General features: G+C 48.1%; 40 protein-coding genes (1 of these 40 cut by a window edge). 29 read left to right on the forward strand and 11 right to left on the reverse strand.

Features of this window, described 5'->3' with window-relative positions:
* Nucleotides 1-369 carry the 3' portion of a hypothetical protein gene (locus V7S65_RS04465; protein WP_111578724.1) on the forward strand. 255 nt of this gene lie to the left of the window's left edge, so the window shows 369 of its 624 coding nt (coding positions 256-624); its start codon lies beyond the left edge, outside the window; the stop codon is at nucleotides 367-369.
* Nucleotides 370-416: 47 nt separating this feature from the next.
* Here V7S65_RS04465 and V7S65_RS04470 read toward each other — a convergent pair whose 3' ends face one another.
* Nucleotides 417-1,682, reverse strand: a complete 1,266-nt coding sequence (locus tag V7S65_RS04470) for a hypothetical protein (RefSeq protein WP_336386085.1) — start codon at nucleotides 1,680-1,682, stop codon at nucleotides 417-419.
* A gap of 116 nt (nucleotides 1,683-1,798) precedes the next feature.
* Here V7S65_RS04470 and V7S65_RS04475 point away from each other — a divergent pair, with 116 nt between their 5' ends.
* Nucleotides 1,799-2,350 carry a GNAT family N-acetyltransferase gene (locus V7S65_RS04475; protein WP_336386084.1) on the forward strand — a complete coding sequence of 184 codons (552 nt, stop codon included), beginning with the start codon at nucleotides 1,799-1,801 and terminating at the stop codon, nucleotides 2,348-2,350.
* An 89-nt stretch (nucleotides 2,351-2,439) separates the two neighbouring features.
* On the opposite strand, the gene V7S65_RS04480 is transcribed toward V7S65_RS04475, so the two are convergent.
* A complete protein-coding gene (locus V7S65_RS04480) occupies nucleotides 2,440-2,757 on the reverse strand; it encodes a hypothetical protein (RefSeq protein WP_336386083.1) in 318 nt (105 codons plus the stop codon).
* Between the two features lie 198 nt (nucleotides 2,758-2,955).
* Between V7S65_RS04480 and V7S65_RS04485 the strand changes: the two genes are divergently transcribed.
* From V7S65_RS04485 to V7S65_RS04545, 13 genes are all read left to right on the forward strand, one after another.
* A complete protein-coding gene (locus tag V7S65_RS04485; protein ID WP_079468020.1) occupies nucleotides 2,956-4,095 on the forward strand; it encodes an NAD(P)/FAD-dependent oxidoreductase in 1,140 nt (379 codons plus the stop codon).
* Entirely contained in the window at nucleotides 4,086-4,796 is a 711-nt protein-coding gene (locus tag V7S65_RS04490) for a methyltransferase domain-containing protein (RefSeq protein ID WP_079468019.1), read from the forward strand. Before V7S65_RS04485 ends, V7S65_RS04490 begins: the two co-directional genes overlap by 10 nt.
* Nucleotides 4,793-5,845, forward strand: a complete 1,053-nt coding sequence (locus tag V7S65_RS04495) for a type III polyketide synthase (RefSeq protein WP_079468018.1) — start codon at nucleotides 4,793-4,795, stop codon at nucleotides 5,843-5,845. The genes V7S65_RS04490 and V7S65_RS04495 overlap by 4 nt, the downstream gene beginning before the upstream one ends.
* A complete protein-coding gene (locus V7S65_RS04500) occupies nucleotides 5,839-6,612 on the forward strand; it encodes an SDR family oxidoreductase (RefSeq protein WP_336386082.1) in 774 nt (257 codons plus the stop codon). The genes V7S65_RS04495 and V7S65_RS04500 overlap by 7 nt, the downstream gene beginning before the upstream one ends.
* A gap of 3 nt (nucleotides 6,613-6,615) precedes the next feature.
* Nucleotides 6,616-7,062 carry a 3-hydroxyacyl-ACP dehydratase FabZ family protein gene (locus tag V7S65_RS04505; protein ID WP_336386081.1) on the forward strand — a complete coding sequence of 149 codons (447 nt, stop codon included), beginning with the start codon at nucleotides 6,616-6,618 and terminating at the stop codon, nucleotides 7,060-7,062.
* Nucleotides 7,055-8,329, forward strand: a complete 1,275-nt coding sequence (locus tag V7S65_RS04510; RefSeq protein ID WP_336386080.1) for a beta-ketoacyl-[acyl-carrier-protein] synthase family protein — start codon at nucleotides 7,055-7,057, stop codon at nucleotides 8,327-8,329. Before V7S65_RS04505 ends, V7S65_RS04510 begins: the two co-directional genes overlap by 8 nt.
* Before the next feature lie 10 nt (nucleotides 8,330-8,339).
* Nucleotides 8,340-8,594: an acyl carrier protein gene (locus tag V7S65_RS04515; RefSeq protein WP_079468014.1), complete on the forward strand. Its 255-nt coding sequence runs from the start codon at nucleotides 8,340-8,342 to the stop codon at nucleotides 8,592-8,594.
* Nucleotides 8,591-9,214: a 4'-phosphopantetheinyl transferase superfamily protein gene (locus tag V7S65_RS04520; protein WP_336386079.1), complete on the forward strand. Its 624-nt coding sequence runs from the start codon at nucleotides 8,591-8,593 to the stop codon at nucleotides 9,212-9,214. The genes V7S65_RS04515 and V7S65_RS04520 overlap by 4 nt, the downstream gene beginning before the upstream one ends.
* Before the next feature lie 247 nt (nucleotides 9,215-9,461).
* Nucleotides 9,462-11,780: a PSD1 and planctomycete cytochrome C domain-containing protein gene (locus V7S65_RS04525; protein ID WP_336386078.1), complete on the forward strand. Its 2,319-nt coding sequence runs from the start codon at nucleotides 9,462-9,464 to the stop codon at nucleotides 11,778-11,780.
* 21 nt (nucleotides 11,781-11,801) lie between these two features.
* The gene (locus V7S65_RS04530) at nucleotides 11,802-13,256 is read left to right on the forward strand and encodes a DUF1501 domain-containing protein (protein WP_079468011.1); all 1,455 of its coding nucleotides are present in this window, start codon (nucleotides 11,802-11,804) and stop codon (nucleotides 13,254-13,256) included.
* 16 nt (nucleotides 13,257-13,272) lie between these two features.
* A complete protein-coding gene (locus V7S65_RS04535; RefSeq protein ID WP_336386077.1) occupies nucleotides 13,273-14,298 on the forward strand; it encodes a 6-bladed beta-propeller in 1,026 nt (341 codons plus the stop codon).
* Nucleotides 14,298-16,472, forward strand: coding sequence for an FN3 associated domain-containing protein (locus tag V7S65_RS04540; RefSeq protein ID WP_336386076.1), 2,175 nt, complete (start codon nucleotides 14,298-14,300; stop codon nucleotides 16,470-16,472). The genes V7S65_RS04535 and V7S65_RS04540 overlap by 1 nt, the downstream gene beginning before the upstream one ends.
* Nucleotides 16,473-16,628: 156 nt before the next feature.
* Entirely contained in the window at nucleotides 16,629-18,044 is a 1,416-nt protein-coding gene (locus V7S65_RS04545) for a GDSL-type esterase/lipase family protein (RefSeq protein WP_336386075.1), read from the forward strand.
* Between the two features lie 45 nt (nucleotides 18,045-18,089).
* On the opposite strand, the gene V7S65_RS04550 is transcribed toward V7S65_RS04545, so the two are convergent.
* Both V7S65_RS04550 and V7S65_RS04555 read right to left on the reverse strand, forming a co-directional pair.
* Nucleotides 18,090-18,632 (reverse strand): hypothetical protein, encoded by a 543-nt coding sequence (locus tag V7S65_RS04550; RefSeq protein WP_133256209.1) that lies wholly within the window; start codon nucleotides 18,630-18,632, stop codon nucleotides 18,090-18,092.
* Nucleotides 18,633-18,803: 171 nt separating this feature from the next.
* Nucleotides 18,804-22,202, reverse strand: coding sequence for an ATP-binding protein (locus tag V7S65_RS04555; protein ID WP_336386074.1), 3,399 nt, complete (start codon nucleotides 22,200-22,202; stop codon nucleotides 18,804-18,806).
* Nucleotides 22,203-22,297: 95 nt separating this feature from the next.
* On the opposite strand from V7S65_RS04555, the gene V7S65_RS04560 reads away from it, so the two are divergent.
* Nucleotides 22,298-23,440, forward strand: coding sequence for a glycoside hydrolase family 130 protein (locus V7S65_RS04560; RefSeq protein WP_336386073.1), 1,143 nt, complete (start codon nucleotides 22,298-22,300; stop codon nucleotides 23,438-23,440).
* A gap of 65 nt (nucleotides 23,441-23,505) precedes the next feature.
* Here V7S65_RS04560 and V7S65_RS04565 read toward each other — a convergent pair whose 3' ends face one another.
* The 5 genes from V7S65_RS04565 to V7S65_RS04585 all read right to left on the reverse strand — a co-directional run bounded on the left by V7S65_RS04565 (nucleotide 23,506) and on the right by V7S65_RS04585 (nucleotide 32,420).
* Nucleotides 23,506-25,743 carry a GH92 family glycosyl hydrolase gene (locus tag V7S65_RS04565; RefSeq protein ID WP_336386072.1) on the reverse strand — a complete coding sequence of 746 codons (2,238 nt, stop codon included), beginning with the start codon at nucleotides 25,741-25,743 and terminating at the stop codon, nucleotides 23,506-23,508.
* The gene (locus V7S65_RS04570; protein WP_336386071.1) at nucleotides 25,743-27,194 is read right to left on the reverse strand and encodes a RagB/SusD family nutrient uptake outer membrane protein; all 1,452 of its coding nucleotides are present in this window, start codon (nucleotides 27,192-27,194) and stop codon (nucleotides 25,743-25,745) included. Before V7S65_RS04570 ends, V7S65_RS04565 begins: the two co-directional genes overlap by 1 nt.
* A gap of 21 nt (nucleotides 27,195-27,215) precedes the next feature.
* The gene (locus V7S65_RS04575) at nucleotides 27,216-30,629 is read right to left on the reverse strand and encodes a SusC/RagA family TonB-linked outer membrane protein (RefSeq protein ID WP_336386070.1); all 3,414 of its coding nucleotides are present in this window, start codon (nucleotides 30,627-30,629) and stop codon (nucleotides 27,216-27,218) included.
* 139 nt (nucleotides 30,630-30,768) lie between these two features.
* Nucleotides 30,769-31,779 (reverse strand): FecR family protein, encoded by a 1,011-nt coding sequence (locus V7S65_RS04580; RefSeq protein ID WP_079468002.1) that lies wholly within the window; start codon nucleotides 31,777-31,779, stop codon nucleotides 30,769-30,771.
* Nucleotides 31,780-31,829: 50 nt separating this feature from the next.
* Nucleotides 31,830-32,420 carry an RNA polymerase sigma factor gene (locus V7S65_RS04585; protein WP_111578709.1) on the reverse strand — a complete coding sequence of 197 codons (591 nt, stop codon included), beginning with the start codon at nucleotides 32,418-32,420 and terminating at the stop codon, nucleotides 31,830-31,832.
* A 168-nt stretch (nucleotides 32,421-32,588) separates the two neighbouring features.
* Here V7S65_RS04585 and V7S65_RS04590 point away from each other — a divergent pair, with 168 nt between their 5' ends.
* Nucleotides 32,589-33,182 carry an NADPH-dependent FMN reductase gene (locus V7S65_RS04590; RefSeq protein WP_200817193.1) on the forward strand — a complete coding sequence of 198 codons (594 nt, stop codon included), beginning with the start codon at nucleotides 32,589-32,591 and terminating at the stop codon, nucleotides 33,180-33,182.
* Between the two features lie 56 nt (nucleotides 33,183-33,238).
* Here V7S65_RS04590 and V7S65_RS04595 read toward each other — a convergent pair whose 3' ends face one another.
* The gene (locus tag V7S65_RS04595; RefSeq protein WP_336386069.1) at nucleotides 33,239-35,197 is read right to left on the reverse strand and encodes a sialate O-acetylesterase; all 1,959 of its coding nucleotides are present in this window, start codon (nucleotides 35,195-35,197) and stop codon (nucleotides 33,239-33,241) included.
* 264 nt (nucleotides 35,198-35,461) lie between these two features.
* Between V7S65_RS04595 and V7S65_RS04600 the strand changes: the two genes are divergently transcribed.
* From V7S65_RS04600 to V7S65_RS04620, 5 genes are all read left to right on the forward strand, one after another.
* The gene (locus V7S65_RS04600; protein WP_079467999.1) at nucleotides 35,462-35,674 is read left to right on the forward strand and encodes a heavy-metal-associated domain-containing protein; all 213 of its coding nucleotides are present in this window, start codon (nucleotides 35,462-35,464) and stop codon (nucleotides 35,672-35,674) included.
* A gap of 46 nt (nucleotides 35,675-35,720) precedes the next feature.
* Nucleotides 35,721-36,221 carry a DUF3347 domain-containing protein gene (locus V7S65_RS04605; protein ID WP_227024579.1) on the forward strand — a complete coding sequence of 167 codons (501 nt, stop codon included), beginning with the start codon at nucleotides 35,721-35,723 and terminating at the stop codon, nucleotides 36,219-36,221.
* A 16-nt stretch (nucleotides 36,222-36,237) separates the two neighbouring features.
* The gene (locus V7S65_RS04610) at nucleotides 36,238-38,445 is read left to right on the forward strand and encodes a multicopper oxidase domain-containing protein (protein ID WP_336386068.1); all 2,208 of its coding nucleotides are present in this window, start codon (nucleotides 36,238-36,240) and stop codon (nucleotides 38,443-38,445) included.
* 11 nt (nucleotides 38,446-38,456) lie between these two features.
* Nucleotides 38,457-40,478, forward strand: coding sequence for a copper-translocating P-type ATPase (locus tag V7S65_RS04615; protein ID WP_079467997.1), 2,022 nt, complete (start codon nucleotides 38,457-38,459; stop codon nucleotides 40,476-40,478).
* Nucleotides 40,479-40,590: 112 nt separating this feature from the next.
* Nucleotides 40,591-42,285, forward strand: coding sequence for an ATP-binding response regulator (locus tag V7S65_RS04620; RefSeq protein WP_336386067.1), 1,695 nt, complete (start codon nucleotides 40,591-40,593; stop codon nucleotides 42,283-42,285).
* Here the strand turns inward: V7S65_RS04620 and V7S65_RS04625 are convergent, their stop codons facing one another.
* Nucleotides 42,286-43,251, reverse strand: a complete 966-nt coding sequence (locus V7S65_RS04625; protein WP_111578704.1) for a terpene synthase family protein — start codon at nucleotides 43,249-43,251, stop codon at nucleotides 42,286-42,288.
* Nucleotides 43,252-43,518: 267 nt separating this feature from the next.
* Between V7S65_RS04625 and V7S65_RS04630 the strand changes: the two genes are divergently transcribed.
* The 7 genes from V7S65_RS04630 to V7S65_RS04660 all read left to right on the forward strand — a co-directional run bounded on the left by V7S65_RS04630 (nucleotide 43,519) and on the right by V7S65_RS04660 (nucleotide 57,547).
* Entirely contained in the window at nucleotides 43,519-46,953 is a 3,435-nt protein-coding gene (locus V7S65_RS04630; protein ID WP_336386066.1) for a SusC/RagA family TonB-linked outer membrane protein, read from the forward strand.
* A 35-nt stretch (nucleotides 46,954-46,988) separates the two neighbouring features.
* Nucleotides 46,989-48,677: a SusD/RagB family nutrient-binding outer membrane lipoprotein gene (locus V7S65_RS04635; protein WP_336386065.1), complete on the forward strand. Its 1,689-nt coding sequence runs from the start codon at nucleotides 46,989-46,991 to the stop codon at nucleotides 48,675-48,677.
* A gap of 183 nt (nucleotides 48,678-48,860) precedes the next feature.
* Entirely contained in the window at nucleotides 48,861-49,457 is a 597-nt protein-coding gene (locus tag V7S65_RS04640; RefSeq protein ID WP_336386064.1) for an RNA polymerase sigma factor, read from the forward strand.
* 84 nt (nucleotides 49,458-49,541) lie between these two features.
* Entirely contained in the window at nucleotides 49,542-50,720 is a 1,179-nt protein-coding gene (locus tag V7S65_RS04645) for a FecR domain-containing protein (RefSeq protein ID WP_336386063.1), read from the forward strand.
* Nucleotides 50,721-50,967: 247 nt separating this feature from the next.
* A complete protein-coding gene (locus V7S65_RS04650) occupies nucleotides 50,968-54,579 on the forward strand; it encodes a SusC/RagA family TonB-linked outer membrane protein (protein ID WP_336386062.1) in 3,612 nt (1,203 codons plus the stop codon).
* Between the two features lie 11 nt (nucleotides 54,580-54,590).
* Nucleotides 54,591-56,054, forward strand: a complete 1,464-nt coding sequence (locus tag V7S65_RS04655; RefSeq protein ID WP_336386061.1) for a RagB/SusD family nutrient uptake outer membrane protein — start codon at nucleotides 54,591-54,593, stop codon at nucleotides 56,052-56,054.
* A 56-nt stretch (nucleotides 56,055-56,110) separates the two neighbouring features.
* Complete coding sequence (locus V7S65_RS04660) at nucleotides 56,111-57,547, forward strand: TlpA family protein disulfide reductase (protein ID WP_336386060.1); 1,437 nt, start codon at nucleotides 56,111-56,113, stop codon at nucleotides 57,545-57,547.
* The last annotated feature ends 124 nt before the right edge of the window (nucleotides 57,548-57,671 follow it).

A 57,671-nucleotide genomic window follows, 5' to 3' on the forward strand; every position in this document is an offset into this window, starting at 1 on the left:
GGCGTAGTGGTAATTGATGGAAGTACTTTCAAGATAACAGGCATGAGCTATTCTATCGATGCAGTTATCAGGAATGTGCTGTACATGAACGGAGAGCTGATCACTGATCTGCAAATGCCTTTCCAGATGGCGATGGATCCGTATAATGCTTCCAACCCCTATAAACTGGTAGGAGCAGATTCTATTTATTTCAGCGCGGGTGTAATGGAAACCCCTTCCTATGGCGGTGGTACCGTTGAAGTACAGGCTGCGGGTGGAAAAATTTCCTGGAGTGCAGATACGCTGTTGCTGACACTAAATCTTAACCAGGTAGAATCTTCCGCTGTTGTAACCGGCTTTGAAGTGATGAAACTGGTGAAACAGAAATAAAAGAGTTACCGGTTATCTTTTGGAAGAAAGATAACCGGTGATAGTCCCTACTTCTTCCTGGCATCAGCCGCCTGCCAGATGGATTTGATTGTCGCCTCATCGTTCATCCCATCCGGACATTGCGCAGAGCGGGTATTGGCCCGGTATTTCAGTCTTGGTTTTTTCCGGCCCAAAGTAACTACACGGGTAACTGGCATCTGCAAATGACCACTGGCGTCATGACCTGCTACCCATTGGTGCGCATATCGCAGCCAGTTGTTCCGGTATTGTTCCGGTTGCTGATAAAACCAGCTGATTTCATCAAAGCCCCACGGATAAATGGTAGTGGTATCCGGCACACCCGGATGATCGCTGATACCAAAATTATCCAACTCCACCAGGTAAGGCATTGACGCGGCTTTCCAGCCACTGGGAGTAATACCGCCTTTGCTTCTCCCGAAAAGGGCATCCGTAAAACCTACTTCCAAAATACCTTCGTGCGGATGCGCCGGCACGGATTTTATCCGCAGCGGGAACGAGTTAAAATCCAGTAAGCTTTTACCATTGACTACCATACCACCTGATGGCGTATGTGCATCGAGCAATACCCAGTGATGGCGGGTGTGATCTTTTGCATAGGCTCGTAATTTTTCCAGGAAGGCGGCCCATTCCGTCAGTTGTGGATCTTCCATGCCTATCAGGGCAATTTGTCCGAGATGCAACGCTTCGCAGCCCACTTCCATGTAGGTGCCCGCCAGGAACATAAACCACAGCTGCGTTTCCACGCGCGTAATGTCCGGTACGCTGTTGCCTTTACTCCAGTGATCTACCAGTTTACCTTTTGTGTTGAGCATGCTGGTGTACCGGAAATGCCGGTCTTCCGCCGGTAACCCTAATGCTTTGAATGCCCACGCCGGAACAGGAATCGTGTTTACCTGTTCGCTGATCTGCTCAAACAGGGCAGCCTGGAAAATTACTTCCGGATCATTTTTATGCACTTCCTGTACCAGCTGTTTGGCGCGACTAAGAAAATCTTTGTTGTTGAGTACCGATTCCCCGCCCCAGCGGTATATAGCGCGGCCTATAAACTTTGCCCCGATGTTCCTGATCAGGCGGATGTCGTCTTCTTTGTGCGGATAAGGCGCATCGGAGGCGTAAGGATCTACCGAAAGAAATTCAGTCATGGTAACCGCATGATCCAGGTAATGTTCTAACGCAGGCCGGGTAATGCCTTTTTCGTTGAAGGAGGGTGATTGGGAGCGGGCGGTCATCGCCCACAAACTAATGCCTGCAGCCAGCAATGCTGCCGCCGGACGCTGAGTGAATGCTAACATGTCGTGGAATAAATTTTGAAAACAAGATACTTTTTTTTGACTGGCAGGAATAACATTTTTGGTTGTGTGGCGCAATTGTTTTTATATTGGGTTTATTAAAACGACCCAACCAGCATATGAGTTTACTGCCGGATATATTTCCCGTCCTGTCTACGCCGCGTCTTCACCTGATTGAAATTGAGCATTCGCATCAGCCGGATTTGTTTTACCTGCTGACAGATAAACGGGTAACCCGCTACTATCATGTAATACCGCTGAATGAAGTGGCCAATGTCCGACCGGTCATCGATCTTTTTAAAAAACGTTTTGCTGATAAGCAGGGGATCCGCTGGGGCATTGCCCTGGAAGAAAAAACAGCGCTGATCGGGTTTATCGGTTTCAATAATTATGAAACGGCAGATACGGTGCCGCTGGTATTTGCGCTGGTACAGGAATACTGGGGTAAAGGCTTCATGGCCGAAGCTATTGAGGCGGTGGTACAGTATTGTTTCTCCGCACTGGATCTGAAAAAGATCGTGGCAGATGTATTACCCGGCAACGAAGCCTCTGAAAAGGTGCTGATTAAAACGGGGTTCCATCATGAAGCGCTGGTGGTGAAAGGCATGATATGGGACGACAAAGGATACGACGTTAACCGGTATGTAAGGGATAAAACGCCGGACCTGTAAGTATCTCTATTGTCCGGTTGAGGACATGACAATACTGATTCCTGCAACCAGGAACAATAAAGACACTCACAGGAATTACAGATGCAGGATTAAGCTTTTTTAGCGGCAGTTTTCTTGGGAGCAGCTTTCTTAGGCGTCACTTTTTTGTCGGCGGCTTTGGGAGTATTGGCTTTGGCTTTGGGCGCAGCGGCTTTCTCAGCTGCAGCTTTCTTCTTCGGCTTGGCAGGTCCTTTTGGTTTATCTGTTAGTCCTGCTATCATCGCTTTAGTGGCCTTTTTTACATTCCGGAGAAATTTCTTCTCTCCCAGCTTCTCTTTTAAATCGCTTAATGCGGTTAATACTTCGGCTACTTTTACACCAGCTTCTTTTTTAAGATGCTTGCCGGTTGGTTTACTCGAATCAGTCATGGAGCATTATTTATTTACAAAATATATTATATTCAAAATTAACAATTAAATAATATTGGCAATGTTAAGTTTTATAAGACCATGATTTATAAAGAATATTCTGATCTTAGCGAAAGTAAAATCAACTATAAATTCATTATATTGGGGTAGGCTACCTTCTTTGTGTCGGAGCTTGTTATTGTTTTAACCATAGGGGTTATGGGTTCAAGAGATGTTATTATTATCGGTGGGGGCCTGTCGGGCCTCACCAGTGCTATTCATTTATCGAAAGCAGGATTACAGGTAACCGTGATCGAAAAAAGTAAATACCCTTCGCACAAGGTATGCGGGGAGTATGTTTCCAATGAAGTATTACCTTATCTGCAGTCGCTCGGGGCAGATCCTTCGGTATTGCATCCTTCCCGGATCAACCGGTTAATTATTTCAGATCATTATGGCAAAACGCTGGAAACACCGCTTCCATTGGGAGGGTTTGGTGTAAGCCGGTATACGTTCGACCAGTTCCTGATGCAAACAATGATCGAAAACGGGGTGGAGTTAATTGAGGATACCGTTACCAACGTGGTATTTGAAAACGACCGTTTTTTCATTGATACCAACAGCTATGGCGTTTTTTCAGCGCCGGTGGTGTTGGGCGCCTATGGCAAAAGAGCTGCGCTTGATGGAAAACTTGCCCGTCCGTTCTTTAATGAAAAATCGCCCTGGCTGGCCGTGAAATCGCACTACCGTGGCAACTTCCCGGCCGATACTGTTGGGCTTCATAATTTCGACGGCGGATATTGCGGCGTATCAAAAGTAGAAGATGATATCCTGAATATCTGCTACCTGGTGAGCTATGAGAGTTTTAAAAATTTTAAGCAGATAGAATCACACCGCGAGCAGGTGTTGTATCGTAATCAGCATCTGAAGGATATCTTTGAAAACAGCACCGCCTTGTTCGATAAACCTTTAACCATCAGCCAGGTATCTTTTACAGATAAAGAAAAGGTACTGAATCACATCCTGATGATTGGTGATACCGCGGGGCTTATTCACCCGCTTTGCGGCAACGGTATGGCGATGGCCATACAAAGCGCGCAGATAGCCTCCGATAAGGTGCTGGAATATTTTTCAGCCGCCACGCGTAACCGTTTATTGATGGAGCAGAATTATACGAAAGCCTGGAACAAAATGTTCAGTGGCCGTATGCGCACCGGCCGTGTATTATCCCGGTTGTTCCGCAATGAGAAACTTTCCGCTACCATGATGAAAGGACTGATCCTCTTCCCCGGCCTGCTGCCGGGAATCATCAGGCGCACGCATGGGAAACCGTTAAATGCCGTACCGGAATGCGTGTAAAAACCCGGCACCGGAGCCAGGCTACCGAAATCATGGACGATTTCAGTATGGACGGTGATCTGCTGAAGGCTACGCTGGATAAAATAGCACAAATCAATTTCTTACTGGGAGGCAACCGTATCACCCGCAAAGGGGTAGCGGCCCTCATCAAAAATATTCCCGCCAGCGAGGAAATTACCATCGTGGATATCGGCTGCGGCAATGGTGATATGCTGCGGCAACTGTCGGATACTTTTTCTTCCCAAAGAAAAATAAAACTTACGGGCATTGATGCCAACCAGGCTACGGTAACGCATGCACGGAATTTATCAAAAGATTATCCGCACATTGAGTATTATTGCCAGGATATTACGCAGCCGGCCTTCCGGGAGCAACGCTATGATATTATTTTATGCACGCTTACGCTGCATCACTTTAAAGAAGCAGAAATCCGGGAGCTGATGAAAGTCTTTTACCGGCAGGCAGGGAAAGGAGTAGTCGTTAATGACCTGCACCGCAGCGCATTGGCATACCGCCTGTTTCAACTGGTATGCTTTGTGTTTAATTTAAATAATATGGTCAGGGAAGATGGACTGGTATCCATTCTCCGGGGATTTAAAAAGAAAGAATTACAACATTTATCGGCTGAACTTAATATTGATCAGTATTCTCTCAAATGGAAATGGGCGTTCCGGTATCAATGGATAATCAATAAACTATGAGCGTTAAAATTCAGACTGTCACAAAAGCACTACCGCCTTACTCAAGAACCACCGCTGAAATTATCCCTTACTTATCCTTATGGCTCCAGGGCCAGGAAGAAAGATTTATCCGCAAGGTGATCAAGATTTTTGAAAACGCCGGCGTGGATAAACGCTATTCTATTATGGGACCTGAAGAAGTATTTACCAGTACTTCTTTTGAAGATAAAAATAATATCTACCAGCGGGAGATGATTGCCCTGGGCCGCACCTGCCTGCAAAGCGCGCTGGATAAAGCCGGTTTGAAAGGAACAGATCTCGACTATATCATCACCGTGAGCTGCACCGGCATCATGATCCCTTCCCTGGATGCATACCTGATCAATGAATTACAGCTGCGCCAGGATATTGTACGCCTGCCCGTTACGGAGATGGGTTGTGCCGCGGGAGTTTCGGGGATCATCTATGCCAAAAAAATGCTGGAAGCCAACCCCGGTAAAAGAGCAGCGGTAATAGCAGTGGAGTCGCCTACCGCTACGTTCCAGCTCGACGATTTTTCGATGGCCAATATCGTCAGCGCAGCCATCTTCGGCGATGGAGCCGCCTGCGCGATCCTCTCTTCACATGAGCAGGATCCCGGTCCGGAAATTATCGCGGAAGAAATGTATCACTTCTATGATGCGGAATACCTGATGGGATTCCATCTCTCCAACACCGGTTTAAAAATGGTGCTGGATATAGAAGTACCTGAAAAAATAGAAGCGCACTTCGGCGATATCGTACATCCTTTCCTGGCAAAAAATAATCTTACTATCGAAGATATCGACCATCTCATTTTTCATCCCGGCGGAAAAAAGATCATTACCCTCGTGGAAGAACTGTTCCGCACTATGGGAAAGAAACTGGACGATACCAAAGAAATTCTGCGGTCGTATGGCAACATGTCCAGCGCTACGGTGTTATATGTATTGGAAAGGTTTATGGAGCAGTCGTTGCCCAAAGGCGATAAAGGACTGATGCTGAGCTTCGGCCCGGGCTTTTCCGCACAAAGAATATTATTACAATGGTAACAGAGTTTACATCTTACTGGGCATTAATATTGGGAGGCAGCAGCGGGCTTGGACTGGCATCGGCACGTAAGCTGGCGGCGCATGGCATGAACATTTGTATTGTGCACCGCAATACCCGCGTGGAACTGGCAGAGATCCAACAGCAGTTTGAGGAAATCAGGTCACAGGGCGTGCAATTGCTGACCTTTAACACCGATGTACTTAACACGGAAAAACGTGCAGACATTTTGCAGCAGTTACAGGAAGCGATGGGCACGGGCCGTATCCGCTGCCTGCTGCACAGTATTGCGAGGGGCAACCTCAAAGCGTTACCAGATCTGGAGGCAGACGATTTCAATACCACCATCGGCCATATGGCGGTGAGCTTATACGAATGGTCGGCCGATATCCTGCACAGGCAACTGTTCGCCACAGATGCACGTATCCTTTCTTTTACAAGCGATGGTAGTTATAAAGCAATGGCGCACTATGCAGCAGTATCTGCTGCGAAAGCGGCGCTGGAATCCATTACCCGGAGCATAGCGCTGGAATTTGCGCCGCATGGCATCCGGGCCAACTGCATCCGCGCCGGGGTTACCGACACGGCATCGTTGCGGAAAATTCCGGGCAGCGAAGCATTGCTGGAATACAGCCGGGAAAGGAATCCTTTCCGGCAGCTTACCACCCCGGAAGACGTTGCGAATGTAGTATACCTGCTGTGCAAAGATGAAGCCGCCTGGATCAATGGCGCCATTATACCGGTAGACGGAGGAACACATATTCATTAGCGTATGACAAAAGAAGAGATCCTGCAGCATTTACCATATGCACCGCCTTTCCTGTTTGTGGATGAACTGGAATATATCGATGAAGAAAAGGTAACGGGTATATATACCTTTCACGCAGATATGCCTTGCTATAAGGGCCACTTTAAAGGGCTTCCTGTTACGCCGGGCGTATTGCTTACAGAGGTAATGGCGCAAACAGGGCTGGCCTGCCTGGGTATTTATCTTTTGAGAGATGAGATACAGGAGCAGTTACCCACGGTAGCCATGACCTCTGCCCACATCGACTTTTACTTGCCTGTGGCGCCCGGTGAAACGGTGAAGGCGCAGGCCACGAAAATATATTTCCGCTTTAACAAGTTAAAATGCCGCGTGGCATTATATAACGCTGCCGGTGCGTTAGTCTGTGATGGAACGATGGCCGGCATGATCATCAATAGTAAAAATGAATAACAGGGTTGTCATAACAGGTTTAGGAGTAGTAGCGCCAAACGGCACCGGCATCGCCGCTTTCAGCGAAGCGATCAAAAAAGGTATATCCGGTATCCGTTATGATGAACAACTGGCCGCGCTGAAATTTTCCTGCCAGATTGCAGGTAAGCCGGATGTGCCGGAAAGTTTGCAACAGCAGTATTTTGAAGAGCTGGAACTAAAGCAGCTGAGTAGTTCCGGTATCATCTACGGCGTAATAGCCGGCATGCAGGCATGGGCTGATGCTGGTTTAGCCATTGCACCGGAAACCCCCGACTGGGACAGCGGCACCATTTTCGGCGCCGGTACTTCCGGCGTGGATAAATTCCGCGAATCCGTTTATAAGGTAGATGAACTACAGGTGCGTCGTTTAGGCAGCACCGCAGTTACGCAAACCATGACCAGCGGCATCAGCGCTTTCCTCGGTGGGAAACTGGGGCTCGGCAACCAGGTAACCACCAATTCCTCTGCCTGTACCACCGGCGCAGAAAGTGTACTGATGGCTTATGAGCGGATTAAATACGGTCATGCTAAACGTATACTGGCTGGCAGTACCAGCGATAGTGGTCCTTACATCTGGGGTGGCTTCGATGCCATGAAAGTAAGCACCTTTAAATTCAACGAACGCCCGGAAGCAGGTTCCCGGCCCATGAGCGCTACCGCAAGCGGTATTGTTCCCGGCAGCGGGGCAGGGGCGCTGGTACTGGAATCGCTGGATAGCGCACTGGAACGCGGTGCTACTATCTATGCAGAGGTATTGGGCGGCAATATTAATTCCGGCGGGCAACGGAACGGTGGCAGTATGACGGCCCCCAATCCGGTTGCCGTGCAGCGTTGCATTACAGCGGCCCTTCAACAGGCAGGTGTGCAGGCCGCTGATATTGACCTGATCAACGGTCACCTTACCGCCACCGGAAAAGATGCAGAGGAAATAGCCAACTGGTGTACCGCCCTTCAGCGCAACGGGAGAAACTTCCCTTATATCAATGCGCTGAAATCGATGGTGGGGCATTGTCTCAGCGCCTCCGGAAGTATCGAACTGGTAGCGGTGGCATTGCAGCTGAAGGAAGGATTTGTATCTCCCAATATCAACTGCGAAGATCTTCACCCTGATATTCAGGCACTGGTAGACCGGGAAAGAATTCCGGAACAGCTATTGTATAAAGACATAAATTTAGCAGCGAAAGCGAGTTTTGGTTTTGGAGATGTAAACGCTTGTATTATTCTGCAAAAATACCTGCAACCTTAAACAAAATAATATGGACAAAGAAACATTCATTGAGCAGTTGAGAGAAATAGTAAGGCCCTACGCTAAGAATCAGGAAGCGCTGGCAACCATCAATACTTCCACCGATTTTATCAATGACCTCAAAATTAATTCTGCCAACCTGGTAGACGTGGTACTGGATGTAGAAGAGAAATACGATATCGTAATCCAGAACGAAGAAATGGAACGTATGCTCAACGTGCAGGCTGCCCTCGATATCGTGGAAGCAAAGCTGAATGAAAAATGATCGGCAACGACATTATAGATCTCCGGGCTGCTGCCACCGAAAGCCGTATTGATCGCAAAGGCTTCCTGGAGAAATTGTTCCTGCCGGAGGAAATCAGGATGATCCGGGAGGCCGCCACCCCGGCGGTATTCACCTGGTTGCTGTGGAGCTGCAAGGAAGCGGTGTATAAAATAGTGCATCGTAATACCCGCGAAAGGCGGTATACCCCGCAAAGGTTTTCCTGCCAGGTAGAACAGGACGTTACTTCAACCGGGTGCTATACCGGCGCCGTGTTATATGATCAACATACCTATTGTTATCAGAGTTTTGTTACGGATCATTGTATCCATACCTATGCGGCCGAAAACCCCCGGCTGATGCAACACGCGGCCGTATTTACAAAACAGGCTGCTGGTGAAAACTATGCAGATTTTATGCAGGAAGTACTTTCTTCACAGGAATTATTTTATAAAGATGATAATGGAATACCGTATATCCTTCACCGTGAGGATGGCAGGAGTATGCCGGTTTCTGTGAGCCATCATGGAAAATACTGTGGCATTGTAAAACTGAAAGACTTCGGCAAATACCCCTTTAACCTACCTGACTTAAAAATAACAGCGGACGTTTCATTGCTGTAAAAAAGCAAAACCGGGTTAACTACCCTGGTTAAAACCGGTTTAAAATCATGTTCCCACCCTCATCATGATTAATTTGTAGGTATGTATATACATAATGCTAATAAACTACCATCATGTAGCAAAATACTATCAAAATGGCGTGTTATTATACCCGATATTTACCATTATTAACAACCAGATAGCTATAGTAATGATTGACGGGCCTCCCCGTCGTACAAGTACAGTGCACAATTAATTGAAGAAAATTATGTTCCAACGTTGTGTCAGACTCACCATCTGCTCTCTTGCCTTTTTATACGCGTGTAACAATGGCGATACACCTGGTAATCAGCAGGAGAAATTACCTGAAATTGTAGACTACAATTTTGACATCCGCCCTATCTTGTCAGATAAGTGCTATGCCTGCCACGGTCCGGACGCCAATAAACGGGAAGCCGGTCTGCGCCTCGATATTGCCGACAGTGCCTATAAAGCGCTGCGTGAAACACCGGGCGCACACGCGCTGGTACCCGGCAACCCTATGGCTTCTGTATTGTATCAGCGCATTAGCACCACAGATACTTCGATGCGCATGCCGCCGCCATCCTCCAATATGTCGCTCAGCAACTACGAAGTAAAACTGATTGAAAAATGGATCAAACAAGGCGCAAAGTATAAACCGCACTGGGCCTTCGTGGCGCCGGTAACACCCGCACTGCCCAAAGTGAACAAAGAGAAATGGGCACGCAACGAAATAGACCATTTTGTATTAGCCCGTATGGAGGAAAAAGGGCTGGAACCCAACCCGGCAGCGGATCATGAAAGACTGCTCAAACGCCTTTGCCTCGACCTTACCGGCTTGCCTCCATCTCCTGAAAGAATGGAACGCTTTGCCAAAGACACCAGCGACGTGGGTTACGAACGCATGGTAGATGAACTGCTGCAGGACAGCGCCTATGGCGAAAAGATGGCGGTACACTGGATGGATGTGGCTCGTTATGCTGATTCGCACGGCTATCAGGACGATAACTACCGCACCATGTGGCCCTGGCGTGATTGGGTGATCCACGCATTCAATGAAAATCTGTCTTACAAAGATTTTATTACCTGGCAGATTGCCGGAGACATGATCCCCGGCGCCACCCGCGAACAACTGCTGGCGTCCGGCTTTAACCGCAATCATAAAATCACGGAAGAAGGCGGTGTAATAGATGAGGAATACCGTATAGAGTATGTTTCCGACCGCACCAACACATTTGGTAAAAGCATGCTCGGTATCACCATCGAATGCGCCCACTGTCATGATCACAAGTATGATCCGTTCTCACAAAAAGAATACTATGAACTTTTCGCCTTCTTTAATAACGTAAAGGAAGTAGGACTGCAATCCGTAGTCGGCGGCCCGGAAACCTACGCCAAAACGCCTTACATGGAGATCACGAAAGAAGATCTCAATGGCGTGCTGAAATTTATTAATAAACAGGACAGCAACAGGTTGATCGTATCCGTAATGGGCGAAAGGGATACTACCCGGAAAACGTATATCCTTGGCCGTGGTAACTATGACAACCCTACGCTGGAAGTGCAGCCGGAAACACCACATGCGGTGTTGCCGTTTGATGTGAAACAATACCCGGCCAACCGCCTCGGACTGGCTAACTGGCTGTTCGATAAACGGAACCCGCTCACCGCAAGGGTTTTCGTTAACCAGCAATGGCAGGAAATATTTGGAAGGGGCATCGTGAAAAGCACCGGCGACTTCGGGATGCAAGGAGATTTGCCTACCAATCCGCAACTGCTCGACTGGCTCGCGGTGGACTTTATGCAGCATGGCTGGAATATAAAACGCCTCATGAAACAAATGGTGATGACCACCACCTACCGGCAATCGGCCGCTGTTTCCAAAGACAAACTAAAAGCCGATCCTGAAAATATTTATCTCTCCCGAGGGCCACGGTTCCGCCTACCCGCAGAAGGCGTGCGCGACCTGGTACTGAAAAGCAGTGGCCTGCTGGTACCTGTAATCGGCGGCCCCAGTGTAAAACCTTATCAACCTAAAGGCTTATGGGAAATGGCTACTTCCGGCAGGGGAATTTTGGCCAGCTATAAACAGGATCATGGCGAAAGCCTGTACCGCAGAGGGTTATACACCTTCATCAAACGTACGGTACCGCCGCCATCCATGATGATCTTTGACGCCAGCAACCGTGATCAGTGCGAAGTGAAACGCGCCAGCACCAATACGCCGCTGCAGGCGCTCATCATGCTCAATGATCCTACTGTGCTGGAAGCCTCCAGGGTACTGGCTTCCCGGCTACTGCAAAAAGATAATAATACCTCCAGGAATATTCAACAGGCGTTCCGTTTAATTGTTTGCCGCACACCGCAACCACAGGAACTAACCTTGCTGGAGAAGTATTATGAGCAGCAACAGCAGCTGTACAAACAACAGCCGGCCAGCGCAGCAAAGCTGCTGCAACACGGCGAATACCCGATGGCACAACACCTCGATAATGCTTCATGGGCAGCCATGATGCAGGTGATCACCACCATCTATAACCTGGAGGAAACGCTTTCAAAAACGTAAAGTCACGCATAATAAAGGACGATGAAAAACGAATTCATAGAACACCACCTGAATATGAACCGCCGCAAGTTCCTGTCGCGCCTGAGTCTTGGCGTGGGTAGCCTCGCACTGGGTTCATTGCTGGTACCTGACCTCTTTGGAAAAAACAGTGGGGAGGAGGCGCCTTTTATTCCCGGCATGCCGCACTTTGCACCCAAAGCAAAAAGGGTGATCTACCTGTTCCAGAACGGAGCGCCTTCACAACTGGAGAGCTTCGACTACAAACCCAAACTACGGGAAATGATGGGGCAGGAACTACCGGCATCTATCCGTATGGGACAGCGTTTAACAGGCATGACCTCCGGGCAGTCGTCTTTCCCGCTGGTAGGCTCGCACTACGATTTTCACCAGTACGGCGAAGCACGCGCCTGGATCAGCGATCTGTTTCCACACACCGCTAAAATAGTGGACGACATTTGTATTGTACGTTCCATGTTTACGGAAGCGATCAACCATGATCCGGCCCTTACCTTTTTCCAGACAGGGGCGCAACAGGGCAACCGCGCCAGCTTTGGCTCCTGGATGAGCTATGGCCTCGGTAGTGAAAATAAAAACCTGCCTGCATTTTGTGTGCTGCTGTCGAGAGGTAAAGGAAACGGTCAAGGCGTATACTCCAAGTTGTGGTCCAACGGATTTTTAGACAGCATTCACCAGGGTGTTCAGTTCAGCAGCGGTGAAAGCCCCGTGCTGTACCTGAATAACCCCGAAGGCATTGATATGGCCAATCGCCGCCAGATGCTGGATCAGCTGGCCGCATTGAATGATCAGTCGTATAAAGAATTTGGCGACCCGGAAATCAATACCAAGATCCAGCAGTACGAAATGGCCTACCGCATGCAAACGGCCGTTCCCGAACTCACTGATCTCTCTAAAGAATCAGATGATATCATTAAGCTGTATGGACCGGATTGCTTGGTGCCCGGCACTTTTGCCGCTAACTGCCTGTTGTCCAGGAAGCTCTCTGAAAGCGGCGTGCGCTTTATCCAGCTATACCACCAGGGCTGGGATCAGCATGGCAACCTGCCTAATGAAATGGCCGGACAGGCAAAGGACGTAGACCGCGCCTCCGCAGCATTGATCACCGATCTGAAGCAACGGGGTTTACTCGATGAAACGCTGGTGATATGGGGCGGCGAATTTGGCAGAACCAACTATTGCCAGGGTAAAATGACCGCCGATAATTATGGCCGCGATCACCATCCGCGCTGCTTCTCCATCTGGATGGCCGGCGGTGGCGTAAAACCCGGCATCGTATACGGTGAAACAGATGAATTCGGATACAATATTGTGAAAGACCCGGTACACGTGCATGATTTCCATGCCACCATTTTACACCTGATGGGACTGGATCACGAGAAATTAACTTTTAAACACCAGGGACGCCGCTACCGCCTCACAGACGTGGCTGGCAAGGTAATCCCGGGATTGATGGCCTGATAAAAACACTGTTATAATGGAAAGAAGAAAATTCATACAGACGTCGGCGTTAGTAACCGCCTCCTTTTATATTTCCCGTGATCTTTTTGCCAAACCCAAAGGACCGGTATATGGCCACAATAACATGCGCTACGCACTGGACACCAAATGGGGCACACTCGACAGCAGCCGCTACCCGGTGAAAGATTGCCATGAAATGGTGCAGGACAAAAAAGGCCGCATTATCCTGCTTACAAACGAAACAAAGAACAATATCCTTATCTATAATAAATCCGGCAAGTTATTGGAAAACTGGGGTCATGAATTCCCCGGTGCGCACGGACTTACACTCAGCAATGAAAACGGTACGGAGTTCCTGTTCATTACCGATACCGAAAAACACCAGGTATATAAAACCACGATGGAAGGTAAAATCCTGCTGACCATCGACTATCCCGCTGAAACAGGCGTGTATAAAAAGAAAGAAGAGTTTGTACCTACGGAAACCACGGTAGCAGACAACGGCGACTTTTATATCGCAGACGGCTATGGCGCACAATATGTAATGCGTTATGACCGCAACGGTAAGCTGCTGGGGTATTTTGGAGGAAGAGGTCAGGGAGATGAACACCTGGACAATGCCCACGGTATTGTAGTAGATCATCGCAAAGGCACACCTACGCTTATTGTTACCGACAGAACACGGAATTGCTTTAAACGCTTCAGTTTTGATGGACAATTGCAGGAAGTAATTGCCCTGCCAGGCGCCTGCGTATGCCGCCCGGTTATAAAAGGTGATCACCTGTATGCCGCAGTATTACGCTCGCCCAACATGGATAAAGAGGGCAGTGGCTTTGTAACCATACTGGATAAAGACAATAAGGTGGTTTCCAACATTGGAGGTACCGCACCGGTATATACCAACGGAAAGCTGGAGCCGATGCAGCAGGCAGAGAAAATATTTGTACATCCGCATGATGTATGTGTGGACAACGACGGGAACCTCTACGTGGCGCAATGGGCCTCCGGGAAAGTGTATCCTTATAAACTCAGGAGGGTATAATGACCGTGAAACAGCCATCCAGATGGCAAAGCGCAGGCAGCAGCCTGTTATTTGCCGGTAATATTTTTATCCTTTTCCTCGTGATCTTTGGCAACAGGGTGGTGCTACCTCCCTGGCTGCAGGTGCTGGGGCGCATGCATCCCTTGTTGCTGCATTTTCCTATTGTGCTGATCCTTGTGGCGGGCATTTTAACGTTTATCCGTTTACGTGAGCCTGCCGCTGAAGCATGGAAACAACAGCTGGCGGCGGTGTTGCTGCTCGCTGGCGCACTCAGTGCAGTCGTTACCGTTATCATGGGACTGTTTTTATCCGGTGAAGAAGGATACAACGGCAGCGGCACTTTACAGTGGCACAAATGGAGCGGCGTGAGCATGTGCTGGCTGGCTTCCCTCTTATATTGGTTTGGGCAATCAGAGAAAAGCCGCCCGGTGTTACAGAAAGGCGGTATCCTTATCACCGCGGCATTGCTGGTGATCACCGGTCACTTCGGAGCCGACATTACGCACGGCGAAAACTTTGTGCTGGCGCCGGTAAGTCCCGCGGGCAAAGGGCCACAGGTGCCCTTTGATCAGGCGCTGGTATATGAGCACCTGGTGAAACCGGTGTTGCAGGAAAAATGTATGAACTGCCACAACGCAGGTAAGGCAAAGGGAGAGCTGGCAATGGAGCTGCCGCAGCAACTTCTGAAAGGAGGAAAGAGCGGCAAACTGTTTGTAGCCGGCAAACCGGAAATGAGCCTGTTAATGGAAAGACTGCATCTGCCACTGGATGCCAAAAAGCATATGCCGCCGGCAGGAAAACCACAGCTCACACCGGAAGAAGCAGACCTGTTGTATTACTGGATCAAAGGCGGCGCCGATTTCAAAACAAAGGTAGCTGCATTACCCGCAAAGGACAGCCTGCGGTTGCTGGCCACTGCTTTGTTGCAGCCCGCTGCTTCCACTGCCCCGGTATACAATTTTGCCGCAGCAGATGAAAAGATGGTGCACAAGCTGAATAATAACTATCGGGTTATTTACCCGATAGCATTGAATGCTGCGCCACTTGTTGTAAACTGTTATAATAAGGATCAGTTCAACAGTAAATCAATAGAAGAACTGCTGCCGCTGAAAAAACAGATCATAGAAATGCACCTGCAGAAGATGCCGGTGCAGGATGCCGATCTGAATATCATTGCACAGTTTCCGGAACTGCGGGTGCTGAACCTGAGCTTTACTAACGTAAAGGGACAAACGCTGTCGGCCCTGGGGAAGCTGCCTCACCTGGAAAGTCTTTCCCTGTCAGGCACGCCGGTTACGCTGCAACAGTTACAGGTGCTGAAAACGGCGCCTGCATTGAAGGAGCTGTACCTGTGGAACACTGCACTCACTGCAGCCGAACTGGACCAGCTGCCTGCCGCATTTAAACAGGTAGCCATCATCAAAGGATTTACAGACGATGGTAAACAACTACTGAAACTGAATCAACCTTTATTGCTGAACACCGCTTCCGTTTTCCGTAGTGCCACGCAGCTGCTGCTGAAGCACCCGATAAAAGGCGTGGAGATCCGCTATACTACCGATGGGTCGGTACCGGACAGCATCAATTCGCCCCTGTTTAAAGACAGCCTGTTGCTGCAAAGTAATACGACCATTCGTGCCATTGCCTGTAAGAAAGGCTGGTATGCCAGCGACCCGGTGCAGTTCAGTTTTTACAAATCTTCGTATATCCCTGACAGTGTGGTATTGCTTACACAGCCGGATGGCAGCTATGCCGGTAACGGCGCCAAAACCTTATGCGACGGGCAGAAAGGCGGCGTGGATCAGGGCAACGGAAAATGGCTGGGCTATGTAAAAGAGCCAATGACAGCTATGCTGCTATTCAAACAGCCCGTGCCCCTGCAGTCAGTATCGGTAGGTATCTTACGAAATATCAACGGGTATATTTTCCCTCCCGCTAAAATAGAAATATGGGGTGGTGCAGATGCGCAACACCTGAAACTGTTGAAACGGATCATTCCCGCTGCAGGGAAAAAAGACGATCCTGCAGCTTCAATGGAAATAGCAGCCGCTTTCCCGCTTACCACCGTTTCCTGTGTGAAGCTGGTAATGGAGCCTTTGCTGAAAATACCAGGCTGGCATCCCGGCAAAGGAGGCCGCGGATGGGCATTTGCAGATGAAGTGTTATTGAATTAGCGGTTATAATCCGCAACAGCGAACATTGAAAATAAACCACCGGTGGCAGGTATTTACCTGGCCACCGGTTACTTTTTGGTGAAGCAGGGGAATACGTGGAATGATAAAAGTAAATATTATCTTAACATTCCATTATTCCACGTATAATTTTCACTCATGAGGTCCAGGTATCTTATTTTTTTATTGATCTTGTTTTATCATGTGCCGCTGTTGGCACAACGGGTAAAGATCGCCTGCCTGGGTGCAAGCATCTGTGCGGGCGCCCGCCTGCAGCATCCTGAAACGGAATCCTACCCGGCGCAGCTGGGAAAACTGCTGGGGCAGGGCTTTGAGGTCATCAACTATGGCGTAAGCAGCACCACCTTACTCAAAAAAGGGGATCATCCCTATTGGAATACGCCGGAGTATAAAGCTGCGCTGGCAAGTGAACCAGACATTGTGCTGATCGACCTGGGAGGCAACGACAGCAAGCTGATTAACCGCGTACATCTCGATGAATACGAATCGGATTACCACGACATGATCCGCGCATTCCGGGCATTGCCTTCGCATCCGCGTATCCTGCTGCTGCAGCCCATTGTTTCCTTTGTGAAAGACACTACCCAGATCTGGGACCCGGTTATTACAACACAGATTTTGCCAAAGGTAAGACAGGTAGCTTATGATGAAAACCTGGAGCTGGTAAACCTGAACGCGCTGTTGATCGGTAAACCCGGACTTATGCCGGATGGTATTCATCCTGAACTAACGGGTACCACGCTGATGGCGAAAACACTTTTTGAAGTGCTGCACCCGGTGCGGGATACGGCTTTTAACGCTATCAACCACCTGCCGGGCGATAAAAAGATCACCTCATTTTATGGGTACCGTTGCGCGGATTTTGAATTCAGCGGGCGCGCCTGTAAAGTGGTAGCGCCTAAGTTTGCGGCTGCCGGGCATCCGTGGATCTGGCGCGCCCGCTTCTGGGGCCATGAACCGCAAACAGATATTGCCCTGCTGGAAAGAGGTTATCATGTGGTGTATTGCGATGTGGCGGAACTGTTTGGCAATAAGGAAGCCATACAATTATGGAACGGCTATTACTCATTGTTGCGCAAAGCCGGACTGGCACGTAAAACAGTGATGGAAGGCATGAGCAGGGGAGCGGTTTATGTGTACAACTGGGCGGCTGAAAATCCGGATAAGGTAGCGGCCGTGTACGTAGATAACCCGGTGATAGACCTGTGCAGCTGGCCAGGCAGCCAGTTTAAAAAACAGTTCACAAAACGTAACGAATGGGAAGCTTTCAAAAAGGATTATGGTTTTACTTCCGATAGTGCTGCTATGTTGTTTAAAGGAAGTCCGCTCTATAAAACAAAGGAAATTGTAAAGGGAAAATACCCGATGCTGCATGTGTTGGCAGATGCGGATACAGATGTGCCACCGGCGGAAAACACATTGCCATTTGAAGAGAAAATAAAAGCGCTGAAGGGGGATATAACGGTGATGCATAAACCGGGATTTGCCCATCATCCGCATAGTTTCCCGGACCCTACGCCCATTGTGGATTTTATCTTAAAAGCGGTAAAGTAAAACAGTTAGCTTCCGGTATTGTGCCGGAAGCTAACTGTCAGTAATTTATTTTACGAGCCACTCCAGTTTATACATACCACGGAACCGGTCGTAGGTGAGCAGTTCTGCATCACGCTTAAACTGGGCGTCCATCTGATCCGCCAGTGTTTCATGCGCGGGGAAAGCCTGTTTCACATTCCAGGCGGTCAGCGTTTGTATTTTACCATTCGGAGCGGAGAAGTACATTTTGTACTGATCTTCCGGACCGGCTTTCGGAGAAGCAGGTATTTTTCTCTTATACAGCAATAATTGCGGGTTTTTATTCAGGATCTGGTAACTATGATTACCTTCTACCCGGTATACATCACCATTTGCGAGCTGATAAGCAAATATTTCATTTTTGTTGATATGAATATTCCTGCCGTTATGCTGCAGGGTGACATAACTTTTAGGCGCAAGCGTATGCAGATGGATCCTGGGCGCTTTGTTGCCGTTATCTTTGGTGTAACTCAACTCATTAGCCAAATAATCATCCATGCTGCGGTAAATGCCGGTGATCTTCTTTTGCGCGTCTGCTGCTACATTGATACACATCAATAAGCAGATCATGTAAAAAATTCTGCTACAGTATTGCATATGTTGATCTTGTTTTGGTGCCATTATTAAGTTAGCAAAAATAGCCGATAATTTCTTGTGAAGACATGATAAAAATCATTAAAAATCTCCGGAAAAGAAGTTATTTCATCTTCACCATCAACATACAAAAATATAATAACCTCCTTACAAAACCGGCAGGTATACATAAAACGTAGTGCCCTCATTCAACTGCGATTCAGGATAAATATAACCTCCATGATTCAATACCACTTTGCGGCAAATGGTTAACCCGATACCCGAACCGGGATATTCGGAAGGCTTCACCAAACGTTTGAAAATAGTGAATACCTGGTCGGCGTATTTCTGCTCAAAGCCGATACCGTTGTCGCGGAATACCAGCTCATAATACTGTTTGTCTGCCTCCAGTCTTGGAACAGCAGCTTGTTTTTCCGGTGATATGATGCTCACGCTTACGCGGATCACCGGTTCCTGTTCATTAAACTTCAGGGAATTATCAAGCAGGTTATGAAAGAGCTGATTCATCTGTAATGGAACCGCTTTTATGTGTGGAAGCGGTGATATTTCAATATGCGCATTCCTTTTCCTTAAACCGGGTTCAAGATCACTCAGTACCTGTTCCATAACAACATTCAGGTCTGTTTCAATAAACGGATCGTCACTTTTATTCAGTTTTGAATAATTCAGCAGGTCTTTGATCAGCCCGGACATGCGCGAAGCAGAAGCGATCATTTTTTCCAGGTACTCTTTTACCGGCTGTTGTGCCGCTTCGGCGCTCATAGCAATGTTGCCAAAGGTTTGAATTTTACGCAAGGGCTCCTGCAGGTCATGGCTCGATATAAATACAAAGTCCTCCAGTTCCCTGTTGGTCCGTTTTAATTCTTCATTGGCCACTTTTAATGCTGTGGTGCGGTCTTCCACATGAAGTTCCAGTTTATCTGAATAGTTCCTGGCAGCTTCACGTGCGGCTACAAAATGGGTAATGTCATTGGTAACACACATGATGCCGGAAACATTGCCACTTTCTTCACACAGCGGTTCAAATGTAATCCTGACAATAATATCTTCGGCTTTACCAAAACGTACGATCTTTAGTGGCAGTTCACCGGTAATATACCTTTTGCCGGTGACGTATGCTTTCTCTATCATACTTTCCATTCCCTGTGATTTCAGCTCGGGCAGGGCTTCCAGTAATGGTTTCTGCATTACTTCTTCAGCGGTTCTGCCCCAGTACTGCAATTGTATTTCGTTGGCCACCTCAATATTCATTAACAGTCCTTTCAACAAACAGATGGCCACCGGCGCCTGTTCAAATAAATTTTTCAGTTGCTGCTCCGCATGGTTACGCAGTTGCAGAATTTTAATATGCGCTTTTACTTTTGTGAGCAGTTCCCCGGCTGAAAAGGGTTTCACGAGGTAGTCGTCCGCACCGGCTTCCAGTCCGTCGATACGGGCTTCGCCACCTGCACGTGCGGAAAGAAAGATAACAGGTATCTGCGCGGTAACCGGGTTGCCACGTACCCGTTCCAGCAGATCTTTTCCATTCATCACCGGCATCATGATATCGCTGAGGATGAGATCAGGTTTGTTACGCTCCACTTGCTCCAGCGCTTCCAACCCGTTTTTGGCAGTGGTGATATAAAAATACTTTTCGAGTAGCCGTGCCAGGTAGTTACGCATATCCGCGTTATTATCCACGATGAGCACATGCGCCCGTTCGGGGCTGCCGGCGGTTTCTGTTACTTCCCAGTGCCCCATTTCGGGCATATAATGCCCCTCATGTGTTGGAGGACTGTCGTTGTCCAGCAGGCTGTATGCCTCTTTCAGAAAAGCGCCTTTTAACAGCAGGGTATCTGTATGTTTCCCGGTTTCGGAGATCTGTTCCCGGGGAAGATGATCATTGCCGAAGGGCAGGTGTATGGTAAAGGTAGTGCCTGTGCCTTCTGAACTTTCCACGCTGATGGTGCCGGCGTGTAGCCGTACCAGTTCGCTCACCAGCGACAACCCGATACCAGATCCCTCATGTGTGCGGCCAGGACTGTTTTCCACCCGGTGAAACCGCTCAAACATATGCGGTAATTCTTTTTCAGGAATACCTACACCGGTATCTTTTACCTGGAGAATGGCGGATGTTTCAGTTTCACGGAGTATCACGCTGATACTGCCTTCCAACGTAAATTTAAACGCATTGGAGAGCAGGTTCAGGATGATCTTCTCCCAAATTTCCACATCTATATACACCGGCCGGGTGGACACACAATCGATATTCAGTTGCATACCTGCTTTTTCGATGATCGACTGGAAGCTACTGGCCAGATCGGTGGTGAGTGTTGCCAGGTTTACCGGCTGGTATACCGCCTTTAACCGGTTGGCTTCTACCCGGCTTACATCCAGCAGGTTGTTTACCAGTTTCAACAGGCGGTGCGTATTACGATAAGTGGCGTCCAGGTTAATTTTATATGGAGGCTGCTGCAGCAGGGGTTGTTGCAGCAATTCTTCCAGCGGGCCTATCATCAGCGTAAGCGGCGTTCTGAATTCATGGCTTACATTATTGAAAAAAGCTGTTTTAGCTTTATCAATAGCCGCCAATGCTTCGGTGCGCTGTTGTGCCTGTTCATACGCATGCACATTGGAAAAGGCGATGCTGAAAGCATTGCCCAGTAATTCGTAAAAGTTTAAATAGGCATCATCCAGCGTTCTTCTGGCACTCACACCTGCCACAACAAATCCCCACGGCCGCTGCTGCCCGGCAATATTTACCGGTAGCACAACAGCGCTGTGTGGCGCTTCGGGGTATGGACCAAAGGAAATGTTGCCAAAGCGGTTGCCCAGGTCCGTTACCACTCCGGGTTGCAGGGATTGTAATACCTCGTCAAAAGGCCAGGTAACTCCCGCAGCGTCCGCATTAATTCCGGCAGCAGCTATTACACAGTGGCTATCCACCTTACTGTCCAGTTGGTATAGCAGCAGGAAAGGGATATCCCGGCTGAAGTCAATCGTTTTTCCCAGTATTGCGTCGCATATCTTTTCAGTAGTTTCGGCTTTGCCTATCAGGGCCGACAAATCACGTACCACCTGCGTCCGGCGCGCAGCGAGCATTTTATCCGTTGTTTCGGTAACCGTGTGAAAAATACCTCCTACTTCGCCCGCTTCATTTCGTATAGGCGCAAACGAGAATGTCATAAATGCTTCTTCGAGGTAGCCGTTCCGGTCCAGGAACATCCGCTGGTCTTTGATATAGGTGCCTTCACCTGATTGTCCGCGGGTAAAAGCGTCACCCACTACCGGCAGCGCTGTTTCCCAGCATACCCGGAAGCTCTGCCCCATAGACACGGGATGTTTATCGCCACAGATAGGACGGTAGCTATCGTTATAAATCTGTATGGTATCGGGGCCCCAGGCGATTAAAGCGGGAAATGTGGAAGAAAGACAAAGACTGACTGTTGTTTTTAAACTCTGCGGCCATGATTCGACCGGTCCTAACGAAGTTGTTGACCAATCCATGCTTTGAATCAGCCTGCCCATTTCTCCACCACCAGCTAAAAATTGATCTTGATGCTGCATAGGCGTTTGTTAAAGGGGCACGTGTAGTTTTGTTTGAATGAGTCAAATGCGGAGATTATCTTTATCCTTTCCATGCTCAATTTAAACAAACTACCTTGAATAGCAAGATTCTGTTTCTCCTGGCTGCAACTATAGCCCTTACGCAGCATCCGCTGAAAGCCCAAACCAACCGTTTACCCGATTGGGCGCTGGGTGGCTTTGTAAGACCTGCGGGCGTGAACCCCGTGATCCGCACAGACTCTACGGCACATTTTTATGATTCGCTCCTGCAAAGGGAGGTCGACTGGGAGTCGAACGACACCTTTAACCCCGCTGCCATTGTTAAGGCCGGGAAGATAGTAGTGCTTTACCGCGCAGAAGATAAATCCGGTATACAGATAGGCATGCGCACTTCCCGGATCGGCTATGCGGAAAGTAAAAACGGTACTTCTTTCAAAAGAAAAAGAATACCGGTATTATACCCGCGCAATGATGATCAGCAAACCTATGAATGGCCGGGCGGCTGCGAAGATCCCCGTGTAGCCGTTACCGTTGATGGTACCTATGTGATCTTCTATACACAGTGGAACCGGCAGGTGCCGAGGCTGGGAGTGGCCACCAGCAAAGACCTGGTAAACTGGACCAAGCACGGCCCCATCTTCCGGAAAGCCGGCGACCGTTTCGTGGATCAGCCGCATAAATCGGCTTCTATCGTTACAGCACTGAAAGGAAAGAAACAGGTGATTGCAAAAGTGAATGGTAAGTACTGGATGTATTGGGGAGAACACGGCGTATTTGCCGCTACGTCTGATAACCTGGTCGACTGGCAACCCGTTACCGACAGCAGCGGTGCATTAAAAGCGCTTATAAAGCCCAGGAAGGGCTATTTCGACAGCGGGCTTACGGAGTGTGGCCCACCGGCTATTATCACGGATAAAGGCATTCTATTGCTGTATAACGGCAAGAACCAGCCGGGCGATAAAGGCGATCAGCGTTTTACTGCAAATACCTATAGTGCCGGGCAGGTACTTTTTGATAAACAGGATCCTGAGAAAGCTATTGCCCGCCTGGATGTACCCTTCCTGCGCCCGATGGAGGCATTTGAAAAAAGCGGACAATATGCCGCAGGCACCGTATTTATAGAAGGACTGGTATATTTTAAGAAGAAATGGATTCTATATTATGGCTGCGCCGACAGCAGGGTAGGGATGGCCGTATTTGATCCCAAACATCCCGGGCCGGGAGATCCGCTGCCATAGATGTCCGCAGGTGATCTGGAAACAGATGAACGAACTATGGAGTAATTTCCGCTGCGGGTAACCACTCATTGTCCGCCATCCGTTGGGTAAATGTCAAATACGCCACCCTTCATCAGGTCGGTATGCAACAGGCGCGTAGTGCTGTATGGTTTCCCATCCTTTTTGATAGTGCCGATAAACACCGGTGCGCCTTTTGGAGCTACACGGATAGTGGTGGTATGCTCACCGGTATGAATAACAATACGCTCAAAAGCAGGAATGGTAATGGCATATTCCGGTGCTACGGGGTTCACCGGATAAAAGCCCATTGCGGTAAATACATACCAGGCGCTGATCTGTCCGGCATCGTCGTTACCGCATAACCCTCCCGGCCCTACGCCGTATTCCATTGCCCTGATTTCACGGGTATGCGCTATTGTTTTCGTTTGGGCGTTTACGTAGTTGTACAGGAAAGGGATCTGGTGACCGGGTTCATTGCCATGCCAGTATTGTTGTTGCAGAAAAAGACTATCCAGCGCCTGTTCAAATTTTTTGTTTCCACCGGTTAGTTTGATAAGCCCGGGAATATCATGGGGTACGTAAAAGCCATACTGCCGCGGCGTTCCTTCGGTGATAAAAAACATCTTCTTATCCCGGTCCGGTTGCTCATACCATTTGCCGGAGGCGTACCGGCCGTTTACATCTCCCAGCTGCGGATCAAATACATTGGCATAATTGCCGGCCCTTTTCTTTAAGAGGGCATAATCCTTTTGCTTATGCAATGCTTTCGCAATGGTAGATAATGCGTAATCATCAAACGCATATTCAAGTGTGCGCGACACTTGTTCGCGGCTATGAAAGGCATACGGCACGTTATCTTCCAAAGGTACATACCCGTATTTCAGGTAAGAAGATAATGCCCTGCGACCCTTACCTTCTTTATAGTCTTCTATGGCAGCGGTGTCAAAAGCATTTTGCCGCATGAGGCGGTATGCTTCTTCCACATCATAATTGCGGATACCTTTATTATAAGCCGATGCAATAAACGGAATAGCATGATCGCCAACCATTGCGGCAGTATAATTATTCCAGCAGGGGAAGATAGGTAACCAGCCACCCTGTTGACCTTTCAGGATCAGTGAACGTACCAGGTCGTTGATCAACGCGGTGTCCAGTATTTCATACAGCGGGAGTTGTGCGCGGTAAATATCCCACATGGAAAAGTCGTCGTAGTAATTGCCTGACGCCAGTTGCTTCACCTGGTATGATTGTGCAAAGGCAGGGTAGCTGCCTTTTACATCATTGAAAAGACGCGGGTGCTGCATGGTATGATATAGCGCGGTATAAAAGATTTTTTTATCTTTTTCGGAAGAACCGGTTACTTCAATTTTCCCCAACGCTTTATTCCACACATCGCTGCCTGCTTTTGTTTGTGCGTTAAAATCCCAGTGATTGATTTCTGCGGCAAGATTTTCCCGTGCCGCATCAATACTGGTGAAAGAGGTACCTACACGTATTCTTATCACGCTGCCTTTATGCACGTTGAATTTTACTGCGCTGCCAATGCCTGCCTCGTTTTTGATACTGTCTTCCAACAGCACGGTGTTGCCGCGGAATACTTTTGCATCTGTGAATACTTCTTCAAACTGCACTACAAAGTATCCGCTGAAGCCTGCGGGCTGTCCCTGTCCCTGGTAAATGCGGAAGGCGGGGTTGTAACCAGAGATCTCCTGCCGCTGGCGGTCGATATACACGGCGCCTTTGCCGCGGTCGCTGTTGGGCCGGATCACTATATAGCAATCATCATCCTGCGTGAAGCTGAATTGCATCATGCTGCAACGCGCAGTGGCAGTGACTTCTGCCTTCGTCTTGTTTTTACCCAGCAGGATGCTGTAGTAAGCAGGCGTGGCTACCTCACTGGTGTTTACAAACGTTGATGCGTAATCGTTAGGACTGGTTTTAAGTTCGCCGCAAACCGGCATAATGGTCATGCTGCCGTAGTCCTGTGTACAGGAGCCGCTGAGCCAGTGCGTACCGCGGAAGCCGGTGAAAAGGGAGTCTGTATAGTAATACGGCGCTACACATTTCTGTTCGGTGAGCCTGGTTTGCGGGGTCCACTGCGTCATGCCAAAAGGCATGCCCACTGCGGGGATGGTGTTGGCCAGCTGCTCGGTGCCGGCGCCGTGAACCAGTGCGGTGAGTGTAGTGCTTTTGGAGGTGCCGGTGAACGGATCTACATAAGCCAACAGCTGGCTGGTTTGTGCCCAGGCACTTGCCATACCAGCTGTTAACCATAAAAAAGTACAAACGGTTTTACGTACCATCAATATCCTTTGTTTTGTTTTATCTTATCCTTGTTAATATCTATCTGGCTTTGTGGTACTGGTATTACGAGGTTGTCGCTGGTAAGGTCTGCTACTAACCTGATTTGTGCCTTTTTGCTGTTGAGCACCGGGATTGCCCTGCCGGTGCGCACCAGGTCGTACCAGCGGTGTCCTTCAAACGCCAGTTCCACACGTCTTTCATTTTCTATTGCCAGCCGGAACGATGCCTGGTCGGGAAGGTTGGCGGCTGTTTTTTCTGCAAGCCCTGCTCTTTTGCGGATGATGTTCAGGTAAGTGAACGCTTCTCCGCCGCCCTGGTAGCCTATTTCATTAAGCGCTTCGGCATACATCAATACAACATCTGCATAACGGATCACCGGGAAGTTGTTACCATTGTCGTTTTTGGTGGCAGGTACATCAAAGTACTTCTTTACAAAATAATAATTTACGGTAGCTCCACTGGCATTTACATAAGAAGTAGCCATCGAAAAGCTCTTCCTGGTGTCGCCGGCTTCGTAGGCGTTTTCCATATCGGGGGTAGGCTGGTTGTTGCCATCGCCGCCAAACTTCACTACCGCATCGCCGGAGTTTTCGGGCGCGAAAGAGTTAGGTAGTGGGTTGCCTTCTTTTACGCCACCGGATTTATATTGTACATCAAAAACAGACTCCTTGTTATTTTTCTTGCTTACATCAAAAACGTCGGCATATTTATCCAGTATGGCGTAAGTGCCGGAGCTGATTACTTCTTTCAGCTTTGCGGCAGCATCGGGATATTTATGTTGCGTGAGCAATACCTTTCCCAGCAAGGATTTGGCGGCGCCGCTGGTGGCCCTGCCTATATCGGCGCCGGTGTAACTTACCGGCAATGCGGCTTCGGCGGCCTTCAGGTCGGCTTCAATTTGTGCGTATACGCTGGCTGCCGGATCACGGGTATATTCATATGCCTGGTTGGCATTGGTGATTTCCGTTACCACCAATGGCACATCACCAAAGGAACGCACCAGGTTAAAGTATACCAGCGCCCGGAGAAACTGTGCTTCAGCGGTGAAGCGTTTCTTCAGTGAATCACTCATGGCTATCGGCGCAATCCTCGACAGGATGGTGTTACTGCGGGAAATGGCTTTGTAGCTGTCGTTCCAGCGGTTGGCTACAAAGGGATTGGTGGTTTTAATATAGAACCGGTCAAATTCATCCTGGTCTGTTACAGAGCCGGAAGGTACCGGGAAGTTATTATCGGATGGAATATCCCCATAGATGTAAGCATTGCCAAATACGCCGCCGGACTGCAACGAGCCATAGTTGGCATTGAGTGCATTTTTAAAATCGTCGGCTGTTTTGTAGAAGTTTTCCGTAGTGGCCGTGGAAGGCGGGAGCTGTTCCAGGAAGCTCTTTTTGCAGGCCGTAAATGAAACAGCTGCTGCGAGGAATATGTATAGATAATTTGTGCGCATGTTCTTTAATTTTTAGGAAGATCAGAATCCGATATTTACACCAACTACAAATGTTCTGGCCAGCGGATAACGGCCATAGTCAACGCCACTGGTTAAAGCGCCTTCGTAATTACTTACTTCCGGGTTATAGTTCAGGTAGTCGGTGAAGGTGTACAGGTTTTGAGCCGACAGGTAGATCCTGGCCTGTTGCAGCCGGATGTGCTGCAATATTTTTTCCGGTAACTGGTAGCCGATACTTACGTTCTGAATACGCAGGTAGGTGGCATCTTCCACCCAGCGGCTGGAGATGGCGTTGTTGTTGCCGGTGGTGCGCTGGTTGGCACGGGGAATGATACCGTTGCCTGGTTTGTCTTCCGACTGCCAGCGGTTTAACACCGTGGTCAGCTGGTTGGCGCTGCCTTCTACGTTCTCAAAGAAACGGCGGCTGAGGTTCAGTATCTGTCCGCCCTGCTGGCCCTGTATGGCTACCATCAGGTCGAAGTTCTTATAGCGGAAGGTGTTGGTGAGGCCGTAAATAAAATCAGGCTGACTGTTACCTATTATTGTACGGTCATCTGCCGTGATCTTTCCATCTTTATTTACATCTTCATACTTCACATCACCAGGTCGGGAAGTGAGGTCGTGCGGAAATTTATCCAGGTCGGCCTGGTTCTGGAAGATACCTATCTGTTTGTATCCATAGATGTTACCGATCGGTTTGCCGATCATCGTGATATTGGTTTCATTTACGCCGGAATTACTGCGGATGGGATCTCCCGTAGGACCCAGTGCCACCACGGTATTGCGGTTAAAGGAAAGCGTTGCATTGGTATTCCAGGTAAAGGCGCCGGTAAGATTGCGGGTAGCGAGGGAAAATTCCCAGCCCTTATTTTCTATGGCGCCAATGTTTTTAACGGCGGTGCTGAAACCGGTGATGGTAGGCACGTTTACGGCCAGCAGGAGGTCGTTGGTATTTCTTTTATAGTAATCGATACCAATGCCAATTCTTTCGTGGAAGAATCCGATATCAATACCGGCGTCGAACTGTTTGCTTTTTTCCCAGCCCAGTTCATCATTGCCAAGCGAGGCTGCACCCAAACCATTTACCAGCGAGTTGTTGAAGCTGTAGTTATCTGCTTCCAGCGTGGCGAGGTAAGGATAGTTGTCGGTGTACTGGTTATTACCCGCCAGTCCGTAGCTCACGCGCAGTTTGGCGTTGGAGATCACCGGGATATTTTTCATAAATGGTTCTTCTGTCAGCACCCATCCCACAGAACCTGCAGGGAATACACCCCACCTGTTTTTGCTGCCGAAGATAGAAGATCCGTCTGCACGGAGGGATACATTGGCGATGTACTTTTCTTTATAATTATAGGTAGCGCGGCCAAAGTAGGAGGTGGAAGTATTGGCGGTTCTGAAAGAACTGACTGTACTTGGTAAACCGGCAGCGTTCAACGTAGGCACTACGTCGTTGGCATAAGAAGTACCAATGGCCTGACTCCTCTGGTATTGATATTTATACGCCTCCATACCTAACAATACATCGATGTTATGCGGTCCGACAGCTTTGGTATAGTTAAGGGTCTGGTTAAACAACCAGCTGGTGGTTTGGTCAGAAGACGCTTCGCCCACGGCCTGTGTAGGCGGCAGTATCTGGTTCAGCGGCATGCGGGAAGTTTTGTAAGCATTCCTCCTGGTGGAGCCTACGTTGAAATTACCGGTTGCGCGGTAACTGAAATCTTTCAGGAACTGGTACGATGCGTACACGTTGGTAAGCAGGTTGGTGGTGATCAGTTCATTCGGATTTTCGGTGATGTTGGCTACAGGGTTGGTGATGCCAGGCCAGCCATAAGGCGTAGCCAGCGCGGCTTGCGAGGTATAGGCGCTGTGGTCCGCGTTCCATACAGGCGTCATGGGTACGGCGGATAAAGCAGCGTTGATGATACCGTTGCCGGCCCAGTGACCATCACTGTTTACATCGTTCTGGATTTTATATACCGGGTTGATATTGGCGCCCAGCTTGAAACGGTCGGTCACGTTGATGTCTACATTCGCGCGGATGGAGTACCGGTCGAGGGCCGATTTTTCAATGATGCCATCCTGTTTCAGGTAGCCACCGGTTACCAGGTACTGTGCGTTATCGTTGCCGCCGCTGGCGGTTACCTGGTAGTTGTTGATCATCCCTTTGCGGAAAATCATATCCTGGTAATCGTATGTAGGCATGGCGGCTACTTTCTGCGGATCGTCGAAATTGAACCACTCAAACAGATCGCCGCGGGGATAACGGTATCGCAGGTACGAATTTGGCCGGGCGGAGTTAGGATCGGATATATTGGCGCCGGGTACGTTATCGAGGTAAGCGTTATTGGAGGCTTCTTTGGAGAATACTGCAAACTGCTGCGAGTTGAGTACATCTATTTTTTTAGAAACATCCTGGAACCCCGTATATACGTCGGCGTTAAACCTTGTTTTGCCGGATTTTCCGCGTTTGGTGGTTACTATCAGCACTCCGTTGGAGCCTTTGGAACCATAGATAGCGGTGGAGGAAGCATCTTTCAGTACATCAATGCTTTGTATATCGTTGCTGCTGAAGTTACTGAAAACACTGGCGTCCACAATATTCCCATCTACTACAATCAGGGGATTGGTGCCTGCGCTGATAGAACCAAAGCCGCGTACTTTTATAGCGGGGGTAGCGCCGGGGGCGCCGCCTGTTTGCTGTACAATTACGCCGGGGATTTTTCCCTGCATACCTGTGGCCACATTGGAGATGGGCATGTCGCGCATTTCGGCCATTGGCACGGAGGCGATGGCGGCGGTAACATTCCGTTTCTTCTGGGTGCCGTATCCCACTACAATCACGTTGTTGAGCGAGCGGGTTTCTTCTTTCAAAATAATATTCAGCGGGGTAGCGCTGCCGGCGGCTATTTCCACGGATGTATACCCGATCATACTAAAAATAACGATGGTCTTTTCATCGGGCACCCGGATGGTAAAATGACCGTTAACATCTGTAATAGCCCCGCCACCTCCGTTTTTGATGGTGATGGTTACATTGGGAAGCCCGTTACCTTTTTCATCGGTCACCTTTCCGCTAACGGTAATCACACGCGCGGATAGTGCGGGATCTGCCGCCCGCTTCTCGGTAATCACAATGGTATTGGCGTTCAGCGACCAGGTAAGGGCGGTGTTTTGCAGCAGCAGGTTGAGCGTTTGCAGTACGGATCTCCGTTCTGCGGGCAAAGTAATATCATCATAGGGAGAAAGCTGTGCGGCTACATAAGCAAATTTAAAAGCGCTTTGCTGCTGGATTTGCTTAATACCTTCCTTCAGGGATTGCCGTTTCAGGTTTACGGTGACTTCTACTTCTTCCAATCGCTGCGCTTTGCCGGGAGCAGCAATCAGCATATTGATGCCGAAAAGAAAAGCAGAGGCGAGTAAGCAACTTAGTTTCATATAATACGCAAACGTTCGCTTTGGGAAAAGGCGTAGCCTTCCCCTGATAAGAAATTTCATACCTTTGGGTAGTTTTTAAATGTTTACCGAAATGTTTAAGACAACCGGCTATACTAACTAGTCCTTAGTATAGCCTTTTTTAAAATCGTTTATCCAGCCAGATAATACTGTCCTGTCCTTTTTCCCATTGCGCATGCGTTAGTTCGCAGATCACATCCAGCGCCTGTTTCATGGGATCGTTGATAAAATTGCCGGTGAATTTTTTAACGCGCAGGGATTCATCCCTGAACCGGATATCAATACCATAATATTTGTTGATAAGTGGAATCGCTGCTTCAAAGGAAACATCTTCAAATACCGGCTCGTCTTTTTTCCAGACCAGCACCTCTTTCATATTGGCTTTGGTAACCAGTGGGGCAATAGCGGCCTTGTCGAGTATCAGCTGATCACCGGGCAGCAGTTCCGCCACGATGGCTTTATTATCTTTTTGTACCTGTACTTTGCCGGTGGTAACGGTTACGGCTATAGGAGAGTCATCCCCCGCGGCCCTGATGTTAAAAGAGGTTCCCAGCACACGGGTCACAATAGCGCCGGTATGTACCAGGAATGGTTTGTTTTTATCGGGTGCTACTTCAAAAAAGGCTTCTCCTCTCAGGTATACTTCCCTGCTATGCCCGTCGAAGGCGGCGGGATAGTCCAGCTGGCTGTTTTCATTGAGTGTTACCACACTGCCATCGGGGAGGGTAATTATTTTATTGGAAGAATGCTGTGTTTCAGGAAGCGCCGCGGTAAGGGTAGGAGCGGGCTTTGTCACCGGCAGCAGCCACCAGGCGCTGAGCATTACCAGTATCACGGCGGCGGCAACGGCTATTCTTTTGTACAGCGGGTTGCGCTTTACCGTCATCACTTTGAGCATATCAATCTCTCCCTCCTGGATCTTTCCCTGCAGCTTTGTATACAATTGTTCCCACATAGGCTCCTGTGCGGGCCGCGGCGTATGCTCCCAAAGCGCTGCCAGCTCCTGCGAAACAAGGTCGTTTTCCGACAGCTCCGCCATCAATGCCCAGAACTCTTCCAGCTCCTGCGGACTACAGTCGCCGGACAGGTATTTTTGCAGTAATAGTTTTAATCTTAACGGATTAGACGACATATACCAGTTATATAACTGCTATGACGACAAAAAGGAGGGGGTAGTACTAATCAGTCAGAAAATAAATCTGACAACAGCAGGATATACACAACAGGGGTAATATGGTTATTGAGCAGGTATTGCTTAATGATCTTCAGGCTGTCGGTGATAGTGTTTTTAACGGTGTTGCGGGACAAATTCAGTTCCGTGGCTATTTCTTCATGCGTCATGCCCTTTTCCCGGCTCAGGGTAATCATGAGGCGGCGCTGGGGCGACAATTGTTTATAGGCATTGTTCAGGATTTCCCGGCATTCGTTGTTCAACAGGCTGTAGTCGGCGCTTTGTTCCTGGTGGGCGGCCATTTGTTCGCGCACCAGCTTCTGCAACTTTGCGTTTTTAGCCGCCAGTTTGAAGAAGTCCATCGCTTTATTGTAGGCCACCTTGAACAGGAAGGCATCCATATGCTGGATGTGCGTGATCAACTCCCTGCCCGTCCATAACTTGAGGAATACGTCAATCACAATTTCTTCCGCCACCTCTCTCGATTTGGTAACGGCCAGCACATATTGATAGAGCTTCTTTCTATGATGTTCGAAAAGTTGTTTAAAGGCAGCTTCATCTCCTGCCGCGATTTTGGTCAGTAACTCAGTTTCATTATACATGGAATTCTTCTCTTAGTTGATATCCGGAACGTGGTCTGACAAATATATTTTTTTTTCGGAGAATATTTTTTTAAATCTCGGGAGAGATGGGAAAGGACTATGGCGCCATCAATAAAATCGATGTGCCGTTGCTGGCAGAGTGGGGGAATCCGCTTAATTTGCGGGGCAATGAACGATACGCATATGACACAACCGATAAAGCTACTGGCTATCTGTGGAAGCACCCGGCAGTCCTCTTCCAATCATCACCTGATAAAAGCGATCACGGAGCTGGGCGCCGGTAAGTTTACCGTGCAGCTGCTGGATAGCCTTACGGCCATCCCGCATTTTAACCCGGACCTGGACATGGACGCCGGCAGCGCACCGGAGGCGGTGCAACATTTCCGCGCACAACTGGCGGCGGCAGATGCCGTGCTGATATGTACGCCGGAATACGCCATTGGTGTGCCGGGGACACTAAAAAATGCGATCGACTGGACCGTATCTTCCATGCACTTCTCACAAAAGCCGGTAGCGCTGATTACAGCCGGTACTTCAGGCCATAAAGCACACCAGTCGCTGCTGGGCACACTGCTGATCATTGAGTCAAAGATTGCTGAAGATGCGCAGCTGGTGATTTCCTCGGTAAGAACAAAAGTAAACGGCGAAGGTGTGATTACGGATGCGGATACGGAAACGCAGGTACGAAAACTGATAGATGCGCTGGCCGCGGTGGTATGGGAAAAAGAAACCACCTTGCTGCCGGCGCCGTCCTTATTTTAAATAAAAACGGATTTGCAGATAGCCTGCAAATCCGTTTTCTATGTGTACAACCCATTTTATTTTACGGTATACTTCACTTCTTCTGTAACCCCTTTCCACGTATCGGTGCGGAAAGGCGCTGCCGGGAAGCCGTCTTTGTTAAAAAGATTATCTTCCAGGTTATCATCTGACCAGCCATAACGCACGGCTACCGGGGTACTTACTTCATCGGCATATACCACTACTTTATCGCCGTCAACAAATGCTTTGGCGTAATGGAATTGCTTATCGGCGCCGGCTACTTCAAATCCGCGGATATAACCATACTTATCTTTTACTTCCAGTCCGCTGCCGGTGCTGGTAAAGCTAACGGTTACCTTGTTGCCGTTTACCTGCATGGACTGGTATACCGGGCCGCTGAAAACATTGTTTTGCCCGTAGGTGTCATGTAAGGCTACGGCTGCCAGTCGCTTACCTACGTCCTGTTTGTTTTTCGGGTGGATGTCTTTGGATTCGCCAATATCGGTGATAACGGCCATGCCGGTATGGGGCACCTGCAGGGTAAGGGTTTGCGCTTCTCTCAGTTCTGCCCACTTGCTGCCTTTCTGGCTATTGCCATTGGCGGAGTTAAAGCTGGCCAGCTGTACAAAGTAAAACGGAAACTCGCCCTGGTTCCACAACCGGCGCCAGTCGCTGATCAGCAGCGGAAAGGCTTTGCGGTACTGGTAGGCGCGGTCGGCATTGCTTTCGCCCTGGTACCAGATGGCGCCTTTGATGGCAAAAGGCAGTACGGGGTTGATCATGGCGTTAAACAGCAGGGAAGGGTAACTGTTGGGACCCACGCTGGTGCCGGGGTTGATGGCCTTCTGGATGCGGAATGCCCAATCGCCTGCGAGGGATAGTTTCTGGCTGGCTGTTTGCAGAAAAACACTTTCTGCATCGCCATAAAAACCGCCGCCGCCGGTATTATCTTCTATACTTACTGCAATCACATTATTGCCGGCTTTTAACACCCCGGCAGGGATTTTATAGGTACGGGCGGCGTCGTAACCTTTGGTACTGCCTACCTGTGTACCGTTAATGTAAGTAACGTCGTTGTCGTCTATAGTGCCCAGGCTAAGCTCCGCTGGTTTTCCGGCATCGGCTGCAGCCACCTGGAAGTTTTTACGGAACCATACGATCCCGTCGAAGTTGGGTAGCAGTTGTTCCTCCCAAAGGCCGGGTACCTTCATTTTTTTCCACGACTGGTCGTCCGCACCGGGAGTGGACCAGGTGGCAAGTGTACCTGCATCTGGCAGGTTCCCCTGTAAATTCCGGATCAGCTCCTGTTGCCTGTTTTTGGCTACGATAGCAGCGGAGTCCAGGTTCAGTGCGGGCAGGTGCTGCATCATGTCGCTGAAGTCGCCGGCATTGGCCAGTCCGTCGCGGCTGATCCAGGTTTCCACGATGGTACCACCCCAGGAAGTATGTATTAAGCCGATAGGCACCTTTGTTTGTTCATTCAGCGCTTTGGCAAAGAAGTAGCCTACCGCTGTAAAATCGCCGGTGTTTTCCGGGGATGCAGGCAGCCAGGCGCTTTGCTTCACATCTTCCAGCGGAACTACTGACATTGCTTTGGGCAGGTAAAAGTGCCGGATGGCCGGGTTGGCGGATTGGGCAATTTCTTTATTGGCGTTGGTTACCCCGTTCACATGGAATTCCATATTCGATTGCCCGCTGCAGATCCATACGTCGCCCATCAGGATATCGTGGAGACTGATATCATTTTTGCCCTTCACGGACAGGGTATAGGGACCGCCTGCTTTCTCCGGCTGCAGGAATACCTTCCATTTACCGTTCTTATCTGCCTTTACGGTTTTTTCCTGCTGGTTGAACCGGATGGTTACCTTTTCATTTTTATCGGCCCAGCCCCATACCGGGATCGGCTTGTCGCGCTGTAACACCATGTTGTCGCCGAAAACGTTGGGTAAACGTACGTCGGCAAAACTGAAGGAACTTATCATGGTTGCCGCCAGTAATAAAACGTTTTTTTTCATAATTGTGGTATTGTCTGTATTGCGGGGAAGACCCCTGTTGAATCATGTGCGTATAAATGTAAGGAAGACAGGCATTATTTTATAATTTTTCAGGGCGGATTGGCGAAAATGATATAATATCACCCGTATCCCCTGAAAAGCGTAGAAACATCCGCATGAGAATTATGTAAAAGATAGCATGAATTGTATAACAGCTCCCGTCCCGTTGCATCGTAATTTTACATCATCAGATTAATTATTCATCAACAGATAAAAAGAATCAACATGAACGCAACACAATTCAAAACGAATATCAAATGCTCCGGATGTATTGCAACGGTAACGCCTGTACTAAATAAACTGGTAGGCGCCGATAACTGGGAAGTAGACCTGGCCAGCCCGGATAAAATACTTACCATTACAAAAGAAAACCTGGATAAAAGCGAAGTCAGGGTGGCGATAGAGAAAGCCGGTTACAAGGCAGACGCATTAGCGTAACAACAGCAGCATGGAAGATATTATCAACAAGTAAAAACTAACAGATATGAAAAAGATATTAATGACAGGCATCGTATTGATAGCTGCATTTATGCAACAGGGTATGGCACAGGATAAAACTGTTTCCACGCAGTTATCTCCCTTACTCTCTTTATACTACAATATTAAAGATGCACTGGTGAGCAGCAATGCGGGAGTGGCCGCTGCCAAAGCAGATGAGTTTGTAAAAGCCGCTGCCCAGGTTGATATGTCATCCATGCCGCCCGCTGTTCATAACGCTTATATGCCACTGGCTGCAAAGCTGTCGGCAGATGCCAAAGCCATCGCTGAAGCAAAAGACATCAGCAAACAACGCGAATATTTCAAAACATTCTCTGATAATTTCTACCAGCTCGCCAAAGCAGTACCACTTTCTGCGCAGCCGGTATACCAGGAATACTGCCCCATGAAAAAAGCTTACTGGTTAAGCAGCAGCAACGCTGTTAAAAACCCTTACTACGGCAGCCAGATGCTCACCTGTGGTAAAGTAAGCGATACCATTAAATAGTTCTTTAATTATCCGTATGAAAGCAGTATTCCTGTATATAACATTGATGAGCCTGTGTAGTATTGTTACTGCACAGGCTTCTTTAAACACCACGCCAAAGGTAGTCCGCTACGATTTGTACGTGGGCGACAGCATGGTACACTACTCCGGTAAAATGAGCCACGCACTTACTATCAACGGAACCATTCCCGGACCAACCCTGCACTTCACGGAAGGAGATACCGCAGAAATCTACGTACACAACACATTAAACGAAGAAACGTCTATTCACTGGCACGGCCTGATATTACCCAATCAATACGATGGCGTTTCCTATCTTACCACACGGCCCGTGAAAGCCGGTGAAACACATCTGTACCGCTTCCCCATTGTACAACACGGTACCTACTGGTACCACAGCCACACCATGTTCCAGGAACAAAGCGGTATGTATGGCGCCATTGTTTTGCATGAACGAAAGGAAACTACCGGTAAAGAATATACGTTGTTGCTGAGCGACTGGACCGATATGCACCCGCATACGGTAAACAGGTACCTGCATAATGCCAACGACTGGTTTGCTATTAAAAAAGGATCGGTGCAGAGCTACGCCGAAGCCATACAGCACAAGCATTTCAAAACCAAAGTGACCAATGAATGGAAACGCATGAACGCCATGGATGTGAGCGACGTATATTACGAACGCTTCCTGTCCAACGGTAAAGAAGCAGATACGCAACCGCAGTTTAAAGCCGGTGATAAAGTAAGATTACGTATCGTAAACGGCAGCTCCTCTACTTATTTCTGGCTGAACTACGCCGGCGGTAAACTCACCGTGGTGGCCAATGATGGCGCCGATGTAGAACCCGTGGAAGTAGACCGGCTCCTGGTGGGCGTATCTGAAACTTACGATGTAATAGTAACCATCCCCGATAATATGCAGTACGAATTCCTCGCCACTGCAGAAGACCGTACCCGGTCCACCTCCCTGTGGCTGGGCCAGGGCATGAAAATGCCGGCGAAGCCATTACCCCGCCTGAAATATTTTGAGGGTATGAAGATGATGAATGATATGATGAAGATGGATGGTAACCTCGATACCAGCAGTGGTATGCAGATGAGCAACCAGGTAATGGATATGAACACCGTGATGTATCCTGAAATCACCGGCGATGATAAACCCATGAATAACGCAGGTCATGATATGCACAACATGCAAATGGATAGCGCTGCCGGGGATATCGTAACCCTGAACTACGGCATGCTGCGGGCGCCGGAAAAAACAACGCTGCCGGACGGCCCCGTTAAACTCCTGCATTTTGAACTAACAGGGAACATGAACCGTTATGTATGGAGCATCAACAACAAAGTAGTATCTGAAACAGATAAGATCTTAATAAAGAAAGGGGAAATTGTACGGATCGTGTTGTACAACAATACCATGATGCGGCATCCCATGCACCTGCACGGACATTTCTTCCGGGTACTGAACGGGCAGGGCGAATATTCACCGCTGAAAACCGTACTGGACATCATGCCGATGGAAGTAGATACGATTGAGTTTGCAGCTACAGAAAGCGGCGACTGGTTCTTTCACTGTCACATTCTGTATCACATGATGAGTGGCATGGGACGGGTGTTCAGCTACGAAAATTCACCACCTAATCCAGAAGTGCCGGACCCTGCAAAAGCATACCGCATGCTGAAGAAAGACGACCGCATGTTATACCCGATGGCACGCGTAGGACTGGAAAGCACCGGCAGCGACGGAGAAATTGTAGTGGCGAATAGCCGTTACCGTTTGTCCACCGAATGGCGCGTAGGATTAAACGACCGGAATGGTTATGAAAGTGAAAGTCATTTTGGAAGATACCTCGGTAAAAACCAGTGGCTGTTCCCTTACATCGGCTGGGACGTGCGTTACCGCAAAATGGATGAACCTGAGAAGAATCTCTTCGGTCAGCAAAATACAAAGGACTTCAGGCAGGTGTTTCACGTGGGGCTGGAATATACTTTACCCATGCTGATTGTGGCCGATGCGTCTGTAGATACAGATGGCAGGGTACGGGTACAGTTAACAAGAGAAGATGTACCCATTACAAGACGGTTACGTTTTGGTTTTATGGTGAACACCGATAAAGAATATATGGCAGGGTTCCGGTACATTGTAACAAGGAACTTTGCATTTTCCACGCATTACGACAGTGATATGGGACTTGGCGCGGGCATTACATTAAGCTATTAAAACTTACAGCAATGGAACATCAGCATCAGCACAACACCATGAAAATGGAGCATGAACATGCCACCATGAACCACGGAGCGCATCACGATCATCATGCCATGATGATCGCCGATTTCAGGAAACGTTTTTATGTAGTGCTGGTGTTGACGGTACCAGTAATGTTGCTGTCAAAGATGATCCAGCACTGGCTGGGTATTTCTTTTACATTTTCCGGAGATGCCTATGTTTTGCTGATATTATCTTCTGTAGTGTTTATATACGGCGGATGGCCTTTCCTGAAAGGATGGTGGGACGAAATGAAAAGCCGGGAGCCGGGCATGATGACGCTGATAGGCTTTGCCATTACGGTAGCCTACGTGTACAGCGTAGCTACTGTATTCGGATTGCAGGGCATGGATTTTTTCTGGGAGCTCACTACCCTGATCCTCATCATGCTGCTGGGACACTGGATTGAAATGAAATCGGTGATGGGCGCCTCACGGGAACTGGAATTATTAGTGCAGCTGATGCCCGATGAAGCGCACCTGGTGCATGGCGATCATGTGATGGAAGTAAAAACCGCGGAGCTGAAAGCCGGGGACATCATCCTGGTAAAACCCGGGGAGAAAGTAGCCGCGGATGGTGTTATACTGGAAGGCAGCACGTCGCTGAATGAAAGTATGCTCACCGGTGAGTCGAGGCCGGTAGAAAAGCAGGCGAACGATAAAGTAATTGCCGGGTCCATCAATGGCAACGGCGCCATCAAAATAACGGTTACGCACGGCGCAGCGGATTCGTATTTGTCGCAGGTAGTAAAGCTGGTGCAGGATGCGCAGCAGTCCAGGTCGAAAACGCAATTGCTGGCCGACAAAGCTGCGCGCTGGCTCACGGTGATCGCCATTTTGGCCGGTATCGCTACTTTTTTATACTGGTGGCTGAGCGGCCGGGAGTTGTCGTTTGCCATAGAGCGCATGGTAACGGTGATCGTGATCTGTTGCCCGCATGCGCTGGGACTGGCGGTGCCGCTGGTGATTGCAAAATCCACCGCTTTATCAGCACGGCATGGACTGCTGATAAAGAACCGGACTGATTTTGAGAATTCGAGGAAGATTACCACCCTTGTTTTTGATAAGACAGGTACCCTCACGGTAGGCCGTTTCGAGGTGGTGCGGTTTGAATCATTGCAGCAGGGTATTTCCAAAGAAGAGATCCTGAAAATGGCGGCCGCGCTGGAAGGGAGTTCCGAGCATCCCATTGCCACGGGTATTACCGGTAAGGCGAAAGAAATGCAGCTCACCCTGCCGGCGGCGGAAAATGTAACCGCTATCACCGGGAAAGGCATCACCGGTAATATTGCCGGGAAAACGGTACAGGTGGTGAGCCCGGGTTATGCCGGGGAGCATTTCAAGGATGCCGCTACTGCTACCATTCAGCCGGGGGAAACGCTGGTATATGTTGTAACGGACAACACGGTGGCGGGCTTTATTGCGCTGGCGGACCAGATCCGGCCGGAATCGGCAGGCGCTATTGCCACGCTGAAGGAAAACCGGATCAAAACGGTGCTGCTTACGGGCGATAATAAAGTGGTGGCAGAAAGTGTAAGTAAAACGCTTGATATGGACAGCTATATCGCGGAAGTGTTGCCCCACCAGAAACTGGATAAGATAAAAGAACTGCAGCAACAGGGCGAATTTGTGGCCATGACCGGCGACGGGATCAACGACGCGCCCGCGCTGGCCCAGGCTAATGTGGGTATTGCCATTGGCAGTGGGAGCGATGTGGCGGCGGAAACAGCCGGCATCGTACTGGTGAACAGCAACCCGCAGGACGTGGTAAACCTGATCTTATTTGGGAAGGCTACCTACCGGAAAATGATCCAGAACCTCGCCTGGGCAACGGGTTATAATATTGTGGCGCTTCCACTGGCCGCCGGCGTGCTTTATAAGCAGGGGATTTTGCTGAGCCCCGCTGCCGGAGCGGTTTTGATGACGGTAAGCACGGTGGTGGTAGCTATTAATGCCAGCCTGTTAAAAGTAAAGGGTTCCGGGAAATAAATAATCTCATTAATCATTAAATTGCAGTAGATTTATGCATGTGATATAACTGATTTTTACAACTGTTTTACTTTGTCAGCTATCTGCGGATGCCCTCTCAAAATATAGCCATATGAACATCGGTCAACTTTTTCACCGTGTTGTGAATACCGGAACCTCCCGCCAGGAGGAATCACTGGCAAAGGTGACCAGGATGGTCAATACTTTTTCTGTTATTACCACCGCTCTTTGCCTCTTATTCGGCGCCTTTATTTACCTCGGTACCGGCAAGCTGGATCTGCTGATCCCCGCCTATATTGAAGCCGGACTTTTCCTGGGCGTATTGCTCCTCAATGCCGCAAATAAACCTGTTTTAGCCAGTATAGCCTTTGTTGCCATTAACAATGTAGCCATTGTTTATTTCAGTGCCGTAATGGGCATGCTAACAGAAGTACACCTGTTATTCCTGTTCCTGCTCGGAGCGTCGCTCATGATTTTCAGGACCCGTACGCTGGTAGCAGCCAGTATTGTGGTAGCCGTGGTGTCAGTAATAGCCTGCGAAATCAATTATTATCATGCACTGATCACCCCTATGGAAATGGGGCATGACCAGCAATTTCTTATCCGCTGGATAACGCTACCCGCTATCCTCCTGCTGGATGTAGCTACTATCTTCCTGTATGTAAGAAAACTAAAAACGCTCAATACAAAGCTGACAAAAGCCACTGATGAGAAAACGATTTTTGTGAGGGAAACCAGTCACGAAATCCGGAACCCGCTGAATGCCATTTACGGTATCAGCCAGGACCTGATGATGAAAGTACATAAAGAAGAACGCTACAACGATATACGCCCGGAAATAGAGCACCTGTATTCCGCTACCCACAACGTTTTACAGATCATCAATAATGTGCTGGCCATTTCTAAAATAGAAGACGGCGCGGCGCATGCCATTCATCCCGAATCATTTAATATCCGCGAACTGATTTCCGATAAAATCATCGTATACCAATACATCGCTGATCTGCGGGGAATAAAGATCAGGGCAGATATTGCAGAAGATATGCCCTGCTATATACTGGCAGATAAAAACAAACTGGCGCAGGTGCTGAATAACCTGCTGTTTAACGCTATCAAATTTACCCGTACCAACAGCCTTATTTCAGTAGGCGTGTCGCACGAGGGAAGCCAGTGGCAGTTCCTGGTAAAGGACCAGGGACAAGGTATTCCTGACGCCGACCTGGTTACGCTGTTTACGCCGTTTAAATCGGGTAAAAGCGATTTTGAAGGTACAGGTCTTGGGTTGCCGATTACAAAGAAATATGTGGAGATGATGGGTGGGAAGATCACCGTTACCAGTGTCCCTGAAGAAGGCGCTACATTTATTGTGCGGTTACCGCTGACAGTGAGCGAGGCGCCGTCGCCTGCCCAGGGTGGCTGGATGGAATTGACCTTGCATAAAGGGCTGAAAAGCCTGGTAATTGATGATAATGAGATGAGCCAGGTGGTATTGTCCAACTTTCTGCGCAGGCTTGGCTTCACTACCATGGTGGCCGGCAGCGGGGCAGAAGGTATTAACAAAGCAATGGATGAAAAACCGGATCTTATTTTCATAGATAGTTATATGCCGGGACTTAGCGGGAAAGATACCCTTCAGAAGCTCGGTGATATACCTGCTTTAAAAAATATTCCGGTGATCGCCGTATCAGGCGATGCATTCCAGGAGTCGATCGATGATATGCTGGGCGCGGGCGCCAGGGAATATATTTCCAAACCTATTGATCTTAAACTGTTGAACAATACGGTAAATAAAGTATTGTTCCAATAGTTACGCATATACATACTGATAGCGGGTAGTATCCTTACCACTCCAGTCGATGTTGCCTTTCATCATTTGTCCCAATGTTAAAATATACCGTTCCAGTACCGGTCGTACGCCAGCTGCGCACACAGCGGTGAGCACATCGGCGGTATTGTTGAACAATGCAACTTCAGAGTTGTGGATCTTCACGGCCTGTTCTACAGCCTGGTCCAGTGTAAGCTGCTGGTGATGCTTTAACAGCATTACCAGGTTCAGTTCATCGCCGAGTTCTGATTCCTTGGAGAAGGAGTAGAGGTCGTTGGCCCAGCAAATGGTACGACTGCAATACAGCCCTATGTTTTTCACCTGCGTGTTTGCGCGCAGGTCGGCGGGCAAATGGATGGCGCCCATGAGGGTGGCCAGTTCCAGGAAAAAGTTAGCGCCACCGATTTGTGGACGAAAACGCATGTAATCTTTCAGGGAAATGTTGCGGGCATGATCTACATGTTGCATACGCCAAAGGTTGGCAGTAAAGGCATCCTTCAGGCTGCGGGCAAAACGTGCCTGCCAGGCCCGGTTGCTGATCCGGCACATCCGCTGCCAGATATCGCTCATGGCCGCCAGCAGGGGACCGCCGCTTTCCAGTGTGAATGTACGGCCGGCTTGCAGGATCTGCATCATGTGGTGGGCCATACGCTCAAAGCCGGTATTAAATTCATTGGGCGCCAGCGCATCGAGATGATCATCCCACAAAAAAAGAAGCGTGTTAAAATCGCTCGCAATACATAAAGAAAAGAACGGCGCATCCGGGAACATCCTGGCCACCATCCAGGTGAACTTCTGGTCGTGATAAGCATTCCAGGAGCTTTCGTCTGTGGCAAGATGAAAAGCATGAACCCAGTCGGTCGTATGCGCATCCGCTTCATATACCTGCGGGTGCAAACGCTGAGGATAAGGACAATAAAGTTCCGGGCGGGAAATGGTTGTAAACATGACATATTGTATTTAAAAGTGAATAGATAAAACTTGTTGGCTGATAGCTGGTTTTAGATTATTTTACAAAAATATCAATGTACAGGACGACCTCCGAAAAAATAGCAGAAACACATTTACGGCATTAAACAATTGACCAGTTCAGCCGTTATAGTTATAAGCAAGTCATTAACAGTTACTGTAATCAACCATCATAAGCAAGTGAACAAATCGCGCAATTCAAATCAGTCAATAGCATAAGTATTATCAACCTTAAAACTCACATGTATGTGGACATGTTTACGTTCCTGCAAACGCGGAGCATTTTCTTTATACCTGATCCTCTGCTGTACTGCTGCAGCCTTTGCCCAAAACATTAAAGTCACCGGAACAATTACTTCCACAAAAAAAGAAGTAATACCCGGTGTTTCTGTATTACTGAAAGGTACTAAAACAGGCAGCGTTTCCGATGCAGCCGGCAACTATTCCATCAACGCACCGGCTAATGGCGTACTGATCTTTAATGCTATCGGCTACCTGCGGCAGGAAATTCCCATTAACAACCAAACCACTATCAATGTTACCGTAGTGGAAGACAACAAACAGCTGGGAGAAGTAGTGGTTACGGCTTTGGGTATTACCAAAGCCAAGAAGAGCCTCGGCTTTTCGGCCACCGAAATCAAAGGCGCCGACCTCGCCATCACCAATGAAGTGAACCCGGTAAATGCCCTGCAGGGAAAAGTAGCCGGCGTGCAGATAGACCAGGGCGCAGGCGGACTTTTTGGAAGTACCAAAATAGTGATCCGCGGTAACTCCACCCTCCGCAATAACAACCAACCCATTTTTGTGATCGATGGCGTGATCGTAGATAATGGTACGTTCAACGGCACCGGGCGCGACTTTGGTAATGATCTGAAAAACCTGAACATGGAAGACTTTGAATCCGTTACCGTACTCAAAGGATCATCCGCTGCCGCGTTGTACGGCTCCCGCGCTATCAACGGGGTAATTCTTATCACCACTAAAAAAGGACATGAAAGAAAAGGTTTAGGCATTAACGTTAGTCAGACGTTTAATGTATTCAAACCTTATTCCGGGCCCGACTTCCAGAACGAATTTGGCGGTGGTACCGTAGGCGGATTCTTCACCGATAACCGCGATCCCAATTATAAACCAAACGAACAATGGAGAACAAAAGTGTTCCCCACCGATCCCAGTTCAGGTAAACCGTATATCGACCGGCAAATTGGACGGGAGCTGGAAAACTGGGGTCCCCGCTTCGCCGGCCAGGATGTGATCAACTACGACGGCACCCCCACCAAATATGTAGCGCAGCCCAATAATTTCCTCGACGCATTCCAAACCGGTCATGGTTCCGCTACCAACGTATCACTCGATGGCGGTAACGACCGATCCACTTTCCGCGTATCCTATACCCGCGACCAGAGCGAAGGTATCGTTGCCAAAAACACCCTGCTTAAAAACAGTGTGGAAGCGCGTGTTACCCACATCATCAATAAATTCCTGAGTGCCGATGTAAGTGCCAACTACACCTACTTCACCGGAAGAAACCCGCCACGGTTGGGTGGTCTCGATGCCTTTGCATCCTATAACTTTGGTAAGTTGTTTACCTGGATCTTACCACGTAACTATGATACAAAGTACTGGATGCAGAAAGAACATTATACCAGCGCACTTGGTGGCGCACCCAACCCGGCAGATCCCAACGAAACCAACAAGTCGCCGGAGTCCCGCTTCTGGTTTAATTTATTTGAAAACGATTATTTCCAGAATGAGCAAACCATTCGCGGTCGTGTAGCCATTACCGCTAAGCTCACCCCCTGGGCAAACCTCGTACTGGAAGGCAACGTGAATAACCTGTACACCAAAAATGAAAACAAGGAACTGGGACAGGGACAGAATTTCACCGGCGGCTTATACGGTCTTGGTCATACAAGTAAAGAAAGCTATTTCTTTAAATGGATGGGTACCATTAATAAAACCCTCACCAAAGATCTTGACCTCAGCGGTTACATAGGCGGTGAAACCCAACGTTTCCAAACTACCTATAACTACAGCGAAACAGTAGGCGGGCTCAGTTATCCCGGCAACTACTTCCTGGCAAACTCCGTAGAGAAACCAAAGGCAGAAGGCGGACTAAAAAGTAAGAAAGCCTTTAACTCTATTTACGCCAGTGTGGACCTGGCCTGGAAGAACCAGTTGTTTGTGCAGGGTACTTTCCGCGGCGACTGGTCCTCCGCGCTTACTTATACCAATGGCAGCGGTAATTATTTTTATCAGTACCCGGCTGTCAGCGTTTCCTGGCTGTTCTCTGAAACCTTTAAACTGCCCGCATGGATTTCCTATGGTAAGTTAAGAGGTAATATCGCCGGACTGGGTAATGATACCGATCCTTTTAATATCAATCCCGGATTTGCGTTTAACGGTTATACCTCCTCCGGTGGACTGGATCTGCCCATCTCTACTTACAGCCGCTATCCCGATCCGCTTACCGGTAAGTTTATTGCACTGGTACCTGATCTGAAACCGGAAAGAAAAGTAGCTAAGGAGCTGGGTATGGAAATGCGCTTTCTCAAAAACAGGGTTGGCTTTGATGTATCTGTTTACCAGGATAATACCAAAAACCAGATCCTCGATATTGGCACCCCGCCGGAATCCGGACTGGAAGGTATTATCATCAACGCCGGAAATATCCAGAACAGGGGATTGGAAGTTATGATAGACGGAACACCGGTGAAATCCAACAGTTTTGAATGGAACACCAGCGTAAACTACTCCCTTAACAGGAACCTCATTAAATCCCTGTATCCCGGCAGAACAGAGTACGACCTGAAAGCCAATGTAGGAGAAATCAGTACCTGGGCTATTGTAGGTAAATCTTACGGTACCCTCCGTACCACCATTCATTCAAGAACATACCAGGCTACAGATGCCAATGGTAACCCGATAGACGATCCCAATAACGGGAAACCGGAACTGGCCTGGCGCTCCGATGCGCGCGCCGGATTCCCCGCCCGCAGCAACACCTTACAGGATGTAGGGGATATCAATGCGAAGTTCCGTGCCGGATGGAGCAATACTTTCCGGTTTAAAAACATTTCGCTGAATGTATTACTGGATGGCAAATTTGGCGGCGACTTCGTATTGCTTACCTATCGCTATGGCACACATACCGGCGTATTGCCCAACACCCTCCAGGGCAGGGATGCCGAACATGGCGGCATTACCTGGACCAGCAAGTATGATCAGCAAACCTACGACGACGGTCTTATTCCCGACGGCGTATTTGCCAAAGGCCAGATGGTAACCATGCCTGATGGCTCACAGGTAAACGTAGGCGGCATGACCTATCAGCAGGCTTATGAAAAAGGATTTGTGGAACCTACCCACGCGCCGCAGTTTTATTATCGCTATGGTTCTTCCTCTACCGGTGTTTCCGATTACTGGATCAAAAAGAATTCCTGGATTTCTTTGAGACAGGTGTCTTTAGCATACCAGTTTTCACCGGCACTCTGTAAGAAGCTGATGCTGAATAATCTTAGCGTGGCGATTGTTGGCCGCGACCTGTTATACCTGTACAATTCATTGCCTTTTAATTACAATCCTGCATCCAACAATTCCAATAACACGGCCTTCTCCGGTGAAGAAGGATTTCTGCCGATGGTACGTTCCATTGCAGGTACCATCAGGGTTGGGTTCTAAGGAAAAATAAATTGTACAAACAAAAAATCAAGATCATGAAAAATACATTTCAATATATAAAAACCGGTTTGTTACTGGCACTGCTGGGCGTTAGTTCGTGTTCTAAAAATTTCGGGGATATCAATACCAATCCAAGTCTTGTTGCCAAGCCGGATGTAAAATTCCTGTTGAGTTATTCGCAGGATAAAATCATTACCTACCAGGGTACAGAATGGGTATGGGAAAGCATGGAACAACTGATGCGTTTTACGCAGCATGTTACTTCCAGTCCCTACGAAATCACCAACAATGTAAACACCCGGTATAATAACTATTACCTGCAGATTTTACCTAATCTCTTTGAAATAAGAAAGCAGGTAGATGCCATGCCGAATAAAGACGAGTACCAGAAGATTGCTATGGTAACCTACGTATTACAGGTGCTTCACGGGCTGAAAGTTACAGACATGAACGGTTCCATTCCTTATTCACAGGCAATTGAAGGCCGTTACCAATCGCAATACGGACCTGTATATGATGAGCAGCCGGCCCTGTTCAACAACTGGCTTTCACAACTGGATGCGGCCATTGCAGTGTTGTCGAACAGTGCGCTTCCCACACAGGTAAGCTACGGTCAGTCGGATATTTTTTATCAGAGCGACTGGATCAAATGGGTGAAGCTGGCCAACACGCTTAAACTTCGTATAGCAGCCAGGTTAGAGAATGCCGATAAAGCAAAATGCCAGGCCGTATTCCAGCAGGTATTAAAAGATCCTATCGGGCCTATTGATGGCGACGATTCACAGGTGAAGTATCTTAACAGCACCTATACGCCCTTTGGCAACGGTGGAGATATCGACTACCGCAGCCGTCGCTATGCCACCACTTCCATTATGGCGTTCCTGAAAAAGAGCGAGGACCCGCGTTTACCGGTGTATTTTGAAAAGAACGACCTGGTAGGCAGCTATAAAGATTCGCTGACCAAATACAACGTTACCTTGCCGGCTTTCATTAATCCAAATGATCCGCTGATCATGTACCAGGGCGGTCCGGCCGACTGGACCACCAATCCCACCGTGGCAGCGTATATCGGAAATGGATTTATTGTAAGTCAGTATACCAAATACAACCTGATATCGCCTATTAACCGCCGGTTCTTTTCTCCCAAGCTCAACTCGGCTACCGGCAACTTCCTGGATGTACCGGTTACCTATGCAGAAACCTGTTTTTATTTAGCAGAGTTTATACAGAAGGGATATGCCGGGGGTGCGGATACCAAAGGAACGGCGGAAGACTGGTATAAAAAAGGCATTACGTCTTCCATTCAAACCATGAATGCGATTGCTGTTGCAGCCGGTTCTACTACGGCTTACACCGGCACCGGGTTAACTGAAATCAATGCTTATCTGAATAATGCGCAGGTGAAATTCAACGGGGTGAATAACCTTGAACGGATTTACATACAGGCTTACCTGAGCATGTACCGGCAAGCTAATGAAGCCTATGTATTTTGCAGGCGCACCGGTTATCCAAAAACGGGTTCTGCTTACTATGGCAGGGAAACCTTTAATGAGCTGATACCACGCCGGTTCTGGCTTACAGATCCCGGTGAAGTAAACAGGGCTAACTGGAATACCGCTATGCAGCAACAGGGCTTTACGCCCAATGCGCAGGATTTGCCTACACTGAGTTCGCAAAGGATCTGGTATGATAAACAGGCGCCGGAGTTTGGAAAGGGATTGTAAAGAGAAGGAAAGGGGTGTTTCAGAAGAGACACCCCTTTTTTATTGCAACAAAAAAATAAAGTAAGCCGGATACCTGATGAGTAAACATTCCCACAATTCCTTAATATTGCGGAACGGGTGAGGCAAGCACTAAACTATCTCCCTGTCTGTGCCTTTTAATTAAATAGTTTTAAACCGATTTATTTGCCGGATATTCCTTTATATGCTGAGAAGGAGCTGCTTACAGGTATCGCAGTTGGCGATCAACAGGCTTTTGCGCAGTTATACCGGCATTACTGGAACGAGGTATACCACCTTGCGCTCTCCTTCCTGAAATCGCCTGCACAGGCGGAAGACACTATCCAGGAAGTATTTGTAAAACTCTGGCATAAAAAAGAAACGCTTCCGGCCCTGCAGGAGTTCCGTCCTTATTTTATGGTGATGGTGCGTAATGAGATCATCAATACTTTGCGCAGGAATCACCGTCACCTGCTGATCCAGGGCATGGAACCGGTTATTGCCGGCACAGCGGAATCTCCGCAGGAAGCGCTCATGAACAGCAAAGAAGCCACTGTGCTGGTAAAGGAAGCGCTAAGCAGCCTGCCGGCCAGGCAACAGCAGATCTTTAACCTCAGCCGTGAACAGGGCCTCACACACGAACAGATCGCCCAACAAATGCAGGTGTCCAAAAAAACGGTCGCTAACCTCATTACCCTTACCCTGAACCATATCCGCGGCCATCTTAGCCGGCAGGGATATCTTCCGGAACTGCTTTTCCTGGTCATTATCTGCCAGGGATAAAAAAAGTATTTTTTTTTCGGGAGTACTGCTATTTATTTCCGTGGTATATGTACACGGATGTGCAGGAACCATAATCATACATTCATGAACACGTCATTTGTTGCACTAATAGAAGCTTATCTCACAGATTCGCTGACTCCCGGACAGGAGACAGCATTTATTGCTATGCTGGAAGATCCTGCCAACCGTGATATACTGGACAGATTTATAGCAGAAAAAGCGGCAACGCAATTATTAACCGGGGAGGAGGATGTTGACCGCAGGGAGAAGAGCCTGCTGGCCCTGCAGGATAAACTGCAACAGGCAGATCCCCCGGTTCGCCGCCTTCGTGTTCTGCGCAGATGGGGATGGGCCGCCGCATCACTCCTGCTTATCCTTGCAGCAGGAAGTTATTTCCTGTTATCCGATTCATCCCATATGCCGCGTGTATCGCAGGACCTCCGGCCTTTGCCACAAATTACACCCGGGAAAAACGGGGCAGTGCTTACGCTGGCAGACGGTTCCCGGGTTGTGTTAGACAGCTTGGGTAACAGCGTTATTGCTAGTCAGAATGGAACACAGGTAGTATTAAAAGACGGCCAGCTGGCATATCATCCCGGCGGACAAGCAACGGCGGAAGTACTATGGAATACCATGACTACGCCACGGGGAAGGCAATTTAAAATTATTCTTCCGGATGGCACAACGGTATGGCTGAACGCAGCCTCTTCTATCCGTTATCCTACAGCCTTCAGTGGATCGGAGAGAAGAGTGGAGGTAACCGGAGAAGCTTATTTTGAAGTGGCAAAGAATGAGCAGATGCCCTTTCAGGTAAGCATTAATCATGAAGCGGAGGTGCAGGTGCTGGGAACAGAATTTAATATCAACGGCTACACGGATGAACCTATGATAAAAACTACCCTGCTGGAAGGAAGTGTGAGGATTGTAAAAGGAAAGAATACCAGGATCCTGAAACCGGGGGAACAGGCGCTCATCCATGCTGCCGATAGCTCCGATGCGGAAATTGGAGTGATGGCAGGCGAGGCAGAAAAGGCCGTTGCCTGGAAAAAAGGAATCTTCAATATGGAAGGTGTAGAAACCGCAGCATTTATGCGGCAGCTTTCCAGGTGGTACGACCTGGAGATTGTGTATAAAGGACCGGTGCCTGAAAGAACGTTTCATGGAAAGCTTGGAAGGGATCTTCAGCTGTCACAAATACTGGAAGTGCTTTCACAATTTAATATACGGTATAAACTGGATGGGAAAGTTTTAACGATAGAATAAAATCACCATTAAAAATAAATAACAATGAAGTAAAACCAGTCCAGGTCTGGAAAAAAGAACCGGAAGTGTTTGCAGCACTTCCGGCGGATAGCTCCGGTTGATCCTGGAAACAATTTGCATTGCTCAATACAAGACTGCTTTATTATCAACCAAAAACCGTTACGAAAGTATGCAATTTACTGCTATTTGTAACCGGACGTCATTTCTATTGGCTTATTTCCGGTTTTCATGCTCAACACTGCGAGTTATGAGGCTAACTGCTTTTATTCTTTTATTTTTTTGCCTGCACATATCGGCAAAAACCTATTCCCAGAAAGTTACCATTACCGGGAAAAATTTAAAACTTGAAAAAATCCTGGCGCTGGTTGAACAACAGACAGGATTTATTGCGCTGTATGATGAAGAGGTGCTGAAAACGGCTAATCCTGTTACAGTAGCCGCCAACAGCCAGCCGCTCGACTTATTTCTAAAGGATATTTTCAAAGGGCAACCTGTTGGATATTCCATTAAAAATACGTCTATCATTATCAGCAAAAACACTACACCTGTTCCCAGGATGCTTTATGTCCCACCTGTTACGGGCATTATCCGCAGTGTTTCAGGAGAGCCATTGCAGGGCGTTTCTGTTCAGGTAAAAGGAACTTCTTATGGTACTATGACGGATGCTGCCGGAAAGTTTTCACTCAGCGCGAAAGAAGGAGATGTATTAACTATTTCCTATGTGGGATTTCTTGGATTGTCTGTGAGTGTAACCGGTTCGGGAGGTGTAATACTGATTTCAGCAGAACGGCAGGGACAAAAAGGAGAAACGCAATCTTCCCTGTTAAATAGTGCGGAAGGACTTGTGATCCACCTGTCGCCATCCGTAAGTCAGCTGGAAGTGGTGACCGTTAATACCGGTTATCAACAAATTTCAAAAGAAAGAAGCGCCGGTGCGTATTCCATTCCTGATCTGAATATTGTAAGGAACCGCAGTTCCAGTATGAATATTTTGCAAAGACTGGATGGCCTGGTGCCTGGTTTGGTGATCAACAATTCGCCCGGCGCAGCGAGGGATGGAAGCACTTTCCAGATACGCGGACTCACCACTATCAATGCGGATAAAAACCCTTTGTATGTGGTAGACGGAATGCCGATGACAGACCTGTCTTCCATTAATCCGCAGGATGTTGCCGATATCAGCGTGCTGAAAGATGCTACCGCTGCCTCTATATGGGGGGCAAGGGCCTCCAATGGGGTGATTGTAGTGACCACCAGGAAAGGCGTTAACAGCCGGAAAATAAAAGTGGACTATGATGGTTTTATCAGCTTACAGGGAAAACCGGATATTGATTATTTCCCGGTATTAAACAGCCGGCAATACATCCAGGCATCGCGCGAAACCTTTGATCCCGCAGGATGGCCTTATAGTAATGCTACCGCCTACAATCCTGCAATGGCTAATCATGTAGGGCTGAGCCCCGACAGGCAGATCCTGTACGACATGTCGCGGGGCGCGATATCTACCGGCCAGGGGAATGCAAAACTGGACAGCCTGGCGGGGATCAGTAATCTCAGCCAGATGGAAGATATCTGGTATCGCCCGGCCAGCCTGATGAATCATACTGTTTCCGTATCAGCCGGCAGTGAGAAGTATACTTTTTATGGCTCTGTGGCTTACACCAATAAAACAGACAACACACCAGGCAATCGTGATAATACCTATAAAATAAATACCCGACAGGATATCAGCTTCAATAAGCATATCAAAGTATTTGTGATTGCAGATCTTACCAACCAGTTAACATCTGCTCACAGGGCTGTTTCACCGGATAACCGCTTTTTACCTTACCAGTTGTTCAGGGATGCTGCCGGCAAAAATATTTCCATGTCGTATATGGGATACCTGAGCGATGAAGCCAGGGCCGATGCTTCCGCCAGAAGCCGGATCAACCTGGACTACAATCCGTTGGATAATATAAATACCGGCTTTACAAAAAGTAATGGTTTTGTTGGCCGTATTAATACAGGGATCACTATCAATCTTCTGAAGGGACTGCGTTTTGAAGGAATGTACGGATACATTAAAGGAAACAACAGAACTACGCTATATGATGATAATACTAATTATCAGCAGCGTATTAACATCGTTAATTTTACGGTAGCCAGTACTCCTTCCGCCACACCGGTGTATTACCTGCCAACCAAAGGCGGTCAATATACCGTTTCAAACATTCACCAGGATAACTGGATAGTGAGAAATCAGCTGGTATATGACCGCAGCTGGCAGAATACCCGTCACCAGTTTACCGCTTTAGCCGGGCAGGAGGGGCAGAGCCAGAAAAACATCCTCAATAGCAACATGCTGTATGGCTATGACCTTAATCTTCAAACCTATTCCCTGCTGGATTATAGTACACTTACTACCACTGGTGTTAAATCGCCGGTGCTGCCGCTGTTATCTTCCGGTTCTTTTCTAAATGGCAGTACGCTTTTCAACCAGTCGGAAATTGAAACCAGGTTTACTTCTTACTATATTAATACAGCGTATACTTTTAACAGGAAATATTCCATCAATGCCGCCTGGCGTAATGATCAGAGTAACCTGTTTGCCCAGAACAAATCCGCCCAGCGAAAGCCGGTATGGAGCGTGGGCGCCAAATGGGACCTGTGCAACGAACCTTTCTTTGAAACCGTAAAAGGAGTGAACAGTCTTTCCCTGAGAGCGACTTATGGCATTACGGGAATTTCCCCTACGCCGGGCAGTGCCGCTTCCTTTGACGTGCTGGCGCCGGTTGCAGCTCCCAATGCTCCCGGCGGACAGGGACTCTTCGTAGCAACAGCGGCTAACCCGCGTCTTACCTGGGAAAGCACCAAAACTTTTAATGTAGGTATTGACTATGCCGTACTGGGCAGCCGCCTGGTGGGCTCGGTAGACCTGTACCAGAAAAAAACATCCAACCTCCTGGGTAACCTCCCGGTAAACCCGCTTACAGGCTATACCACCATTTTCGGGAACATCGGAGATATCACCAATAAAGGAATAGAACTGTCGGTCTCCTCTGCCAATATCACGAAAAGGGATTTCAGCTGGGTCACCATATTGACCATGTCTTATAATAAGAATGAAATAAACAACCTGGTGCAGAAAGTACCTGTTATTACAGGTGCGCAGAAAATTGCACAGAACTACCTGATGGGCTATCCTGCCTTTGCTGTTTTTGCCTACAATTTTGCAGGGCTCGACGAGCTGGGTGATCCGCTCGTAAAGCTGTCGGATAAAACAGTAACAAAAGGAGTGGCGGCAGTGCAGGCGGATGATGTGCTATATATGGGCGTTTACCAGCAACCCTGGAGCGGCGGCTTATCCAACAGTTTTCGCTATAAGGCATTGTCGTTGAATGTAAATATTATTTATAACCTGGGGCATGTAATGTTCAGGGATGCTAACACTGTTTACTCCGGCTATGGCTTTATCAATAACCAGGATTTCCATTCCGGTAACCTGAATGCAGAATTTGCCAATCGCTGGAAACAGCCTGGAGATGAGGCCAAAACAAATGTTCCTTCATTTGTGAGCAGTGAATCTGCCGCTACATCACGTCGTAATACGAATTATTATGTGTACGGTAATCTCAACGTAGTTGATGCTTCCTATGCCAAAATAAGGGACATCACCTTGTCGTATGCCATGCCCGTTTTTATTGTTAAAAAGTTGCATGCAGAGCAACTGTCGTTCCGGTTGCAGGTATCTAACCTGATGTTGTGGAAAGCCAATCATGACAACATAGATCCCGAGTTCCAGGATGCCAGGTTTGGCTACAGATCTGTGCGTACCAATCAGGGAGCCATCACCATCGGCGCTCATTTAACACTATAAAAATTACTAAAATGTTGCGTGTAAATAAAAGTATCCAAAAGCTATTACCCGGACTGCTGTTAGTTGTGGGGCTGGGCGCCTGTAAAAAAGATTTTCTTGAAATCAATCCTAAAGGGAAACTGATTGCTGAAAAAACAGCAGACTATAACCTGCTTTTAAATGGCAATAGTCTTTCCACTACTTCATTGTTCCCTCAGTTTGTTTTGGGAGACGAAGTAGCTGCGGCAACGCCCTATTTTGCCGGCGCTAATTCCATATTAAGCGATGAGAAGGCTTTCAGATGGGAAGACGATCTGTATCTTCCATCAGACAACAACTCGGAGTTAACAACACTCATGAGAAGTGTGTATGTATACAACAAGATCATCAACGAAGTGATGGATTCGCAGGAGGGAGAAGAGGCGCAGAAACAATCTATCATGGCCGAAGCATTGGGTGGCAGGGCATGGTGTTATTTTATGCTGATCAATTATTACGGTAAGCCGTATAATGCCGCTACTGCTGCTACAGACCTGGGTGTACCCAAAGTTACAGCAGCTGACGTAACGCAAACAAAGTTTACCCGTGCAACAGTGAAAGAGATCTATGATTTTATTATTGATGACCTGACCCGTGCATTGCCCTATCTGCCTGCGCAGCTTACCAACCGCACCCGGATGTCGAAAGCTGCGGGAGAGGCATTGTTGGGTAAAGTATATGTGTTCATGGGGCAATTCGACAAAGCGCTCACCCATCTTGATGCTGCTGTAAATGATTTATCAGGCGCCAGTATACCGGTAGGATTATACGATTTTCAGAAAGAATTATCTGCAGGAGGCGCTTTTACACCTGTCAGCCCATTCCTCGGGCCGGCCAGAAGTAACCTGTACAACGACCAGGAGGCGCTTTATCTCCGGCAGTCGTTCAATTACTATAGTCAATACCTGTCTGGTGTTGTAATCAATTCTGCAACGGCTTCGCTATACACTGCCGGTGATTTCCGGTTACAGTTTTTATCTTCTTATCCCTTACTGGTGTTTACAGAAACGTATCCAAAAGGAATGCTGAGAGGATACGGAAGAGGATTCACTAACCTGGGGGCAAGTGTGCCTGATATCTACCTGTTAAGGGCAGAATGTAAGGCCCGGCTCAATAATGTTGCCGGAGCAGTTACAGATATGGAAGCTTTCAGGCAAAAAAGAATGCCGGCTGCTGAAGCTGTTATTCCTGCCGCTGTTGCTGCAAATCAAATTGCACTGACAAAATTTATCCTGGAAGAAAGAATCAGGGAGTTTGCATTGGAAGGATACCGCTGGTTTGATATGCGCCGTCTTTCTGTTGATCCTGTTTATAAATCAACGGTAGGCAGTACCCACATTGTTTATAACATGAGCGGGGTACTCCAGAATACGTATACATTAAAATCTGAACGGCTTACACTTCGTTTCCCGCTATATATTATTAACAGTAACCCTGGTATGGAGCAAAACCCTTAGCCGCCACAGGAAAGGCTTTATATCTTTTTAAATAACAGTAATATAAATATAATCAAATGAGAAAATTATTTTTCATCTGCCTGCTTAGTGTCGCGTCAGTGGGATTACAGGCACAGAAAAAAACAATAATCATCGCAAAAGTAGATGGCCTTGAAAAAGATACGGCATCATGGGGTATCCGGGGCTTTGATTATTCAGTGTATCCGCAGGTAGAAACGCATCTTACCGCTAAACCCGGAAGTGATCATAAAGTGAAGTTTCAGTTTGATCTCACCCGCCCGCTGGAGATAACGTTTTATACCAACCATACGTCGGTGGCGGTTTTTGTGGAGCCCGGCGATAGCCTGGAACTGGGTTATGATGCCGAAAAAAAAGATTCCACTCTTACTTTTAGCGGTCCAAAGGCAAAAAATTCTGAAGTATTAAATAAGCTGAATAATATTTTTACAACAGACTGGAATAAACTCGACAGCACCACCACACCAAATAGTTTTACTGCATTTTACAATAATGTATATGCCAAACAAGAGGCCCTGTTAGCGCAAAATAAGAAAGTACTTAGCCCTGCTTTTTATAACTATGCACAGGCTTCTGACTATGCTTATAATTTATCAGGATTGATCAGCGTTCCAGGGCTTTTGCAGATGGTTAAGCAAAAAAAGAAATCTGATTGGTTGCCTTCCGGTTACTGGTCGTACGTCAATAAAATTAAACTGGAAGAAAAATGGCTCGTTAATCCAAACTATAGGAAATTACTTAATTATTCCTATCCTTCCCTGCTGCTGGATAAAACCCGGATGGACCAGCACAAATTTGATGAGCCGATGGACAGAGGTGATAAATTATTGAGTATATATGAAATCCAGAAAGAAAAGTATAAGAAGTATCCTGCCATTATGGAAAGGGTGTTACCGTGGGCTATGGAAAATTTGCTCAATAGCGCTACGGATGTCAGCGCCCGGAAAGGTGTACTGGATGACTATCTCGAAAATTACAGTAAAAGTGATGCAGGAGGCACTGCCCTGAAAGCCTTGTATGGCAGGCTGGCAGCTGTTAGTGTAGGACAGGTGCCGCCAGCTTTCACCATAAAGGACCTGACAGGAAAAGATGTTTCCCTGGCCGATTTTAAAGGTAAAGTGGTGTACATCGATTTCTGGGCCAGTTGGTGCGCTCCCTGCAGGGCGCAGATGAAGGAAGCTGCACCTGCATTGCACAAGCGGTTTGAAGATAATAAGGACGTAGTATTTCTCTACATCAGTATAGATGAAAATGCCAATGCCTGGAAAAAAGCAATTGATGATGACAAGATAGAAGGTATACACCTGTTGTCTGACAACGGCGGAAAAGGGCGCGTGGCGCAATTGTTCAATATCAGCGGTGTGCCGCGTTATATGATCATTGATAAGCAGGGAAAAGTATTTGATAATGATGCTCCCCGGCCAAGTGAAGAGAAAACAGTAACAAGAATAAACGATGCCCTTAAAGCTTCCTGATGAAATAATAAAGGGACTGGTGTTTTTGTACCAGTCCCTTTTATAGATGTTTCTTACTTCTCCGATACTTCTTGGATACTTCTCAGATACTTAGGACTCGTCTATGTGTCGTATTCCCTATACA

This window comes from Chitinophaga sp. CCNWYY40 (assembly GCF_037483205.1).
GTDB classification, from domain to species: Bacteria; Bacteroidota; Bacteroidia; order Chitinophagales; family Chitinophagaceae; genus Chitinophaga; species Chitinophaga ginsengisegetis.

Excerpts from the sequence above, each read along its gene's own strand:
- V7S65_RS04470 (WP_336386085.1), bottom strand. The coding sequence starts at position 1,682 with ATGTTAGCATTCACTCAGCGTCCGGCGGCAGCATTGCTGGCTGCAGGC.
- V7S65_RS04475 (WP_336386084.1), top strand. The coding sequence starts at position 1,799 with ATGAGTTTACTGCCGGATATATTTCCCGTCCTGTCTACGCCGCGTCTT.
- V7S65_RS04480 (WP_336386083.1), bottom strand. The coding sequence starts at position 2,757 with ATGACTGATTCGAGTAAACCAACCGGCAAGCATCTTAAAAAAGAAGCT.
- V7S65_RS04485 (WP_079468020.1), top strand. The coding sequence starts at position 2,956 with ATGGGTTCAAGAGATGTTATTATTATCGGTGGGGGCCTGTCGGGCCTC.
- V7S65_RS04490 (WP_079468019.1), top strand. The coding sequence starts at position 4,086 with ATGCGTGTAAAAACCCGGCACCGGAGCCAGGCTACCGAAATCATGGAC.
- V7S65_RS04495 (WP_079468018.1), top strand. The coding sequence starts at position 4,793 with ATGAGCGTTAAAATTCAGACTGTCACAAAAGCACTACCGCCTTACTCA.
- V7S65_RS04500 (WP_336386082.1), top strand. The coding sequence starts at position 5,839 with ATGGTAACAGAGTTTACATCTTACTGGGCATTAATATTGGGAGGCAGC.
- V7S65_RS04505 (WP_336386081.1), top strand. The coding sequence starts at position 6,616 with ATGACAAAAGAAGAGATCCTGCAGCATTTACCATATGCACCGCCTTTC.
- V7S65_RS04510 (WP_336386080.1), top strand. The coding sequence starts at position 7,055 with ATGAATAACAGGGTTGTCATAACAGGTTTAGGAGTAGTAGCGCCAAAC.
- V7S65_RS04515 (WP_079468014.1), top strand. The coding sequence starts at position 8,340 with ATGGACAAAGAAACATTCATTGAGCAGTTGAGAGAAATAGTAAGGCCC.
- V7S65_RS04520 (WP_336386079.1), top strand. The coding sequence starts at position 8,591 with ATGATCGGCAACGACATTATAGATCTCCGGGCTGCTGCCACCGAAAGC.
- V7S65_RS04525 (WP_336386078.1), top strand. The coding sequence starts at position 9,462 with ATGTTCCAACGTTGTGTCAGACTCACCATCTGCTCTCTTGCCTTTTTA.
- V7S65_RS04530 (WP_079468011.1), top strand. The coding sequence starts at position 11,802 with ATGAAAAACGAATTCATAGAACACCACCTGAATATGAACCGCCGCAAG.
- V7S65_RS04535 (WP_336386077.1), top strand. The coding sequence starts at position 13,273 with ATGGAAAGAAGAAAATTCATACAGACGTCGGCGTTAGTAACCGCCTCC.
- V7S65_RS04540 (WP_336386076.1), top strand. The coding sequence starts at position 14,298 with ATGACCGTGAAACAGCCATCCAGATGGCAAAGCGCAGGCAGCAGCCTG.
- V7S65_RS04545 (WP_336386075.1), top strand. The coding sequence starts at position 16,629 with ATGAGGTCCAGGTATCTTATTTTTTTATTGATCTTGTTTTATCATGTG.
- V7S65_RS04550 (WP_133256209.1), bottom strand. The coding sequence starts at position 18,632 with ATGATCTGCTTATTGATGTGTATCAATGTAGCAGCAGACGCGCAAAAG.
- V7S65_RS04555 (WP_336386074.1), bottom strand. The coding sequence starts at position 22,202 with ATGCAGCATCAAGATCAATTTTTAGCTGGTGGTGGAGAAATGGGCAGG.
- V7S65_RS04565 (WP_336386072.1), bottom strand. The coding sequence starts at position 25,743 with ATGGTACGTAAAACCGTTTGTACTTTTTTATGGTTAACAGCTGGTATG.
- V7S65_RS04570 (WP_336386071.1), bottom strand. The coding sequence starts at position 27,194 with ATGCGCACAAATTATCTATACATATTCCTCGCAGCAGCTGTTTCATTT.
- V7S65_RS04575 (WP_336386070.1), bottom strand. The coding sequence starts at position 30,629 with ATGAAACTAAGTTGCTTACTCGCCTCTGCTTTTCTTTTCGGCATCAAT.
- V7S65_RS04580 (WP_079468002.1), bottom strand. The coding sequence starts at position 31,779 with ATGTCGTCTAATCCGTTAAGATTAAAACTATTACTGCAAAAATACCTG.
- V7S65_RS04585 (WP_111578709.1), bottom strand. The coding sequence starts at position 32,420 with ATGTATAATGAAACTGAGTTACTGACCAAAATCGCGGCAGGAGATGAA.
- V7S65_RS04590 (WP_200817193.1), top strand. The coding sequence starts at position 32,589 with ATGAACGATACGCATATGACACAACCGATAAAGCTACTGGCTATCTGT.
- V7S65_RS04595 (WP_336386069.1), bottom strand. The coding sequence starts at position 35,197 with ATGAAAAAAAACGTTTTATTACTGGCGGCAACCATGATAAGTTCCTTC.
- V7S65_RS04600 (WP_079467999.1), top strand. The coding sequence starts at position 35,462 with ATGAACGCAACACAATTCAAAACGAATATCAAATGCTCCGGATGTATT.
- V7S65_RS04605 (WP_227024579.1), top strand. The coding sequence starts at position 35,721 with ATGAAAAAGATATTAATGACAGGCATCGTATTGATAGCTGCATTTATG.
- V7S65_RS04610 (WP_336386068.1), top strand. The coding sequence starts at position 36,238 with ATGAAAGCAGTATTCCTGTATATAACATTGATGAGCCTGTGTAGTATT.
- V7S65_RS04615 (WP_079467997.1), top strand. The coding sequence starts at position 38,457 with ATGGAACATCAGCATCAGCACAACACCATGAAAATGGAGCATGAACAT.
- V7S65_RS04620 (WP_336386067.1), top strand. The coding sequence starts at position 40,591 with ATGAACATCGGTCAACTTTTTCACCGTGTTGTGAATACCGGAACCTCC.
- V7S65_RS04625 (WP_111578704.1), bottom strand. The coding sequence starts at position 43,251 with ATGTTTACAACCATTTCCCGCCCGGAACTTTATTGTCCTTATCCTCAG.
- V7S65_RS04630 (WP_336386066.1), top strand. The coding sequence starts at position 43,519 with ATGTGGACATGTTTACGTTCCTGCAAACGCGGAGCATTTTCTTTATAC.
- V7S65_RS04635 (WP_336386065.1), top strand. The coding sequence starts at position 46,989 with ATGAAAAATACATTTCAATATATAAAAACCGGTTTGTTACTGGCACTG.
- V7S65_RS04645 (WP_336386063.1), top strand. The coding sequence starts at position 49,542 with ATGAACACGTCATTTGTTGCACTAATAGAAGCTTATCTCACAGATTCG.
- V7S65_RS04650 (WP_336386062.1), top strand. The coding sequence starts at position 50,968 with ATGAGGCTAACTGCTTTTATTCTTTTATTTTTTTGCCTGCACATATCG.
- V7S65_RS04655 (WP_336386061.1), top strand. The coding sequence starts at position 54,591 with ATGTTGCGTGTAAATAAAAGTATCCAAAAGCTATTACCCGGACTGCTG.
- V7S65_RS04660 (WP_336386060.1), top strand. The coding sequence starts at position 56,111 with ATGAGAAAATTATTTTTCATCTGCCTGCTTAGTGTCGCGTCAGTGGGA.